This is a genomic window from Acidimangrovimonas sediminis (assembly GCF_002871005.1).
GTDB classification, from domain to species: Bacteria; Pseudomonadota; Alphaproteobacteria; order Rhodobacterales; family Rhodobacteraceae; genus Acidimangrovimonas; species Acidimangrovimonas sediminis.
Genome location: NZ_PHSN01000017.1, coordinates 1 through 55,867, shown reverse-complemented (window position 1 = coordinate 55,867; position 55,867 = coordinate 1). Strand labels below are relative to the sequence as shown.

Here is a 55,867-nt window from a genome sequence, read left to right as displayed (position 1 = left end):
GTGTTCTCCCTGCCCAACGCGCAGGCCGTGGAAAGCGTGATCGACAGCTTCGGCGGCGCGCTCGAGGGGCGGGGCCGGCTGATCGTGGTGGATACCTCGACCTCGGAGCCCGGTGTCACGCGCAAGCTGGCCGCGCGGCTGGCCGCGATGGGCCACGGCTTTGTCGACGCGCCGGTGTCGGGCGGCCCCGCGGGCGCGGCCAAGGGCGCGCTGACGATGATGCTGGGCGGCGCGCCGGACGATCTCGACGCCGCCGCCCCGGTGATCGGGGCGCTGTCGGCAAAGGCCGTGCGGGTCGGCCCCTCGGGGGCGGGCAACGTGGCCAAGCTCGTCAACAACATGCTCTGTGCCACCTTCATCTCGGCCACTGCCGAGGGGCTGCGCCTGGCCGAGGCGGCGGGTGTCGACGCCGCCGCGGCGCTTGAGGTTCTCAACGGCGCGTCGGGCGGATCGACCGTCAGCCAGGTGCATTTCCCGACCTGGGTGATGACCGAGGCCTATGACAGCGGCTTCACCATGGCGCTGATGCGCAAGGACGTGCGGCTGGCCCGGCAGCTGGCCGACGAGACCGGCGCCGACCTGCCGCTGACGGCCCATGCCGCCGAGATGTGGCGCGACGCCACGCTTCCCGACAGCGACGACTTCACCCGCATGGGCGACTTTCGCAAGGACTGAACGATGACCATCCTCTCCCCCGAAGCGCAGAGCGCGCGTATCCTCGACCTCTTCCACGAGGTCTTCCCCGACCAGCCGATCGGAAGCTACATCGACGGCACCATCGTCGAAGGTTCCGGCCCGGCGATGGATCTGACCGACCCGGCAAGCGGCACGATCTTCGCCAGCTACAAGGATGCGGGCGCGTCCGAGATCGACGCGGCGATGGATGCGGCCGAGCGGGCCCAGAAGGCGTGGATGGCCCAGCCCGCCGCCGCCCGCGGCCGGGTGATGTGGGCCATCGCCGCCGAGATCCGCGCCCACGCCCCCCTGATCGCCGAGATCGAGAGCCGCGCCGCCGGGCGGCCGATCCGCGACATGCGGGGTGAGGCCCTCGCCGTGGCGATGATGTTCGAATATTACGCCGGCTGGTGCGACAAGATCTACGGCGAGGTGATCCCCGTCCCCTCGACCCACCTGAACTACACCCGGCGTGAGCCGGTCGGCGTGGTGATGCAGATCACGCCCTGGAACGCGCCGCTCTTCACCGGCGGCTGGCAGATCGCGCCGGCGATCTGTGCCGGCAACGGCGTGGTCATCAAACCTTCCGAGCTGACCCCGCTCAGCACGCTGATCCTGGGTCGGCTGTGCGAGAAGGCGGGGGCACCGCGCGGCCTGGTCAACGTGATTGCGGGCGGTGGGCCGACCGCGGGCCAGGCGGGCGTGACCCATGACAAGACCGCGCTCGTGGTCTTCGTGGGTTCTGCCACGGCGGGGTCGTCGATCGCGGCGGCGGCGGCGGCGAAAACCGTGCCCTGCATCCTCGAACTGGGCGGCAAGTCGGCCAACATCGTCTTTGCCGATGCCGACCTGAAGCGTGCGCTGCTGGGGGCGCAGGGCGCGATCTTCGCGGGTGCGGGGCAAAGCTGCGTCGCCGGCTCGCGCCTGCTTGTGCAGAGGTCGGTGCACGAGGAATTCGTCGCGGCCTATGCCGATGCGGCCGGCCGCATCCCGGTCGGCCACCCGTCCGAGGAAACCACCCAGATCGGCCCGATCAACAACCTGCGCCAGTGGGAAAAGGTCTCGGGCATGGTCGACGCGGGCGTGGCCGAAGGCGCACGACTCGCGGCGGGGGGCGGCCGGCCCGCCCCGCTGGAGGACACAGGCGGGTTCTACTTCGCGCCGACCATCCTCGACGGCGTGACGCCACAGATGAGCGTCGCGCGGGAGGAGATCTTCGGCCCCGTCGTCTCGGTCCTGCCGTTCGATACCGAGGAAGAGGCGGTCGTGCTGGCCAACGGCAACCCCTACGGCCTTGCAGGCGCGGTCTGGACCGGCGACGTGGGCCGGGCGCACCGCATGGCGGCGGCGGTCAGGGCGGGGACGTTCTGGATCAATTCCTACAAGACGATCAACGTGGCCTCGCCCTTCGGCGGGTTCGGGCGCTCGGGCTACGGCCGGTCGTCGGGCAAGGATGCGCTGCTGAGCTATACCCAGCCGAAAAGCGTCTGGGCCGAAACGGCGGCGGAGCCGGCGGGCGGTTTCGGCTACGCGCCGGACTGAGCCCGGGGCGGCGGCGGGCAGGGGGCCGGGATCTTGCGGGATCCCGGCATTCTTCCCGCCCAAGGCGCCCGCCCCGGACAGGAACGGCCGCGGGGGTAAGGCCCGGTCATCGGAAACCGGGCGTCAGAGCGCGGCGAGCACGCGCTCGCAGGCGGTCTCGATCTTGTGGGTCTCGCGCGCCACGCACATCCGCACGTAGCCGCGGAATGGGGCGCCGAACATGCCACCGGGGGCAAGGCCCACATGCGCCTCTGTCACCATCTTCGCGCAGAAGGCGGTGGCGTCGGGTTCGTCCTCGATCCGAAAGAAGGCATACATCCCGCCGCCCGGCTTCGCCGGCAGCACCACGCGCTGCGAGCGGCCGAGAATCTCGTAGGCCGCGTCGAGGCCCGCGCGGCAGCGGTCGCGCACGGTCGTCACCGTGTCCTCGCCGGTTTCGAGCGCGGCCAGCGCGCCGGCCTGCACGAAGGCCGCCGTGCCCGAATTCACGTATTGGGTCATCGCCCGCACCGTCCCCGCGACCGAGGCCGGATGGTTCAGCCAGCCGACCCGCCAGCCGGTCATCGCCCAGGCCTTGGAAAACCCGTTGATGCAAAGCGCAAGGTCCTCCGGCTCGGCCACCTGCAACAGGGACGGGGCCACCTTGCCGGGGACGAGGCGCGCATAGACCTCGTCGCTGACGATCCAGATTCCGGTGCGGCGCGAAAAGGCCAGAAGCGCCTCGTAGGTCTCGCGTCCGGCCATCCAGCCGCAGGGGTTCGAGGGCGAGGAGAAGATGATCGCCCGGGTCCGCGCGTCGCAGGTATCGAAGACCTTCTGCAGGTCAAGCTGCCAGTCGCCCCCCACCATCTCGAGGGCGACGGGCCGGGGTTCCGCCCCGGTCATCAGGATCGACTGCCGGATGTTGGGCCATTGCGGCTCCACATAGACCGCGTTGTCGCCGGGTTGCAGCATCAGCGACAGCGCGAGGTGCACCGCCTGCATGCCGCCGGGGGTGAGTGTGGTGCGGTCGGCGCCCAGCCCGATCCCGTGCAGCCGCGACTGGTACGCGGTCAGCGCCATGGCGAGGTCGGGCCGGCCCGCCATCTGCGGCACGTAGAAGGTCTCTCCCCGGCTCAGGCTCTCGATCGCGGCGGCGCGGATCGGTTCGGGCGTCACCAGGTCGCCCTCACCATACCAGAGCTGGATCAGGTCGTCGACGCCCGCCGCGCGTTCGGCCAGCGTCGCGATATTCTCGGTCTCGAGGTCCACGAGCGCGCCACGGACGTGGGCGAGGGCCGAGCTCGGGTTCAGGTCGGATCGTTTCATCGTCTCTCGCTCATCGTGGAAATCTGGGGTCGCGCGTGGGCGTTCCCGGTCTTGGGGTCCGCGTCTTGGGTTCCCTGTCTGGGGCCCGGCGTCAAGCGCCAGATCGCCGTCACGGCACATCCCGCCGGCGGAATCGGCGCGCAACGGCGGGTCTTCGCGGGCTCAGTGACCGGAAGCGGCGGAGCAGGAGCGGCAGCCTGGGAGGCGCGCGTCCGCCGTGGCCCTCCATCCGCCGGTCTAGTCCGGCCCGGTGGAGGAGCGCAGGGTGGAGGAGGGCCGCTCGCCGAACAGGCCGCGGTAATCCTGCGCGAAACGGCCGAAATGCCAGAAGCCCGCCTCGGTCGCGGCCTCGGTCACGGTTTCGCCCTGGCAGATCAGGCGCCGCGCCTTGTTCAGGCGAAGCGCGCGCACATAGGCGATCGGGCGAAGGCCCAGCTCGCGTTCAAAGGTGTATTGCAGGGTCCGGCGGCTGACGCCGATGCGCTGGCACAGCAACTCGATGTTGAGCGCCTCCTCCGCATCCGCCGCCTCGATCGCGTCGCGCACGTCGGCGATGATCGACATCCGCCGCGCCACCGTATCCGCCCGCTCTCCCTCGCCGGTCAGGGGGGCATCGCCCGCGTCGGACAGCAGGCAGCTGCGCAGGTGCTGGGCCAGGTCCGCCGTCAGCGCGGCCATCCGCTTGCCGGAGATCGGCACTTGCCGCGGGCCGTCCGGCGGCAGCACCCCGGTCAGCAGACGGCGCAGGCCCGCAAAGGCGCCGGGCGCGACACTGAGAAGCTGCGCCCGCTCCAGCCGCTGGCCGAGCCGGGCGCAGCCCTGCGCATCCACCCCGGCCATCAGCAGGCTGCGCGGGATCACCGCCACCGCGATGTCCAGGCCCTCGGGGGTGTGGAACTCGAACCCGTCGCGCCCCGAGAACAGGTGCAGTTGCGACCCGCCGCAGCGCCCGCCGGCAAAGCTGGCCGGCCCGTCGATCCGCAACGGCACCCCCACCGCCACCATCCCCGGGTCGAGGTGCCCCATCTGCAGAAGCGAATGGCTGGTCACCTCGCGGAAGAGATAGGCGCGGGGCAGCACGGCCTCGACCAGCGTGCCCGCGAAGGCGCCGCCGGACAGTTGGCTGTAGCTCTGGTTCCAGCCTTCGAGCAGCGCCGATTGCGCCTCGATGTCCGATGTCTGGCGGAACCGCATCTGCGGGGTCGTGGAAGGGGAGGGGCAAGGGATCATGAGACAGCTCCTGTTCCGCCCGGGAAGGGATGTGTCACGCGCGCGTCGCGTCCGACCGTTATCGTCACCTTGGCATCCAGAATACCCGAGTCGGGGCGCGGCCGTCACGGCCGGACATGGCCAGCCGGGGTATGTTTCAGCTCTGCCCTGATTTCAATCATCGGAACGAAAAACATGCGTCTTCCGGGGCAGGCGGGGAACGTGAACCCCCGGATCGGGCCCTTCACGCAAGTTTGCCGAAATCGGATAGCCCGATCGCCGCCGCGCATTGCTGGTGCTTTCCCATCTTCCGAGACGGCGGGAGGCGTGCCGTCGGGACACCTTGGGAACAGGAGCGAACGGGCCCATGTCTGCAACAGGAACCAACGAGCTGAGCAAGTCGCTCAGCACCATTCAGCTTTGGGGGATCGCCGTCGGTCTGGTGATCTCGGGCGAGTATTTCGGCTGGAGCTACGGCTGGGGCACCGCCGGAACGCTTGGCTTCATTATCACCGCGGCCTTCGTCGCGCTGATGTACACCACCTTCATCTTCAGCTTCACCGAGCTGACCACGATGATCCCGCGTGCGGGCGGCCCCTTCGCCTATGCCCGCGAGGGGCTGGGCGAGACCGGCGCGTATTTCGCCGGCATGGCCACGCTGATCGAATTCGTCTTTGCCCCGCCCGCCATCGCACTGGCGATCGGCGCCTACCTGAACGTGCAGTTCCCCGGGCTTGATCCGAAGGTCGCCGCCGTGGGGGCCTATGTCATCTTCATGGTGCTCAACATCCTCGGCGTGTCGTTGGCCGCCACGTTCGAGCTGGTGGTGACCATCCTCGCGATCTTCGAACTCCTGGTCTTCATGGGCGTCGTGGCACCGGGCTTCTCGTGGGAGAACTTCTCGGCCGGCGGCTGGATGGGGCAGGACACCTTCTCCGTCGGGGCGATCTCGGGGATGTTCGCGGCGATCCCCTTCGCGATCTGGTTCTTCCTCGCGATCGAGGGCGTGGCCATGGCCGCCGAAGAGGCCAAGGACCCCAAGAAGTCGATCCCGCGGGCCTACATCTTCGGGATCCTCACCCTTGTCGCGCTGGCGCTTGGCGTCATGATCTTTGCCGGCGGCGCGGGCGACTGGACCAAGCTTGCCAACGTGAACGACCCGCTGCCGCAGGCGATGCGCTTCATCGTGGGGGACAACAGCGGCTGGCTTCACATGCTGGTCTGGCTGGGGCTGTTCGGGCTGGTGGCCTCGTTCCACGGCATCATCATGGGGTATTCGCGCCAGATCTTCGCCCTGTCGCGTGCGGGCTACCTGCCGAAATCGCTGGCCGCCGTACATCCGCGCTTCAAGACCCCGCACCGGGCGATCCTTGCGGGCGGCGTGGTCGGCATCATCGCGATCTTCAGCGACAACCTGATCACCTTCGGGGGCCAGTCGCTGACCGCGAACATCGTGACCATGGCGGTGTTCGGCGCGATCCTGATGTATATCCTCGCGATGGTCAGCCTGTTCACCCTGCGCCGGAGCCAGCCGGACGCGCCGCGCAGCTACTGCGCGCCGTTCTACCCGCTGTTCCCGGCCTTCGCGCTGGCCGCGGCGGTGATCTGCCTGATCGCGATGACGATCTACAATTTCCTCGTCGCCGTGGTCTTTGCGGTGATCCTTGCGCTCGGCTATGCCTACTTCCGTGCGACAGGCCATCAGCGCGCGATCGTCACCCCGGCGGAATGACACCGGACAGGACGAGACGTTGAAACCCTTTCGGCCGGCCCCGTGACAGGGGCCGGCCACAAGACCGCAAGGAGGGCGCATGCCCACGTTCACCCATTCGATCGCCGGTGAAACCCATCGGTTCGACAGCCTGGCCGAGCTGATGGCAAAGGCAACTCCCGCCCGGTCCGGCGATGCGCTGGCCGGGATCGCCGCGGCGGATGAGGAGGTGCGCGCCGCGGCGCAGATGGCGCTGGCGGACCTGCCGCTTGCCACCTTCCTGAACGAGATGGTGGTGCCATACGAAAAGGACGAGGTCACGCGGCTGATCGTCGACACCCATGACGCCCGCGCCTTCCGCCCGGTTGCCGCACTGACCGTGGGCGGGTTCCGCGACTGGCTGCTGTCGGACGAGGCGACCCCCGCGGCGCTGCGTGCGCTGGCCCCGGGGCTGACGCCCGAAATGGTTGCCGCCGTGTCCAAGATCTGCCGCAACCAGGACCTGATCCTGATCGCGCGCAAGGCGCCCGTGACCACCGCCTTTCGCAACACCATCGGCCTGCCCGGTCGGCTGTCCACGCGGCTTCAGCCGAACCACCCGACCGACGACCCGGCGGGGGTCGCCGCCTCGATCCTCGACGGGCTGATGTTCGGCAATGGCGATGCGGTGATCGGCATCAACCCGGCGTCGGACAGCCTTGCCGCCGCCGATCAGCTGCTGCGCATGCTCGACGAGGTGATCTCGCGCCACGAGATCCCGACGCAAAGCTGCGTTCTGACCCATGTGACCAATTCGATCGAGCTGATCAGCCGCGGCACGCCGGTGGACCTGGTGTTCCAGTCGATCGCGGGGACCGAGGCCGCCAACCGCAGCTTCGGCATCGACCTTGCGCTGCTGCGCGAGGGGCGCGAGGCGGCGTTGTCGCTGGGCCGCGGTACCGTGGGCAACAACGTGATGTACATGGAAACGGGGCAGGGCTCAGCCCTGTCGGCCAATGCGCATCACGGCGTAGATCAGCAGACGCTGGAGGCGCGCACCTATGCCGTCGCCCGGATGTGCGAACCGCTTCTGGTCAACACCGTCGTCGGCTTCATCGGGCCGGAGTACCTGTACGATGGCCGCCAGATCCTGCGCGCCGCGCTGGAGGATCATTTCTGCGGCAAGCTTCTGGGTCTGCCGATGGGCTGCGACATCTGCTACACGAACCATGCCGAGGCCGACCAGAACGACATGGACAACATCCTGACCCTGCTGGGGGTCGCGGGCATCACCTTCATCATGGGCATTCCCGGGTCGGACGACGTGATGCTGAACTATCAGACCACCTCGTTCCACGACGCGCTTTACCTGCGCAAGGTGCTGGGGCTGAAGCCCGCGCCCGAGTTCGACGACTGGCTGCAACGCACCGGCATCTTCAAGGGCGAGGAGTTGGCGGGCCAGCTTCCCGCCGGGTTCGCCCGGGCGATCGAGCGGGGTGCGGCATGAGCGACACCTCCGGCAAGGGCGCCGTGACCCGCACCCCGTGGGAGGGGCTGCGCGCCCTGACGCCCGCGCGCATCGCGCTTGGCCGGGCGGGCACCAGCCTGCCGACCGCGCCGCATCTCGAGTTCCAGCTTGCGCATGCGCGGGCCCGCAAGGCCGTGCACCTCGAGATCGACGGCACCGCGCTGGCCGCCGGGATCGGCGCGCTGGGGGTCGATACCCTTGTCGTCGAAAGCGCGGCCGAGACGCGGGCGATCTATCTCCAGCGGCCCGATTACGGCCGCCGCCTGTCGGAGGCGGCGCGGGCACGTCTGCCCGAGGGGGGCACCTGCGATCTTGCCATCGTGGTCGGCGACGGCCTGTCGGGGCAGGCGGTTGAGCGCAACGCGATCCCCCTGCTCGAGGTGCTGATACCCGAGATCGCGCGGCGGGGCTGGTCCCTCGGCCCTGTCGCCGTCGTGACGCAGGCCCGCGTTGCCATCGGCGACGAGATCGGTGCGCGGCTTGGGGCGCGGATGGTGCTGGTGCTGATCGGCGAACGCCCGGGGCTCAGCTCTCCTGACAGCCTGGGGGCCTATCTCACCCACGCGCCGCGCGCCGGGCTGACCGACGAAAGCCGCAACTGCGTGTCGAACATCCGCCCCGCCGGCCTTGGCTATGCCGAGGCGGCGCACAAGCTGTTGTTTCTGATGGACGAGGCGCTGCGCCGAGGGCTGACCGGAATCGGCCTGAAGGACGAGGCCGAGGCGCTGGCCACACCCGACACCTCGCGCGCGGATTTCCTGCTGGGCGGCTGACCCCGTCACGGCACGAACATGCGACGTCAAGAAGACGTGCCCCGCGCCGGCAGACCGGTGCGGGGATTGTTGGCGTTGTTTTACTGGTCCGGCGCGGCCTGTCTCCTCTCCAACCGACCCTCTCGCCAACCCGGCGCCCGTGACCGAGGCGCCGAAAAAGGCGTTGACAGGCCGGCCAATGATCCTAATGTACGTACATATGAACAAATGGGGTGGGAGGACCACATGCGACAGGTCGGGCCGAACAGGTTTCGGGGGGAAATCGGGCTTTATTTCGAGGATTTCGAGGTTGGCCACATCTACGAGCATCGGCCGGGCCGGACCCTCACCGATCAGGACAATATCCAGTTCTCGCTGCTGACGATGAATTACCACCCGATGCATTGCGACGCCCATTTCGCGGGGCAAAGCGAGTTCGGGAAGCTTTTGATCAACAGCGGTCTGACGGTGGCCACGGTGCTGGGCATGTCGGTGCCCGAGGTCTCGGGCAAGGCGATCGCCAACCTCGGCTGGGAAGAGATCAAGCTGATGGCGCCGGTCTTCGGCGGCGACACGATCTATGCCGAAAGCGAAGTTCTGGAAAAGCGCGAGTCGAAGTCGCGGCCGGGGCAGGGAATCGTCAAGGTCCGCACCCTCGGCGTGAAGCACGACGGCACCGTTTTCATGAGCTTCGACCGCACTGCCCTGATCAAGAGCCGGGCCGCCGACGAGGCAAACCCCACGAATTACTGAACCAGAAGGGACGGGAGGGAGCCCGCCCCACCAAGGGAGGAAAGACATGTTTTCAAGGACGTTCGCCGCAGTGGCGGCGGCCGGCGCGCTGGCTGCCGGAACACTTGTGGCAGGGGCTGCGCTGGCGCAGGATCTGGTGCTGCCGAGCGAGGTTGCCGCGACCCACTGGAAGACCGGCTACATGAACGACTTCGCCAAGGAGGTCGACCAGAAGACCGACGGCAAGATCTCGGTCAAGGTGTTCCCTGGCGGCCAGCTCTATTCCGACCGCGAGGCGCTTGCGGCGATCGGCACCGGGGCGGTGCAGATGGTCTGGCCGGTCTCGGTCCGGCTGGAGACCATCGTGCCGCAGACCGGCGTGATCAACCTGCCGTTCTCGCTTACCGACACGTCGATGCAGAATGCCTGCATGAAGACCGGCATCACCAAGATGCTGTCGGATTACATGAAACCCGCGGGGATGAAGGTGCTGGGCCTGCTGCGCACCGCGGATCTTCTGTTCATCTTCTCGCGGGACGACGTGAAGTCGATGGACGGCCTGAAGGGCAAGAAGGTGCGGATCACCGGCGGCCGCGTGGTGCAGGAAACGATGCGCGAGCTTGGCGTCTCGCCGGTGTCGATGGCCGCGTCCGAGATGAGCACCGCGCTGAGCCAGGGCGCGATCGACGGCATCCTGACCTCGCCCGCCGGCTGGTCCGAGATGATCGGGATGACCGGTAAATACGCCTTCTACGTGCCCGGCCTGTCGCTGCTGACTTACGCGGTGGTGGTCGATCAGAAGTGGTTCGACGGCCTGCCCGAGGACCAGCAGAAGGCGATCCAGTCCAGCGTCGACGACGTCGTGGCCAAGGAATGGACCGGCGCCATCGCCAAGGACAAGGAGGCGCTGAAGAAGATGAAGGCCGACGGTGCCGTGCTGAATGTCGCCGACGACGCCCAGATCGCCGAGTGGAAGAAGCTGACCGCGAAGACCTCGGAGAGCTTTTCCAAGAAATACCCCGACGCGATGAAGCGGATGGATCAACTGGAGTCGCATTGTGGCATCTCCGGCTGATCGTGACGCACGCGCTGCTGCCGGCCCCGCGCCGGCAGCGCCCCGGGGGCCGGGGCCGCTCAGGCGGCTCGGCCGGGCCTGGGACTGGGTGGAGCGCGGGCCGCTGCTGGCGGTGGCCACGCTGATGTTTCTTGGCGCCACCGGGATCATGCTGGCCGAGGCGTTCAGCCGGGCCTTCCTGGACCGGAGCTATTTCTGGGCGGAGGAGGCGGTGCGCTTTCTCATCGTCTGGGCCTTCTTCCTGTCGCTCGGGGCGGCGGGGCGCGGCGGGTATCACATCCGTACCGACCTTGTCGTCGCGGTGCTGTCGCGGCGGATGCGGATCGTCTGCGGCTGCCTTGCCGCGCTGGTCGGCCTCGCCTTCTCGGTGATCCTGTTCGACGGCTCGGTGCAGCAGGTGCTGCGCTACCACGCCATGGGGATGCTGTCGGAATCGAACCTCGAGCTGCCGATGTGGATCGTCTTCCTGGCGATGCCGGTGGGCGCGGTACTGTTCGCCATCTATTACCTTCGACTTCTGGTGCACGGCGTGTCGGGCAACGACCCCTTCGCCTTCGGCGACCTCGATGAGGGCGGGGACGGCGCGGCGGCCGGCGCCGACCCGACCGGCAAGTTCTGAGGGGGGCCGAGCATGTTCCTGATCCTCGCCCTCGTCTTCATTCTCGTCCTGCTGTCGCTTGGCTCGCACGTGTCGACGTCGCTCGGCCTCGTCAGCGCGGTCCTCGTGCTCACGGTCAGCGGCGTGCCCGAAACGGTGATCGCCCAGACCGCGTTCAAGTCGGTCAATTCCTACCCGCTGGTCGCCATCCCGATGTTCATCTTCGCCGGCAACCTGATGATGCGCGGTCAGATCGCCGGGCTGATGATCGACCTCGTGGGATCCATCGTGCGCGCGGTGCGCGGCGGCCTCGCGCTGACCGTGCTGATCGCGTCGGTCTTCTTCGCGGCGGTCTCGGGTTCCTCCGTGGGATCTGCCGCCGCCATCGGCCGGTCCACCGTACAGGGGCTGCGCGACGAACATTACCCGCCCCGCTTCGCCGCCGCGATCGTCGCGGTGGGGGGGACGCTGGGGCTGATGATTCCGCCCTCGCTGGGCTTCATCCTGATCGGCTCCATCGTCGGGTTGCCGATCGACAAGCTTTTCGTCGCAGGCGTCCTGCCCGGGATCATGGAGGCGGCGCTGCTGTCCTTCGCGACCTTCTGGCTGAGCAAGCGCGGCGGCTACGGCGCCAAGGCGCAGCAGCCCGACTGGCAGGGTTTCGCCCGGAACTTCCCGCGCGCGCTGCCCGCGCTCTTGATGCCGATCCTGGTGCTGGGGTCGATCTACGCGGGCTTCATGACGCCGACCGAGGTGTCGGCCTTCGCCGCGGTCTACGCGATGCTGCTGTGCCTGCTGGTCTATCGCTCCGTCACCCTTGGCGGCGTGTGGAAGGTGGCGCTGGAAAGCATGCTGCAGACCACGATGATCTTTGCCGTCGTGATGGGCGGAAGCCTTCTCGGCTTCATCCTGACGCGCATGGGGATCTCGGCCACGCTGGTCTCGGGGCTGCAGCACATGGGCCTGTCGTGGTGGGAATTCCTGATCGTCGTCAACGTGGTCCTGCTGTTCCTCGGCATGTTCCTGGACGGCATCGCGCTGATCGTGCTGACGGCGCCCTTGCTGTTCCCGATGGCGCAGGCGCTGGGGATCGACCCGATCCACTTCTCGGTCATCATGGTGGCGAACGTCGAGATCGCGACGCTGACGCCCCCCATCGGCCTCAATCTCTTCGTCATGAGCGGCATCTCGCGGATCCCCGTGCACGAAGTCGCCCGCGGCGTGGTGCCGTTCTACGCGGTCCGGCTGACCGGCCTCGCCCTCATCTCATTCGTGCCGGTGATCTCGCTGGCACTGGTTCACTGAAACGGGAGGAAACCATGAAGGATCTCACCGACACCGATCTTGCCACCCAGCCGATCGCGCGACAGCTCGCGCATTTCGCGGCGGCGCTGACGCACAAGGACATCCCTGACGCGGTGACCGACCGCGCCCGTCACCTGATGCTGGACGCTTGGGGGATCGCGCTGGCCTCGACGCAATACGATTTCGGCCACCGGATGCACGCCGCGATGAGCGAGCTTGGCGCAGGAGGCACCCGCCGGGCGGTGGGCTTCGGCACCGCGCTGATGCCGCGCGACGCGGCGATGCTGAACGGCTTCCTGATCCACGGGCTCGACTACGACGACACCCATACCGGCGGGGTGATCCATGCCACCGCCTCGGTCCTGCCCGCGGCCTTCACCATGGCGGCGGAGGTCGGCGCCACGGGGCGTGAGATGCAGACGGCTTACGTCGCGGGGATGGAGGTGGCGACCCGTCTGGGCGCAGTCGCCAGGGGCGGCTTTCACCAGGTGGGCTTTCATCCCACGGGCATCATCGGGATCTTCGGCGCCACCGTCGCCGCGGGCCGGCTGCGCGGCCTGACCGAGGCACAGCTTGCCGCCGCGCAGGGAATCGCCCTGTCGATGGCAAGCGGATCGCTGGAGTTCCTGTCCGACGGCGCCTGGACCAAGCGCGCCCATCCCGGCTGGGCCGCGCAGGCGGCGATCACCGCCGTCACCATGGCGCGTCACGGCTATGTCGCGCCGAAGGCGGTGTACGAGGGGCGCTTTGGCCTGTTCAACGCCTATCTCGGCGAGGGGCGCGCGGCGCGGGCCGACCTTGGCCTTGCCACCGCCGGATTGGGCGAGGTGTGGGAGGTGATGAACGTCGCGGTCAAGCCGATGCCCGCGTGCCACTTCACCCACGCCGTGGCCGACGCCGCCGTGGCGCTGCGCGCTGAGCACGGGCTGACCCCCGAGGACATCGCCGAGGTCACGGCGCTGATCCCCGAGGAGGTGGTCAAGACGGTGTGCGAGCCGGTCGCGACCAAGCAGAAGCCGCAGAACAGCTATGATGCGCAGTTCTCGGTGCCCTATGCGGTGGCCTCGGGCCTCCTGCGCGGGCACTTCGGGCTGGCCGATCTGGACCCCGACGCCTTCACCGCGCCCGACGCGCTGGCGCTGTGCGCCAAGGTCAGCTACGCGCACGACCCCAACTCGCGCTTTCCGAAATACTATTCGGGCGAGGTCATCGTGCGCACGACAGACGGGCGCGAGCTGCGCCACCGCGAGGACGTCAACCGCGGCGCTTCGGACCGGCCGCTGACCAACGACGAGATCGTCGCGAAATTCACCGAGAACGCCTGCATGGCCACGCCGCCCGCGCGTGCCGAACGCCTGCGCGCGGCCCTTTTGGGGCTGGCCGAGGCGCCCGACGTTCTGGGCATCGAACGGCTGCTGGCAGGGCAGGCGGCGTAACCAAGGAGATCCCCGATGAACGAACAGATCGAACAGGAACAAATGATCCTCGACTCGGTCGACAAGTTCCTCCGAACCGATGTCGACCCCTACGTCCACGATCTGGAGGCGAAGGACGAGTACCCCGCCGAGATCGTCGAGAAGATGAAGGAGATGGGCCTTTTCGGCTGCATCATCTCCGAGGATTACGGCGGGCTGGGCCTGTCGACCCAGACCTACGCCAAGATCATCGAGCGCATCTCGCGCTCGTGGATGTCGGTCTCGGGGATCATCAACTCGCACCTGATCATGGCGTCCGCGGTGCAGCGGGCGGGGACGCAGGCGCAGAAGTCGGAATACCTGCCCCGCTTCGCCACCGGCGAATTGCGCGGCGGCATCGGCCTGACCGAACCCGACGCCGGCACCGACCTGCAGGCGATCCGCACCGTCGCGGTCAAGGACGGCGAGGATTACGTGGTGAACGGGACCAAGACCTGGATCACCAATTCCATGTACGGCAACACGATCGCGCTTCTGGTCAAGACCGACCCGAAGGCCGAGCCGCGTCACCGCGGCATGTCCCTGCTGATCGCCGAGAAGGGGCCGGGCTTCAACGTGGCGCGCAAGCTGGAAAAGCTGGGATACCGCGGCATCGACACCTGCGAGCTTGAGTTCAAGGATTACCGCGTGCCGGCCGACCGGCTGATCGGCGGGGTCGAGGGCAGGGGGTTGCAGCAGATCCTTTCCGGCCTCGAACTGGGCCGGATCAACGTGGCCGCCCGGGGCGTCGGCGTGGCGCGTGCCGCCCTCGACATGGCGGTTGCCTATGCCCAGCAGCGCAAGACCTTCGGCAAGCCGATCGGCGAGCACCAGGCGATCCAGCTGATGCTGGGCGAGATGGCCACCCGGACCGAGGCCGCGCGCCTGCTGACGGACAATGCCGCACGGGCCTACGACGCGGGCGAGCGCTGCGACATGGAGGCGGGGATGGCCAAGTACTTCGCCACCGAGGCGGCGGTGACGAACGCGATGGATTCCATGCGCGTGCACGGCGGCTACGGCTACTCGCGCGAGTTCGACATCGAACGTCTCTACCGCGACGCGCCCCTGCTGACCATCGGCGAGGGCACGAACGAGCTGCAGCGCATCATCATCGCCAAGCAGATCATGGAAAGGAACCCGGCATGACCCTTCCGCTTGCAGGCCTACGGGTCCTCGCCGTCGAGCAATACGGCGCCGGCCCCTTCGGCACCCAGCACCTTGCCGACCTCGGCGCCGAGGTCATCAAGATCGAGAACGCGGCGCAGGGCGGCGATGTCGGCCGCCTCGTAGGCCCGTATTTCTTCGGCGAGGGCGACAGCCACTTCTTCCAGGCGTTCAACCGCAACAAGAAGTCGATCACGCTGGACCTGAAATCCGACGAAGGCCGCGCAGCGCTGCACAAGCTGGTGGAAACCTCGGATGCGGTCTTCAACAACCTGCGCGGCGACCTGCCGGCCAAGCTGGGCCTCGATTATGCCGCGCTGTCGAAGATCAAGGCCGATATCGTCTGTGTCCACCTGTCGGCCTATGGCCGGGATGGAGAGCGCGCCGATTGGCCGGGGTACGATTACCTCATGCAGGCCGAGGCGGGGTACCTGTCGGTCACCGGCGAACCGGGCGGGCCGCCCTCGCGGTTCGGCCTGTCGATCATCGACATGATGACAGGCACGATGTCGGCGCTGGCGCTGGTGTCGGCAGTGCTGGGGGCGCGGTCCACCGGGCAGGGCCGCGACATCGACACCAGCCTTTACGAGGTGGCGATGCACAACCTCAACTACCTTGCCGCGTGGTATCTGAACGAGGGGGTGAATACCGGGCGGCACCCGCGTTCGGCCCACCCGTCGCTGACGCCGAGCCAGCTCTACAAGACAGGCGATGGCTGGATCTTCATCATGTGCAACAAGGAAAAGTTCTGGGGCGTCATGTGCGATGCCATCGGCAAGCCGGAATGGAAGACCGACGCACGGTTCTGCGGCTTCAAGGCGCGGCTTGCCCATCGCGATGAATTGACCGCCGAGCTGGACGCGGTTCTCAGCGCGGATACCACCGCGGCCTGGATGGCGCGCTTTGGCGGCAAGGTGCCCGCCTCGCCGGTGCATGACATCGGTTCGGCGCTGGATGCGCCGTTCGCCAAGGCGCGCGGCGTGGTGGCCGAGGTGCCCCATCCGGCGCGCGGGACCATCGGTACGGTGGCCTGCCCGATCCGCTGCCCGGGCGACACCCTGCCGCTGCGTCCCGGCCCGGCGCTCGGCGCGGACAACGGCGACATCCTCGGTGCGATCGGTATGATGCCGCACCAGGATAAGGAGACCGCCACTTGAACGATTCCGAGAAAGACGCGCGCTTCGGCGGGCGGGCAAGGTACGCCGTGCTCGCCGAGGCGCTTCTGGACGACATCCGGTCGGGCCGCTACCCGGTCGGAAGCCTGCTGCCCCCCGAGACCGAGCTGTGCCGCGAATTCGACCTCTCGCGCCACACCGTGCGCGAGGCGATCCGGCGCCTCGTCGACCTTGGGCTGCTGAGCCGGCAGGCCGGGGTCGGCACCACGGTCCGCGCCAACCGCATCGCCTCGCGCTATGTCCAGACCGGCGAGGGCGATCCCGCGCTGATGCAATACGTGCGCGACGTGAACCTGCACATCACCTCGGCCGAGGATATCGTCGCCGAGGGGGATCTTGCCCGGTTCCTCGGCTCCAAGGAGGGGCAGGGCTGGCTGCACATCAGCGGCGAGCGGTTCCTGTCGGGAGAGCAGGTCCCGATCGCCCTGACCGAGATCTGGATCGCCCGGCCCTATCGCGGCGTCATCGACCCGGAGAAGGACCCGACCGAACCGATCTACGCCATGATCGAACGCCGATACGGCCTTGCTACCGCCGAGATCCGCCAGACCATCGACGCGGTAATCCTGGCCGACGACGCCGCGCGCCGCCTCGGCGTCGACAGCGGCGCACCCGGGCTGAAGATCGTCCGCAGCTACGTCTCCGATAGCGGGGAGCTTTATGAAACCGCGGTCTCGCTGCACCCGGCCGGGCGCTTCAGCTATTCGAGCACCTACCGCGTCGAGACCGGGGCACAGGTGCGGTAATGGCGTCTCCCTGGCTCACCCTCGTGATCACCCTGGCCATTCAGGCGATGATTTCGGCCGCCGCGCTGGCGGGGCCGGTGCTGGCGCCCGAGGTGGCCGCCGCCGCCGGCGTGCCGGCCACGCTGGTGGGCATCCAGGTGGGCCTGATCTATGCGGCAGCGGCCGTGGCAAGCCTCGCCTCGGGTGGGATGATCCAGCGCCATGGCGCCGTCCGGGTCAGCCAGGGCGCGCTGGTGCTGGCGGCGGGGGGGCTTGCGGTCTCGCTGGCCGGGGCGGCGGCGGCGATCGCGGCGGGGGCGCTGCTGATCGGGCTGGGCTACGGGGTGGTGACGCCCGCAAGCTCCCACCTTCTGGCGCAGACCACGCCGCGCCACCGCATGGGCCTCGTGTTCTCGATCAAGCAGACGGGCGTGCCGGTGGGCGGGATGCTGGCGGGCCTCGTGCTGCCGCATATCACGCTGGCGGCGGGCTGGCGCTCCGCGGTGGCGCTGTGCATCGTGCTGTGCCTGGGGATTGCGCTGGTCGCCCAGACCGTGCGCCGCCCGCTTGATGCGGACCGCATCCCGGGGCGGGCCGGCGGCGGGGCCGCGCGCATGCTGTCCGCCCTGCGCTACGTCTTCGCCGAGCCGTCGATGCGGGCGCTGGCGCTGACCTCCTTCGTCTTCGCGGCGATGCAGCTGGTGCTGAGCGGCTACCTCGTGACCTTCCTGACCGAGGGGCGCGGCCTGCCGCTGGCCACCGCCGGCACCATCCTTGCGGTCGCGCAGGCCGCGGGGGTCGGTGGGCGCCTGCTCTGGGGCTGGAGCGCCGACCACCTGCTGAACGCGCGGCACGTCCTGGCGCTGCTTGCCTTCGTCTCGGCGATCTGCGCGGCGTTCTTCGCGCTTCAGGCGTCGCTGGGCACGCCCCTGACGCTGGGCGCGATCGCCGCGCTGTTCGGGGCCGCGGCAATCGGCTGGAACGGCGTCTTCCTGGCCGAGGTCGCCCGCATCGCCCCGCGCGAGCACGTCGCCTCGGCCACCGGCGCCTCGCTTTTCATGACCTACGCGGGCGTGGTCTTCGGTCCCCCCGCCTTCGCCGCGATCGTGTCGCTGGCCAGCTACGGGCTGGCTTTCGCGGTCGCTTCCTTCGTGATGGCGGCAATGGGTGTCTACCTTGCCGTCAGCGGGCCCCGCCGGCCCGCGTTGAAATCCGGAAGGTGCCAATCCTGATGCCAGATGCGACAGACCCGATGCAGACCGCGCGCTCGTTCCTCTTCGTGCCGGGCGACCGACCCGAGCGGTTCGACAAGGCCATCGCCGCCGGGGCCGACTGCACCATACTCGACCTCGAGGATGCCGTCCGCCCCGAGGCCAAGCCCGAGGCCCGCCGGACGATCGGCGACTGGCTGGCCGCGGGAAACCGCGGCGCGGTCCGCATCAACCCGCCGGAGACGGAGTTCCACGACGACGACCTCGCACTTGCCGGGGCGGCGGGGGTGGGCGCGGTCCTGCTTCCCAAGGCGGAAAGCGCCGAGGCCTGCCGCGCGGTGCTGGCGGCGATGGCCCCCGGCGTGCCGCTTCTGCCGCTGATCGAAACCGCGCGCGGCCTTTACGCGGCGGCCGAGATCGCTGCGGTTCCGGGGGTCGCGCGCCTGCTCTTCGGGTCGGTCGATTTCATGAGCGACTGCGGCATCGAGGACGAGGGGGACGGCCTGCGTCACGCGCGCAGCATGCTGGTGCTGGCCTCTGCCGCCGCCGGGATCGCCGGGCCGGTCGACGGGGTGACGCTGGCGCTGGACGATCCCGCGCAGCTGGCCGCCGATTGCAGCCGCGCGCGGGGTATCGGGATGGCCGGCAAGCTGTGCATCCACCCGCGCCAGGTGGCCGGCGTGAACGCGGGCTTTTCCCCGAGCGACGCGGAGGTGGCGCAGGCGCGCCGCATCGTCGCGGCGGCCGATAGTGCGGGGGCGAAGGGCGCGATCCGGCTTGACGGCAAGCTGGTCGATCTTCCGGTGGTGGAACGCGCGCATCGCATCCTCCGGACGGCGGAGGCCTGACAGCATGGACGGTGGGCCTTCACATGCCGCGCGTGAACCGCTCCGCTTCCGCGACGCCTGCCGCCGCTACGGCGTGACCAAGCGGACGCTGATCCATTACGAGGCGCTCGGCATCCTGTCTCCGCGCCGCGAGGGGCGCGACCGGGTCTATGACCGGCGCCAGCAGGTGCGCCTTGAACTGGTGCTACGGGGGCGGCGGTTCCGGCTGCCGCTGGAAACCCTGCGCCAGCTGCTGGAGCTTTACGATGCCGAGGGCCGCGACGCGCAGCAGCGGCGCTGGCGCGAGGTGCTGGCCGAACAGGCGCGGACGCTGGAGGCAGAAGAGCGTCACCTCGCGCGCCTGCGGTCCGAGATCGGCACCATCCTGGAGGCGGAGGGGCGGATCCATGGCTGAGGCGGAGGCACGGAACCGGGTGCTGGCGACCCTGCTGGCCGAACTCGGCGATGCGCGCGAGGTCCTGGATGTCGGCTGCGGCCGCGGGGCGCTGTTGCGGTCCCTGTCGCGGCGCGGCTTCGTCGTGACCGGGCTCGACCCGCAGCCCGAGGCGATCGGGGCGGCGCGCGCCGCCGCGCCGGACGCGCGCCTTGCGGAAGGCAGCGCCGCCGCGATGCCCTTCCGCGCCGGAAGCTTCGATGCGGTGGTCTTTCTCAATTCGCTGCATCACGTGCCCCCGCCCGAGATGGACCCCGCGCTTGCCGAGGCCGGCCGTTGCCTGCGCCCCGGCGGCCGCCTGATCGTGATCGAACCGATGGCGGAGGGTCCGCTTTTCGACGTGCTCCGCCCGGTCGACGACGAGACCGAGGTGCGCAGGCTTGCGCAGGAGGCGCTTGATCGTTGCAGGCTTGCGCCCGGCACCGACATGCTGTTCCGGCGCGAGGAGGTCTATGCGGGTTTCGACGATTTCGTCGCGAAGCTGACCGCAGCCGACCCGGCGCGCGCACCGGCGATCGCGCGCGAACACGCAACGATCGCCGCCGCCTTCGAGGCCAACGCCCTACCGGTGGAGACCGGTCGCTCGCTTGCTCAGCCCATGCGCCTGCGCAGCTTCGTCCTTGAGCAGTGACGCGGGGGCCTAGCGGCGGCCCTCCTGCTGCCGGTAGCGGATCGGACTCAGCCCCAGCCTGTTCCTGAAGAAGCGGGAGAAGGCGCTCACCTCGCTGAAGCCCAGATCGAGGGCGATGTCGGTGATCGGCCGATCAGTGGATGCAAGCCAGAGGCAGGCCATCGAGACAAGCGCCTCGCTGCGCAGGTTCCGAAAGCTCTGCCCCTCCGCCGCCACGACGCGCTGCAGCACCCGCGCGGAACGTCCGATCCGCGCCGCGATCGCTTCGATGCTGGTATCCTGATCGTCGTTGAGGGCCTCGACGATCGCCGCCTGCACCTGTTCCGAAATGGGGGATGTTCCGGTGTCGAGCGGGGGCAGCTTGCCCAGATGGGTTCTCAGGATCGCGGCAAGCCCCGGGTCGGCCCTCGGATTGGGGTGTTCGAGAAGTTCCGCCGGGAACGAGAACCCGTTCTGGCCGGCCGAGAATTCCGGGGTGAAGCCGCCCGAGGCGAACCGGCGCTGACGTTGCGCGGGGTGGGAAAAGCTGAGAGTGTCGAGATGCCAGGCGGTGCCGCAAAGGCGGCGCGAGTAGTTCAGGATGATACCCGTCGAGAATTCGGCGTCCTGTGCCCGCTCGTAATTAGCGCCGTCGCGCACCTCGTAGGTCACGACGGCGGTCCCGCCCCGGATCTCGAAATCCACGGCGGTGTCGCTCTGAACCTTGGGGTAGTGCCGCACGTAATCATGAAGCGCGGCATGAAGCGTCTCGGCACTCTGCATCAGGTAGCCCAGCGGGCCGAGACGACGCAGGTCGAAACGTTCGGCAAAGCGCAGGCCCAGGTCGGGCACCCGTGTCGCGGCGGCGAGCCGTTCCAGCGCACCGGCGAATTCGGAAAGCGGGATTGTCTCCCCTTCGCGCGGCGCCTGACCGGGTGTCGGCTGTCCGGGCGTCGGCTGGCCGGGTGTCGGCTGGCCCCTCTCGTCACCGCGGGCATCGAGGTACTCTCCCAAGCTGGAGCCGACGGATGTGATCAGTTGCGCCTTGGTCACCATCTATTGCCTGTCCTGCCGGATGCGGCGCCGGAGCCGCGGCAAGAACGCCCCCCGTCGCGCACGCGATAAGCGCGGAAAAGGGCCGCGTTTCAGTGTGCGAGGGCAAAGGTCGATGCAGCCGCCATCTGAACGTCTTCGCCTTCAAGGAGGCGCTGGAATTCACCTCGCTCGGGCGCGGATCCGCCATCGCGATCATCATGATGGTCATCATCATCATTCTCTCGCAGGTGCTCCTGCGCCGGACCCGGCTTCTGAAGGTAGCGGAGGACCAGTCATGACCCGGACCGATATGGCACCGACCACGCGGGGTTCCGCGGGTGGACACTTCCGCCGCGGATTACGCCGCCTGACGCTCCTTCTCTTCGCGGCATGGACGCTGTTCCCGCTCTACTGGCTGATCAACACCTCGCTCAAACTGCCCGTCGACGTCGTTGCGCGGCCGCCGAGCTTCATCTTCGAGCCGACGCTGAGCAACTATGCCTCAGTGCTGACCGACAAGGTCATCCTCGGGTATTTCCTGACCACCTTCACCGTGGCCGCGGCGACGACGGTCTGCGCGCTGCTGATCGGGACGCCGGCGGCCTATGTCCTGGCGCGCTTCGATTTTCGCGGATCGACGGATATCGGCTTCTGGATCCTGTCGACGCGCTTCACCCCGCCGGTGGCGATGCTGATCCCGTTCTTCGTGATCTTCCAGAACATCGGGCTGCTGAATACCCAGGCGGGCCTCATCGTCGCGCATGTCGCGCTGAACCTGTCGCTGGTGATCTGGCTGATGCGCGGCTTCTTCGCCGAAATCCCGAGGGAGCTGGAGGAAGCGGCCTATATCGACGGGGCGGGCTACTGGCGCAGCTTCGCGACCATCATCCTGCCGCTGAGCCGCACGGGAATGGCGGCCGTGGCGGTGCTTGTCTTCCTCTTCACCTGGAACGAATTCCTGTTCTCGCTCGTGCTGGGCGGCCAGATCCCGATGATGTCCGTCGGTCTCTACAAGTTCATCGGCTACCAGCAGATCGAGTGGGGGCGGCTGTCGGCCGCGGCCTCGCTGATGCTGGTGCCGGTTCTGCTCATCCTGCTGCTGTTCCAGCGCCAGCTGGTGCAGGGGCTCACGCTGGGTGCCGTCAAGTGACGGCCCGCGCAGGATTTTCCCGAGAAACACAAGAACGCCCGCACCTCCAAAAGGGCGCATCACACCCAACGCCCGACCGACAAGGAGCCTGAAATGACTGACAAGACTTCACGTTTTCAGCCGATCATGGGACGCCGTGGTTTCAACCGCCTGCTGCTGGGCAGCGCGGCAGGTCTCGCCGCGCCCGCCCTGATCGGGCGGGGCGCGATGGCGGCAACCGACCTTTCCGCCTATACATCCGCCGATATCGACTGGAAGCAGTTCAAGGGAACCACGTTGCAGCTGTCCGGCGCGACGCACCCGTGGTCGAGCGCTATCCAGCCGCTCCTCCCCCAGTTCACGGAGCTGACGGGTATCGAGGTCAGGGCAGACTTCCAGTCGGAGGCGGAATTCCTGACCTCGCTGCCCATCCGCCTCGGGTCGGGCGCCGCGGTGCCTGACGTGTTCATGTTCCTGTCCTATGGCCAGGGGATCGGCGCGGGCTGGCTCGAACCGCTGAACGCCCACTACAAGGACACGGGCCTGACCGACACCAAATGGTATGACGAGGAAGATCTGCTGGGCGCCGCGGCGGGCTTTCCCGTCTGGTCGAACGGGGAACGCTACGCCTTCCCGATCACCACGGAGGCGCAGATCATGTTCTACAGCACCGAGGCGCTGCACGCCTCGGGCAAGCCGGTGCCGAAGACCTTCGAGGAACTCTACGACACCGCGGTCGCGCTCAAGTCGAACAGCGAGGCAGGAATCGCGATGCGGGCAAAGGCGGCCTCTTCCGCCACCGCGGCCTCGATGGGGTTCCTGTTCTCCTACGGCGGGCGCATGGTCGACGATAAGGGCAAGGTGGCGTTCCAGAGCGAGGAAGGCATCAAGGCGCTCGACATGTACGGCAAGATGCTGCGTGATGCCGGGCCGCTCGGTGTCGGCAGCTACGACTGGTACGAGGTGCTGAACGACTTCACCCAAGGGGCGGCGGCCATCGCCACCGACAGCTCCAACTTCGCGACGACGATCGGCGACCGGAAGAAGAGCCGCCTTGCCGGCAAGACCACCTTCAGCTCCCTCGTGTCGGACGGCGTGCACCCGAGCACGCCTTACATGTCCTGCTGGCAGGCCTGCATCAACTCCAAGTCCAGGAACAAGAAGGCGGCGTTCCTGTTCATGCTCTGGGCGACGTCGAAGCCGACCGCCGCGCTGACCTCGGCGGCCGGGCTTGCCACGACCCGCAGCTCGGCGTGGAAGAGCGATGCCTTCCGGAAGGCCTTCGGGGCCGAGGCCGCCGGGGCGGCGCTGCACTCGCTCTCGACCGCCGACGTGACGCGCTCGAAGGAAATCCTGTTCCACCCGCAGGCCCCGATGATCTTCGACGCCTTCGCCGTGGCGACCAACGAAATCGTCACTTCGGGCACCTCCGCCAAGGATGCCCTCACCCGTGCCGCCGACCGGGCGAACCGCTCGATCCGCTGACCGGCGGTCCTGACGTCAGGGCGCGCCCCGGGATCGGGGCGCGCCGGATCTCTTCGAAGGATGGACCACGATGGACCTGAACCTGCTGTCTGCGCGGCAGCTTCTTGACGGATATGCAACCGGGGACTTCAGCCCCGTCGATGTCGCGCAAGCCTGTCTCGACCGGATCGAGGCGACACAGGAGCGGTTGAACGCCTTCTGCCTGCTCGATCACGCGCGGACCCTCGACGCGGCGCGGGCCTCGGAAGAGCGCTGGCGTTCCGGCGCGCCGCAGGGCGCGCTCGATGGTGTGCCGGTGTCGATCAAGGATCTGATCGACGTCGCGGGCTGGCCGACGCTGTGCGGCAGCCGCGCGCTTGACCCCGAGAGCGCGGTCGCGAAGACGGACGACCTGCAGGTGGCCCGGCTGCGCGCGGCGGGGGCGGTGTTCCTTGGCAAGACGACGACGACGGAGTTCGGCCACAAGGGCGTCAGCGACAGCCCCTTGACCGGGCTTACCCGGAACCCCTGGAACGTCGAGATGACGACAGGCGGATCAAGCTGCGGGGCAGGCGCTGCCGCCGCGGCGGGGATGGGACCCATCCACCTTGGCAACGATGGCGGCGGGTCGGTGCGCATTCCGGCCTCGTTCTGCGGGGTGATCGGCGTGAAACCGGGGGCCGGCACCCTTGCGACCCAGCGGGCCGGGATCACCGGGCCGCTGGTGTCCTCCGGCGCACTCAGCCGCCATGCCTCGGACGCCGCGCTGCTGCTTGACGTGCTGGCCCGTCGCTGGCCGATCGAGAGCGACGGGACACGGCTGCCGATCTCGGCCCTGCCCGCCGATGTCTTCTCTTCCGGGCTGGAACAGGACATCGCCGGTCAGCACATCGGCTACCTGCCGACCATCTCCGGCGTGCCGATCGAGCCGGAAGTCGCCGCGCTGGTCGCCGGGGCCCTGACCCATTTCGAGACGGCGGGGGCAAGCTGGAGTGAAAGTGCGCTCGACCTCCCGGACGCCGAGGACACCTATGTCAAGATCCTCGCCGCAGGCACCTCGCTGATGGTGGACGGGCTTTCCCCCGGGCAACGCGAGCGGCTCGAGCCGCCGCTTCTCGAACTTGCGCGCGTCGGCAAGGGCGTGCGGGTCGAGGATTATGTGCGCGCCTATCACGGGCGGCGCAGCGACTACATGGAACGGATCCGTCAGCTGTTCTCCACATACGACCTCCTGGTGTTGCCGACGCTTGCGGGGCCGGCCTTTCCTCTCGGGCTCGATTATCCCGGTCCCCCGGGGCGCGGCTGGAGGGCGGACTGGACGGTGACCGTGTTCAGTTTCAACCTGACCGGTCTGCCCGCCGCCACGGTGCCCTGCGGCTTGACCCGCGCGGGCCTTCCGGTCGGTCTTCAGATCGTCGCCCCCTGGGGGGCAGAGGCGCTTCTGATGAGCGCGGTCGACGCCTTTACCAGGATCTGCCCGCCGCCCGTCCTGCCCGAGATCGCGGGCAAGGGGCCGTCACCCGACACGACGACACCCAAGACCGCAGGAGCCTTCTGATGTCCAGCCTGACGCTATCCAACCTCTGCAAGGACTTTGGAACCACGCGCATCCTGCACGACATCAACCTCGAGGTGGCGGACGGGGAATTCGTGGCGCTCGTTGGGCCGTCGGGCTGCGGGAAATCCACCTTGCTGCGGATGATTGCCGGGCTCGAGGGGGCGACGGGCGGCCGGATCGAGATCGACGGCCGGCAGGTGAACGGTGTGCCCCCGAGGGATCGCGACATCGCGATGGTATTCCAGAACTACGCTCTCTATCCGCACATGACCGTGGCCGAGAACATGAGCTTTTCGCTCAAGCTGCGCGGTCTCGGCGCTGAGGAGATGAAGCGCGAGGTGCACCGCGCGGCCGGCATCCTCGGGCTTGAAGCCCTGCTCGACCGCAAGCCCAGGGCGCTTTCCGGCGGGCAACGGCAGCGCGTGGCCATGGGCCGGGCGATCGTGCGCGACCCCAAGGTGTTCCTGTTCGACGAGCCCCTGTCCAATCTCGATGCGAAACTGCGGGTCCAGATGCGGACCGAGATCCGCAAACTGCAACAGACCCTCGGCGCGACGGTGATCTACGTGACACACGATCAGATCGAGGCGATGACGATGGCGGACCGCATCGTCCTGATGCGCGACGGTCACATCGAGCAGCAGGGCGCCCCGCTGGAGCTTTTCGATCGGCCGGAAACCGCGTTCGTCGCCGGTTTCATCGGCTCGCCCAGCATGAACCTCGTCCATGGGTCGGTCGTGCAGACGGACACCGGCATGGGCTTTCGCACGGGGTCGCAGGTCTCGCTGCCGTTGTCGCGCCCGGCCCGCCCGGGGCCCGCGATCTGGGGGATCCGGCCCGAACATCTGCACCTCGGCGAGGCCGGCCCGATCGCGGCACGCGTCGAGCTGGTGGAACCGATGGGTTCCGAGACGATCGTCATCGTCAGCGTCGAAGGGGTCGAATTGCAGGTGCTGCTGCGGGAACGCACGGCCCTGAGCCGCGGCGATGCGGTTCGCCTGACAGTGCCGGGCGAGGCGCTCCATCTGTTCGACGCCGAGACCGAGAAACGCATCGCCTAGACGGCGGGGCACTGCCCCCGGGGTCGTGCCACGGCCCGCCGACATCAACGAAAGACCGCAGCGAAGGGACCATGCCTGACATGCAAGACACCGAGGCGACGCGGGTTTCCGGCCGCGAGGACATTCACGTCGGGATCTTCGATCTGGACGGGGTGTTCCGGCACAAGCTGATGACCGCGAAGAAGGCGGGCAAGCTGATCGAGAGCGGCTACAGCTTCTGCGACGTCCTGCACGGGTGGGACAGCGCCGAGGCGACGTGGGACGACGCGGCAGTCTATACCGACCGGCCGGCCCGGATCTACCCCGAGACCCGCCGTCGCTGGCCCTTCGGTCCCGGTGCCGATGTCATGATCGCCGACTTCACCGGTGATTTCGGGCAGTTTTCGCCGCGCAACCAGCTGCTGCGCCAGCTGGAGAAGGCCCGGGCACAGGGCGTCGATGTCACCGCCGCTTTCGAATACGAATTCTTCCTGCTCGACGAGACCGCCGATACGCTGCGCGCGAAGGATTACCGTGGCCTGCAGCACTTCGCCAAGGCCAACCGGACCTACTCGGTTCAATCCGCGGCCGTCCATGCCGATCTCTTCGACGGATTGCGCGACTGCATGGAGACCGTGGGCATCGGTCTTGACAGTCTGCACACCGAACTGGGGCCTGGCTGTTTCGAGGCTCCCCTCGCGGCGGTTGCGGGCATCCGGGCGGCCGACGATGCCGCGCTCTTTCGCAACTTCGCACGTGCCCATTTCGCGCGGGCCGGGTTGACCACGGTCTTCATGTCCAAGCTGAACCCCGCGCTTTCGGGGCAGTCCGGACATTTCCATGTCTCGTTGCAGCGCGACGGGAAGCCGGTCTTTCACGATCCCGCCGCGCCTGACGGTCTGTCGCGGACAGCTCTGAATTTCATCGGCGGGCTGCTTCGGCTGATGCCCGAAATGCTTGTCATGACCGCGCATACTGTGAATGCCTACAAAAGGCTCGTCCCCGGGGCCTGGGCGCCGACCTGGGCGAGCTGGGGCGTGCAGAACCGCACCTGCGCCGTCCGCGTGATCAACGATACGCCCGAGAGCACGCGGATCGAATTCAGGGTGCCCTCGGCCGATTCCAACCCGCATGCAACGATGGCGCTCTGCCTCGCCGCCGGGTTCTGGGGCATCGAGAACGCGGTCGATCCCGGCGCCCCGCTCGCCAGCAGTGCCTACGAGGCCGATCCCCCGCCCGAGGCCCGCTTTCCGCGCGACCTCGTCGAAGCGGCGGACCGGTTCGAGGCGAGCGAGACCGCGCGCGACATCTTCGGTGACGCCTTCGTCGATCACCTCGTCCGCTCCCGCCGTCACGAGGTGCGGGACTACCTGCGACAGGTCACGGATTGGGAAATCAGGCGCTACCTCGAATTGTTCTGAACGGACGCAACTGACCTTCCGGAGTGCACCATGCTGGATCTTTCCTCCCGGCCCGAGCGTAACTGGTCGTGGCCCACCTCAATCCTCTTCGGCGCGGGGCGGGTCGCCGACCTGCCCGGGGCGCTGCGCGATGCTGGTGCCTCAAGGCCCCTCGTGGTGACCGACGCGGCGCTTGTCTCGATGGCGCCGGTGCAAAGCGCCATCGCTGTCCTGCGCGGGGCCGGCGTTCCCTTTGGTCTATTTTCCGCGGTCCAGCCGAACCCGACGGGGGAGGCCGTGGACGCGGGCGTTGCGGCCTTCGTCGCCGGGGGCCACGACAGCGTCATCGCGATCGGCGGCGGAAGCGCCCTGGACGCAGGGAAGGCGGTTGCCCTGATGGTTCGCCAAAGCCGACCGATCTGGGATTTCGAAGATGTCGGGGACAATTGGAAACGTGTCGATACCTCGAATCCCGTGCCGGTTGTCGCGGTGCCGACGACGGCGGGCACCGGATCCGAACTGGGGCGTTCCTCGATCATCACCGACACCGGGGCCGGCCGGAAGATGATCATCTTTCACCCGGTCATGATGCCGGATGTCGCGATTCTCGATCCGGATCTCACGGTGGGGCTTCCACCTGCGCTGACCGCGAGCACGGGCATGGATGCCCTGTGCCATGCGCTGGAAACCTTCATCACCCCGAATTTCCACCCGATGGCCGACGGCCTCGCCCTTCAGGCGCTGCGGATGATCAAGGTCGCGCTGCCATGCGCCTATGCCGATGGCGCGGATCTCGAGGCGCGGTCGGACATGCTCGTCGCGTCGGGCATGGCCTGCGTCGCCCTGCAGAAGGGGCTGGGCGGGGTTCACGCGCTGAGCCATGCACTTGGCGCGGTGTACGACCTGCCGCACGGCCTCTTGAACGCGATCCTGCTGCCGCATGTGGTGACCGAAAATCTCGGCGCGGCACGGCAGAGGCTCACGGAACTTGCCGGGTTGCTCGATCTGCCGGGGGGAGAGGCGGAGAGCGTGATCGCCTGGCTCGTGGACCTGCGGGCGACCCTCGGGATTCCGGGGTCGCTGCGCGCGATCGGCGTGTCGCGGGACAGGCTGCAGGAGGTGATCGCCCTGGCCGTGCAGGACCCCTGCGCCGCGGCCAACCCCTTGCCGTTCGACGAAGATGTCGCGCGGCAGATGCTCGGCCGGGCGATGGCGTAGCGGCCCGCGCTACCAGTCGGCCAGACGTGTCCTGATGCGTGCGACGGCTGCCGCGTAGTCCGCCCTGATGGCGTCTTCGGCGGGGTGGCGGCCTTGGGTCAGCACGCGGGCCCCGTTGACGTAGACATCGCCGATGTGCACGCCGCGATCGGCAAAGACATGGCTGTCGAGTACCGCGTCGGGCATTGCGTCAGGCGCCTCGCCGGACGCGATGACCGGTTCGCTGGGACGCAGTTCCACGAAGGAGGCCGGGTTGCCCACGGCAAGGCCCGCCTCGCCATCCGCTGCTTCGCCACCTGCCGTCGCGCGGGCACCCCCTGCCGCTGCCATGTGCCAGAGCGCGGCGGCGACATGTGGATGGGTCTCGGTGGCAAGAACGTTGCGCTGCTGTCGCGAAAGCCGCTGGCTGTATTCGAGCTGGCGCAGTTCCTGCGCCGCGCTGACCGAGATGTTGGAATCCGACCCGATCCCGAAGATCCCCCCCCGCGCGACAAGCTCTGCCGCCGGAAAGATCCCGTCGCCCAGGTTCGCCTCCGTCATGGGGCAAAGCCCGACCGTGGCGCCGGACCGCGCGACCCGTGTCAACTCCGCGTCGGTCAGATGCGTGGCGTGGATCAGGCACCAGCCGCGGTCGACAGGGGCGATGTCGAAGAGTTGCTCGATCGGGCGGCGGCCGTTCCAGGCGAGGGAATCCTCGACCTCCTTCATCTGCTCGGCCACGTGGATGTGCACGGGGCTGCCCGGCAGCTCGGCATCGCGCAGGGCCATGAGCGCGCGGATCTCGTCGGTCGTGGCGGCGCGCAGGGAATGCGGGGCCATGCCCAGCCGGTGCCCCCCGGCGGCGGCCGGCGCCCGAAGGCGGCCGATCAGCTCTGCGTAACTGTCGAGCGTGGTCGCAAAGCGCCGCTGCCGTGGCAGTAGCGCCGCGCCGCCGAAATTCGACCGGGCATAGAAGACCGGCAGGTGGGTCAGCCCGATCCCGGTGCGCGACGCCGCCCCGAATATCGCCAGCGACAGTTCGGCGGGGTCGGGATAGGGGGCCCCGTCCAGGTCGTTGTGCACGTAGTGGAATTCGGCGATGCCGGTGTAGCCGCCCTTCAGCAGATCGAGGTAGAGGCGCGCGGCGATCGCCTGCATGTCCTCGGGCGTGAGGGTCAGCGCGAAGAAATACATCATCTCGCGCCAGGACCAGAAGCTGTCGACCGGATTGCGGCGCACCTCGGTCAGGCCGGCCATCGCATATTGGAAGGCGTGGCTGTGCAGGTTGGTCAGCCCGGGCACGACCGGGTTGTCGCAGACCGGAAGGCGCAGCGGGTTGTCATCCTCGTGCAGGGCCCCGATCCTGCCCGAGCCGTCAATCATTAGCGACAGGTTGCGCTTCCATCCCCTGGGGGTGAGGGCGTGCGAAAGGTGGACACCCTGCGGGCGTTCAGCGCTCATGGCGGTTCTCGTCTCCGGTGGAAGGGGGGCAGGGCGGAAGGGGGCGGCGTGGCCGCTCCCCCGGGGGCCTCAGCTTCGTGTCAGTACCGACTTGAGGAAGTTCTGCGTCCGCGCGTGCTGCGGCGAAAGGAAGATCTCGGAGGGCGGGCCCTCTTCGATGATCTCGCCGTCCATCACCAGAACCCTGTCGGCCACGTCGCGGGCAAAGCTCATCTCGTGGGTCACGATGAGCATGGTCATGCCTTCCTCGGCCAGCGTCTTCATCACGCCCAGAACCTCGCCCACCAGTTCGGGATCGAGGGCCGAGGTCGGTTCGTCGAACAGCATGACGCGGGGCTTCATGGCAAGCGCCCGGGCGATCGCCACACGCTGTTTCTGGCCGCCCGAAAGCTGGGCCGGGTGCGCCGTCGCCTTGTTTGCGAGGCCGACCTTCTCGAGCAGCTCCATCGCCCGGGCCTCTGCCTCGTCGCGGCTCTGGCCCGACAGCATGCGGGGGCCGACCGTGACGTTGTGCAGAACGCTCAGATGCGGGAACAGGTTGAAGGACTGGAATACCATGCCGACTTGGGTGCGCAGGGCGTTCAGCTGTTTCTCGGGCAGCACGACGCCATCGCGGACCAACTCCGTCTCGCACACGGTGATGGCGCCCTTCTGCGGCACCTCCAGCGCGTTGCAGCAGCGTAGCAGCGTGCTCTTGCCCGATCCCGAGGGGCCGATGATCACGACCACCTCGGACGGGCGCACCGACAGCGACACGTCACGCAGCACCTCGGTCTCGCCGAAGCTCTTGGACAGGTTGCGGATGTCGATGATGGGGGCGGTCGTGGATGTCATTGCCGATGTCATTGCAGGATCCCTCCCGCCTTCATGCGCCGTTCGATCAGGCGAAGCGCGAAGCCGGCGGCATTGGTGAGGATGAGGTAGATGAACGCCACGGCAAGATAGACCTCGAGCGAGCGATAGGAGGTCGAGATGATGATCTGCGCCTCGTGCATCAGGTCGGAGATCGTCAACAGCGACACGAGGGCCGAGTTCTTGATCAGCGCGATGAACTCGTTCCCGAAAGGCGGGATCATCCGCAGCGCCGCCTGCGGCAGGATGATGACCCGCATCGCCTGCCTAGACGACATGCCGATGGAGCGCGCGGCCTCCACCTGGCCATGATCGATGGACTGGATCGCGCCGCGGACGATCTCCGACACATAGGCGGCCGAGTAGATGCCGAGCCCGAGCGTCCCGCAGACGAAGGCGGGCAGCATGATATTGAATTGCGGCAACCCGAAGTAGAGCAGGAAAAGCTGCACCAGCAGCGGGGTGCCGCGGATGAAGGTGACGTAGGCGGAGGCAAGGCCATAGATGACCCGCCGTTTCGGGTTCAGGCGACCGATGCCGATCAGCAACCCGAGCGAGACGCTCAGGAGCAGCGCACTACTGGTCACCTCGATTGTGACCAGCGCGCCCTGCATCAGATACGGCCAGCCCTGCCAGACCGGGGAGAAGTCGAGGTTCATGCCATTGCCTCCGCTCAGGGTGTCACTTCGACGGACCGAACCACTTGGTCACGAGCTTGTCGTAGGTTCCGTCGGCCTTGATCGCGGCGAGCGCGGTGTCGATTTTCTTCACGAGGTCGGGTTCACCCTTGCGGATCGCCATCGCGTACTGCTCGTTGGTCAGCTGCTTGGCGAGGACCTTCACGGCCGGGTTTTCCTTGGCATAGAGAAGCGCGGCCGGCTTGCCGGTCACCACCGCGTCGACGCGGCCGATCTTGAGCATTTCGAACATCTGCTCGTTCTTCTCGACCTCGACGAGCTTGGCCTTGGGATAGTTGTCACGCAGGTAGTTGACCGACTTGGTGCCGACCTGAACGGCGACCGACTTGCCGGCAAGCTCCTTCGGCTCGGTGATCGCGGTGTCCTTGGCCTGCACCATGGCCACCAGACCGCCGGTGTAGTAGGGGTCCGAGAAATCCACGACCTTGGCCCGTTCCGCGGTCAGGTAGATCGCCGAGACGGCCATGTCGAAGCGCTTGGCGACGAGGCCGGGGATCAGGCTCTTGAAGTCGGTCGTGGTCCACTTGATCTTGTCGCCCATCTTTTCCGACAGCGCGGTCAGCAGCTCGATGTCGAACCCGGTCAGCTTGCCGTTGTCGTAGTATTCGAACGGCGGAAAGGTCGCGTCGGTGGCGATGGTGATGTCCTTGGCCTGTGCCAGGACCGGCTGGCAAAGCACCGCGGTGGCGATCAGGCCGGCGCGCAGCATCTTGGTGATCTTCATTTCAGAGGGTTTCCTGTTGGTTGGTGGTTGAACTGAGTTGGTCGGTGATGTTCCGGGCATGGGCGGCCAGCGACGCGATCAGGCCCGCGCGGCGGTCGGCGACGCGCACGGCCGGCGCCATCAGCGTCACGCATCCCTCGAAGCGCCCGGGCGCGGAATAGATCGGCGCGCTGACGCCCCAGACGCCCGCGTCGACCTCGCCCTCGCTTTCCGCGTGGCCGGTGGCCTGCACCGCCAAGATCTCCTCCGCGCTCAGCAGGCCGGGCTGGCCGAGCTGTCGCAGGATGCGGCCGCGCAGCCCCGCATCCATGAAGGCAAGGATCGCCTGCGCGGTCGCGCCGCGGTTGAGGGTGTTGAGGCCCCCCTTCACGAAGGAACAGCGCAGGGGCTGCGCGCTTTCGACCATCTCGAGGCACTGGATCTGGCCGCCCACGAGGCGCATGAGGCCCACGCTTTCCTCCGTCTCGCGCGAGAGCCGCTGCATCTCGGGTACCGCGACCGACGAGAGGTACGAAGTCTGTCCGACACGTTCGGCCATGCGAAAGGCGGCCGGCCCCAGCGCAAAGCCCCCGTCCCGGCCGAGATCGGTGACGAACCCCATCCGCTTGAGCAGGCCGAGATGCCTGTAGGCGGTGGCAAGCGGCATCGCCATCGACGCGGCGACCTGCTGCGCGGTCAGGGCCCCGTCGGAATTGATGAAGAGCGTCAGGACAGAGAGGGCTCGTTCGGCGGCGGACATATTTTCCCACGAAATGAGAATTGTGATTTCATTAATTGAGAAGATCGGAGAAATGGGGGCAAGGCAACCGCTTTTTTCGCGACCAAGGCGCGTGCGGCGCGAAGGGTGGGCGCCGATGATGCCGTTTTGGCGCCATATGCCTGAATTCTGGGCGGACTGGGTTTGGCCAGGGGCGCCCCCCCCCCGGCATCCGGCAGCCCTGACTCGGCCGGCCCCCGGCGGGAAAGCGTGCGGGACGGACAGGATCCGCGCGGGATCGTGCCGGAAGGGGAGAGCGCCCGGCTTAGGCCCTCGGCAACGCATCCAGCGCGCGTCGGGTCGCGTCGGGCTCCAGCGTCGCCGCCTCGCCGATCAGGACGAGGTCACAGCCCTTCTGCGGGCGCTCGTGGCGGGCGAGGGTGGCGCGCTTGCCGACCATCTGGAACAGGTGTGCGTCGCCCGGTTTCTCGGCAAAGGTCAGGAAGCCCTTGGCCCGCAGCAGCCGGGGCGCAAGCTGGCCGATCAGGCGTTGGAAGGCGGGCAGGGAGACCGCACTTTCGCAGCGCCATTCGAGCGTGGCGAACCGGGCGCTGTCCAGCGTGGCGAACCGGGCGCTGTCCAGCGTCGCGCGCCGGGTCCGGCCGGCGCCGGGGCGCGGCGTTCCGCGGGCGATCAGGTCGCGGATGTCGCGTGCGCTTCCGTCCTGGCCGAACACTGCCGTCTTTCCCATCGCGGCAAGCCGCGCGGTCAGGGCGCCCACGTCCCCGGGGCGCGCCTCGCCGGTCTTGCTGAGATGGACGAAATCCGCCGCGGCGACCTGGGCTGCCCAGAGCGGATCGGCCGCCCGTTCCGGCGTCGCCGCAAGATCCCCCGCATCGATCAGGCAGACGATGGAATCGAGCGCCGCCGCCGGCCACAGCACCGGATCCATCAGCGCCTGCACGATGCCTTGCGGATCGGCCACGCCGCTGGCCTCGATCACCACGAGGTCGCGCGTCCCGCCCGCCAGCACTTGCCGCAGCGTACGCAGAAGATCGCCCTGAAGCGAACAGCAGATACAGCCGTTCTTCAGCCCGATCACCTCGTCCGTCGCCGTCTCCAGCAGGGCCGCGTCGATGTTGACGCTGCCGAAATCGTTGACGATAGCGGCGATGGACAGGCCCCGCGCATCCTGAAGCAGGCCGTTGATGAAGGTCGTCTTCCCGGCGCCGAGGAAGCCGGTCACCAGAAGGATGGGAACCGTCATGACCGCGGGCAGCGGATCGGTTGACCAGGGGCGGCGGCGGTGTCCAGCGCGCCGCCGTCGATCACCGGGGTGCCGCCGACGATGAGGTATTTCACCCCCTCGGCGGGGCGGTTCATGTCGGTGAAGGTGGCGCGGTCGGTCACCGTTGCCGGGTCGAAGATGGTGATGTCGGCATCGAAACCCGCGCGCAGCCGTGCCTTGCGCGCGATCTGCGGGGTGCAGCCCTCGATCACCCGGGCGGCGTAGATCGTGCAGCGCGCCAGCCCCTCGGTCAGCGACATCGTCTCGCGATCGAAGACGTAGTCACGCAGGAACCGGGTGAAGGTGCCGGCCGAGCGGGGGTGCGATGACACGGTGTCGGGCAGCGGCCAGTCGAGGCCGTCGTAGATCGACCCGTCGGGCAGGGTCCATGGCATCGCGTCCGAACCGATGGAGCCACCCGGGAAGGTGACCGAGACGTCCAGCATCCGGCGATGTTCCGCGTTCACCTCGATATCGAGGTAATGCCAGATCACCAGGTCCTTCGGATCCTCATGCTGGGCACGCAGGATGTCGTCGCGGTCCTCGAACCGGTGCCGGTTCTTGACCATCTCGATCGCGGTGTAATCGCTGCCGGTGCGCGTGGTGAACTCCGGATCCGCGAAGAAACCCGCGCCGACCACCGTGGATCCGGCGCCGTAGGGATAGGCCTCGGTCGTGACCCGAAGGCCCTGCGCCTGCGCCTTTGCGATCACCTCGACCGCGCGGTCGATGTCCAGCAGGCTGGTAGAGTTCAGGTGGCAGATGTGCATATGCGCCCCGGTCGCGCCCGCCAGCCCGATCAGCTTCACGTAGCTGTCGACCGAGCTGTGCGGGTCGACGTTGCTCATGTAGGCGATGTGGGTATATGTCGGGCGCCCGAATTCCTCGGCCAGGTCGCAGATTTTCGTCAGCTCCTGCATCCCCGCGCCGGGCAGGTAGCCGTTCGGCAGGCCGATGCCGATCGCCCCGTCCTCAAGCGACTCGCGCGTCAACGACAGGAGGTCCGAGAGCTGCTCGGGGCTTGCCGTGTCGGTCGTCCAGCGCAGGTCGTTGGAGCTTCCCATGTGGTTGAGCGGGTTGACGCTGCCGTCCGGCGTGAAGCCGCCGAAGGCCGCGCGGCGGGCGAAGGCCCAGGCTGCCGCGGTGCCGTAGTTCAGCGGGCGCCCGGCCTTGGCCTGCGCGTCGTACCACTGGCCCACCGGCAGCACGCCCACCTCCAGCTCCAGCGTTGTGGTCACGCCGTCGAAGGCCTGCATCCGGTCGGCCGCGACCGACTGGCCATGTGCGTGCAGGTCGATGAACCCGGGCGAAACGACAAGCCCGGTCGCGTCGATCTCGCGCTCGGCGGGGCCAAGGTCGGTGCCCACCGCGGCGATGGTCCCGCCCGAGACGGCAAGGTCGCAGACCTCGTCAAAGCCGGTCTCGGGGTCGATGACGCGGCCGTTGCGGATCAGGAGATCGTAATTCATTGGGCGGCCCTTTCGGGAGCGGGGACGGCGGAGACAGGGCCGGAGGCGAAGGGATCTTCGGTCTTCGGCCAGAAATTATCGTCACGCCTGGTGAAGGGGATGATGCGGTAGTCCGGCGGGATCGCCCCCGGGGTCGCGAGGTGGATCACCTCGGCCGCGATCGGGGCAAAACCGTCGTAGAAATGCTGCGAGGATTTCACCACGACGATCTTCATCGCGGCAAGGCTCAGGCCCAGATCCTCGAACGCCTCGGGGTGAAAACACTGGCAGCGCAGGGTGTTGGCGACGATATGCACGCCATCGGCCTCCAGCCAGACGGCATCGCCCATCGCGTGGCGCGCCGGGCCGAGGCGCTGGAACGCGCCCTGGTTGATGCCGCGCACCGTGACGGTCAGGTCGACCGGATCGCCCGACATCGGCCCCACCTTGCCACCCAGCCGCACCGGCAGCACCGCGCCCACGCCCGCGTCGATGCACATCGCCGTCACCACCGGGTCCCAGAAGATCCCCAGCGCCACGTCGCGCAGCCCCCGCGCCAGCACCTCGCGCAGGACGAAGGTGCTGTCCGACGGCGCGCCGCCGCCCGCATTGTCGGCGAAATCGGCAAGCACCACGGGATGCGCCATCGCCGCCTCGGCCCGGTCGAGTCCCTCGCCCATTCCGGGGAACTGCCGCAACTCGTGGCGCATCTCCCACAGCTCCTGCCCCAGCGCGGCCGCCCGCGCCTCGGCCAGCGCCGCGTCGCCGTCGGCGATCACCAGTGTCCGCGTACCGACCCGGGGGCTGTCCCCCCAGGGAAAGCCGTGCGCCAGCGAAACGGAAAGGATGCCGTCCTTGCCCTCCATCGCCTGCATCCGGTCGACATAGCCGCGGATCGGCTCGAACGGCGTGTGATACATCGCCATCATCCGGCAATCATAGTCGCGCATCACCGGGTTGGTGCGCCCCTCCGCCGCATCGGCGCAGAGTGTGAACAGTTCCTCCGCGCGCTCGGCCACGTCGATATGGGGGTATTCCTTGTAGCAGACGATCGCGTCGGCGGCGGTCATCATTTCCTCGGTCAGGTGGCAATGCGGGTCGATCTCCAGCCCGATCTTCGCGCCGTCCCCCACGATTGCCCGCGCCCGGGTCAACAGGTCGCCCTCGCAATCGTCATAGCCCTGGGCGATCATGGCGCCGTGCATCGACAGGAGCACCACGTCGACCGGCATCGCGGCGGCAAGGTCGGTCAGGATGTCGTCGCGCATCGCCTCGTAGACGCCGCGCACCGTGGGACCGGCGGGCTGGGCATAGGTTGCCAGACCCTCGGCTATCTCCCACCCCAGTTCTTCCGCCCGGCGGCGCCACACCTTGACCGCGGTGGCATAGGCGCCCGTCCCGTCGATCGAGGCGGTCTTGGAATGCAGGCTCTGACGGAACCCGCTCCACCCGGTCGGGATGGGCGAGAACGAATTGGTTTCCGTGGCGAGCGAGGCCATGAACAGCTTCATCTTGGAAATCCTCGGGGTCGGGGCGCCCGTGTCAGAGCGCGTTTTCGGTGAGGGGCGGGACGGTTTCGTCGGGTCGGCCATGGGCGGCCAGGGCGTCGGCGGGGAAGAGCGCGCGGGCGATGTCGGCCAGCACGTGGAGGAGGACGAGGACGCAGGCGATGGGGATCGCGATGCCGAAGACGGCCATCGAGACATCCATCGTCTCCGCGCTGCGGCTGACCAGCCGGGCGATGTAGCCGCGCCCGATTTCCATCCCGCCGCCGAAGATGCAGAACCACAATGTCGCAACGATGAAGATCGCCGCGCCCAGGCTGCGGATCAGCACCGCCACCAGCCCGATCCCGCCCCCGAGTGTGACCATCTCGGGGAACAGGGTCGGGTCGGCCTTCATCCGGTAGGCGCAGGAGGCGCCCAGCATCCCGCCCCAGACCATCGAATAGCGCGAGAGTTCCTCGGTCCAGGGCGGCGGCTGGTCGAGGAGGTAGCGCGCGAAGACCTGCCAGCTGGCCGAGGCCAGCATGACAAGCACGGCCAGCACCGCTACCACCAGCGCGACGCGGTTGAGGACCGCCGACAGCCGGTCGATCCCGCCCGCGATGGTCCGTGCGGCACTCATTGCGCGATCGCCGCCTTCCACGCGGCCAGCGCCCCCTTGGGCATCTCCACCTTCTCGTAGATCTGCTCGGAGGCGTCGCGGAACTTCTGCCGCTCCTCGGGGCTGGGTTCGATCACCGTGATGCCCGCGGCCTCGAGGTCCTTGAGCACGTGCGCCCGGCCCGCCAGCCAGTCGCGGTTGGCCTTGTGCGCCGCCTCGGTCGCCTGATCGACGATCTTGCGCTGGTCGTCGCTCAGCCCCTCGTACCAATCCTCGGAGGCAATGGCGATGCGGATCGACGGCGCGATCTTGAGATCGGTGAAATACTTGATGAAGGCGGTGTGGCCATAGAGCAGCGGCACGAAGGGCGGGTTGATGTAGCCCCCCGCGACCCCGGTCTGAAGGGCGTTCGGCACCTCGGACCACGACACCACCGTGCCGGTCCCGCCCCAGGCGGCGAAGGTGGCCAGCTGCACCTTGTCCAGCGCCCGCATCCGCACCTTGGAGAAATCGGCGAAGCTGCGCACCGGCACCTTGGTCGTGAAGATCCCCGAGGCAAGACCAAGGTGCACGAGGTCGAGCACCCGCACCCCGTGCGGCGTGGTGCCCGCGTTGATCCGCTTGAGCATCCCGCCCTTGTAGAGCGCCTCGTCGAGCTGTTCCGGCCCCTTGAGGAAGAACGGCATCATCGCGCCGTAGATCGTGCCGTCCAGCCGCCCTGCCGATTGCGCGTCGGACATCGACACCTCCAGCACCCCGGTGCTGACCTGATCGAGACGCTCGGATTCCTCGCCCAGCGAATTGCGCGGGTATTCCGTCGCCTTCACGCCGTGACTGTTGAGGTAGTCGCTGAAGGTATGGGCCCAGACATAGGTGCCCGATTGTTTCATGTCCGGCGGCGAGTCGAGGGCAACCTTGACCTCGGCCCGGGCCGGCAGCGCGGCCAGAAGGGCAAGCGCTGCGACCAGTGGCACGGCCAGGGTGGGCATGAGCTTCATCTTGTTTCCTTCCTCTGTTGGTTCATTCTTTGTGTTTTGGGTCAGTGCCAGAGCCCCATCGCACGGGGCAGCGCAAGGCTGATCGCCGGCGCGGCGACCAGCAGGGCGAGCACCGCGATTTCGACGATCACGAAGGGGATGACCTTGCGGGCAAGCTCCCAGTAGCGGACGCCGGTCACGGTCGAGACGATGAGGAGCGACCCGCCGAGCGGCGGCGAGACAAGGCCGATCGACAGGTTGAAGCAGATCACGATGCCCAGGTGCACCGGGTCCGCCCCGTTGGCCAGCGCGACCGGGGCCAGGAGCGGCACCAGCAGCGCCAGCGCCACGGTCACGTCCAGCACCATCCCCGCCAGGATGAACACCACGTTCATCATGATCAGGTACTCGACCGGGCTCAGCCCCAGCCGGGTGACCAGCGCGGCCAGCATCTGCGGGATCTGCTGCAGCCCGGCCAGGTAGCCGAAGGCCGAGACCGCGCAGAGGATCATGAAGATCGACCCGGTCAGCACTGCTGTCCGGCTCAGGCTTTCCCAGATGTCGTGCGGGGCCAGCCCGTCGTAGAACCACGCGACAAGGCCCGAGGCGATCACCGCGACGGCGGCGGCCTCGGTCGGGGTCATCCAGCCGAAGACGATGCCGCCGACGATGATCACCGGCAGGCAGAGCGCCGGCAGCGCGGTTCCCAGCGCGGGCAGGAGCGGGGGCGACTCGCCCTTGGCGACGCGGGGATGCCCCTCGCGCCAGGCATAGAGTGCATTGACCGCGAACAGCGCCAGCGCCAGCACCAGCCCCGGCAGGATCCCTGCCACGAACAGCGCCGCGACAGAGGTCTGCATCAGGGCACCGTAGAAGATCAGGATGATCGAGGGCGGCACGATCGGCCCGATGATCGACGAGGCCGCGGTCAGCGCCCCGGCATAGGCGCCGGAATATCCCTTCTCGCGCATCGCCGGCACCAGCGTGTTCGACAGCGCCGCCGCATCCGCCACGGCCGAACCCGAGATCCCGGCGAAGAAGACCGAAGTCATCACGTTGACATGCCCCAGCCCCCCGGGGAGCCGCCCGATCAGCGCCATGGAGAAGTTGATCAGCGCCCGCGTCGCCCCGCCCCGGTTCATCACCTCGCCGGTCAGGATGAACAGCGGCATCGCCAGCAGCGAGAAGACCGAGATGTTGGAAAAGATCTTCTGCGGCATCACCGCGAGAAAGCGGCTGTGTTCGGTCGCGATGAAGGCGAGGATCGCGGCGGCGCCGATCACGTAGGCAAGGGCAAGGCCCGAGCCGAGAAACAGGATGGCGCCGAGCGGGACCAGCCAGATCATGCCGCCAGCTCCGGCCGCGCCGGGGCGACGCCCGCACCGGTGAAGCCCTCGTCGCCGATCTCGGGCGGGGCCGGGCGGCCGAGGATCGTCGCTGCGACGTATTTCGCAAGGGCTGGTGCCGTCTGGATGCCATAGCCGCCCTGTCCGGCCAGCCAGAAGAACCCGGGCGCCGCGGCGGAAAAGCCCACCACCGGCGATCCGTCGGCGGCGAAGGTGCGCAGCCCCGCCCACTTGCGTTCGATCCGCCGGATCTCAAGGTCGAAGGCGGTCATGATGCGGTCGGCGCAGATCGCGATGTCGAGCTCCTCGGGCTGGATGTCGCAGGCGGGCGACGGCGTTGCGTCCGCGGGCGAGATCAGCAGACGGCCGGCATCGGGCTTGAGGTAGAATTCCTCGTCCACGTCGATGGTGATGGGCAGGTGGCCGGTCTTCAGGCCGGGGTGATCGGCGATCATCGCCGCGGTGCGCCGCTTCGGCACCAGGGCGATCGCCTCGGCACCGGCCAGCGCGCCCACCTCGCCCGCCCAGGCCCCCGCCGCGTTCACGACCAGCGGCGCTTCGATCGTCAGGGCAGGGGTTTCCAGCCGCCAGATCGCGCCCTCGCGGGCCATCGCGGTGACCGGCGCGCGCGTCGCAAGCCGCCCGCCCGCGGCGCGGAACAGGCGCAGGTAGCCCTGGTGCAGCGCATGCACGTCGATATCCTGTCCCAGCGTGTCGAGCATTCCCTCGCTGGCATAGCCGTCGCGCAGGAGGGGCTGGCACGCCCTGAGCGCATCGCCCGTCAGCCGCGATACCTCGGTCTCGGCCGAGACCGTCGCGACCAGTGCCTCCAGCGCGGCGCGCTGGTCGGCCCGGGCGATCATCAGAATCGGGCGGGGCGAGAACAGCGGCGCCTGCGCGAAACCTTCGGGCGGATGTTCGAAGAAGCGGCGTGAGGCACGGGTAAGTTCGCGGATCGGCGCCGGGCCGTAGCAGGGCGCGAATACCGCGGCCGACCGCCCGGTTGCATGGTAGCCCGGCAGATCCTCCTGCTCCAGCAGCACGACGGCGGCGTGCGGGGCAAGTTCCGCCGCGACCGACGCCCCGGCAATTCCAGCACCGATCACCGCGATCTCGGCTTTGCACACCTCGTCTGTCGGCATCCTGGCTTGTCTCCGCATTGTTACCGAGGCGGAGCTTTGCGCGATTCTTTTTTCCGCTCAAGCAAAATTTTCTAATACGAAAATTGCTTGTAGTTTTCGCTATGTCGCGCTTCATTTGTGTGCAAAAGGGGCCGCGACCAATTTTCGAGGAGCCGGTATGTCCCACAAGAGCGAGATCGGAAAACGCCTGAAGGCCCTGCGAAAGGGGGCGGGGCTGACCCTTGTCGACCTGTCGGCGCGGTCCGCCGTCTCGGTCTCCTCGATCTCGAAGATCGAGAACGGGATGCTCTCGCCGACGCTCGACGTGATCCTGAAGCTCTGCGACGGGCTGGAGGTGTCGATCGGCGATCTGGTGACCGGCGCGGACGAGGGGGGGACGCGCCCGAACATGCCCAACAGCCGCTTTTCGCATGCACCGGCGGGCGAGGGGGCGCTGATCAGCACGCCAAATTACGACTATCTCTACCTCTGCCCCGAGGTGAAGAACAAGTTCATCATCCCGATCATCGCAAAGGTCAAATCCGGCTCAATCAGCGAGTTCGGCGACCTCATGCGCCACGGCGGAGAGGAATTCCTCTACGTCCTCGAGGGCCAGGTCGTGGTGCATACCGAATTCTACGAACCCCTGACCCTGAAGAAGGGCGACGGCGTCTACCTCGACAGCACGATGGGACATGCCTACATCCGCGCGGGCGAGGAAGACGCGGAAATCATCTGCATCTGCACCGAGGTCCAGAACATGCACTCCGGCGCCGCGGAGGGGACCTGAGCGCCCCCGACCGACCGCGTCCGAGTCGACAACTTCCGAGTCGGCCGTCCCCGGGTGCGCAAGGGCAGGGCGGGATTTGCCCGCCGATGGGGGCAGAAACCCGCCCGATCCACTAGATATTGGGACATTTCCGGGGGTTCAGGGGCGCCGGGCGACAGAAAAGTCTTGCACGACTCGTTTTCTGCTGGCCAATAATACGGAAAAAGGCGAATGAGACGACGAAAAGCGTAACAAACGCTTCGGCAAAGAGGGCAGTTGAGCGAGTGGGCCAGAACAGAATCGACCAGATCGTCGGGCAGCATGCTGCACGGCTGTCGGAACAGCTACAGGAACATCGCCGCGCGCTGTTCCCGCCGGACACCCGACGCACGCTGCGCAAGTTCACCAGCGGCGAGGTGGCGCAGCTTCTGGGCGTGAAGGATGCCTACCTGCGCAAGCTGCACCTCGACGGCCGCGGGCCGGAGCCCGAGATCCGCAACGGCGGCCGCCGGCTCTATTCCCCCGAGGATATCCAGGCGCTGCGCGAGATGCTGGAGAAGGGCGCCAAGACGCCGGGCACCTACCTGCCCGGGCGGCATCCGGGCGACCATCTTCAGGTGATCTCGGTCATCAACTTCAAGGGCGGGTCGGGCAAGACCACGACCGCGGCGCACCTTGCGCAGAAGCTGGCGCTTGACGGCTACCGCGTGCTGGGGATCGACCTCGACCCCCAGGCCTCGTTCTCGGCGCTGCACGGGTTCCAGCCGGAATTCGACCTGCTCGACGGCGGCACCCTCTACGATGCGATCCGCTACGACGACCCGGTGCCGCTCAGCTCCGTCATCCAGAAGACCTATTTCACCAACCTCGACATCGTGCCGGGCAACCTCGACCTCATGGAGTTCGAGCACGACACCCCGCGGATGCTGGCGCAGGGCAATCGCGAACTGTTCTTCACCCGCGTGGGCGAGGCGCTGGGGCCGGTCGAGGCCGATTACGACGTGGTGGTGATCGACTGCCCGCCGCAGCTTGGCTTTCTCACCATGTCGGCGCTGTCGGCGGCGACGGCGGTGCTGGTGACGGTGCATCCGCAGATGCTCGACGTCATGTCGATGTGCCAGTTCCTCCTGATGACCTCGAACCTTCTGGGCGTGGTGGCCGATGCCGGGGGCGACATGTCCTACGACTGGCTGCGCTACCTCGTCACCCGGTACGAGCCGGGCGACGGGCCGCAGAACCAGATGGTGAGCTTCATGCGCTCCATGTTCGGGGAACATGTGCTGAACCACCCCGCGCTGAAATCCACCGCGATCTCGGATGCGGGCATCACCAAGCAGACCCTCTACGAAGTTGAGAAAGCGCAATTCACCCGCTCGACCTATGAACGCGCCATTGAGAGCCTGAATGCTGTCAATGGCGAGATCGAGGAGCTTATCCAGAAGGCATGGGGGCGCTGATGGCACGGAAGAATTTGCTCGAAGGGCTGATGAAGGCGGGGGGCGAGGACGCCCCGCCCCTCGCGCCGGCCCAGCCGCGGCGCCAGAGCGGCGCGATCGGCGCGGTCAGCCAGTCGCTGGCCGACCTGCGCACCCGCGCGATCGCCGAGGTCCCGGCGGACATGATCGACGACGCGGGCCTCAAGGACCGGCTGGACGAGGACGAGGCCGGCATCGCCGAGCTGATGGAAAGCCTGCGCGAATACGGCCAGCAGGTCCCCGTCATGCTGCGCCATTCGCCGAATGTCGAAGGCCGGTACGAGATCGTCTACGGCCGCCGCCGCGTGGCCGCGATGAAGCGGCTGGGCGTACCGGTTCGGGCCATGGTGCGCGACCTCGACGACCGGTCGCTGGTGGTGGCGCAGGGGCAGGAGAACGCCGCCCGCAAGGATCTCAGCTTCATCGAGAAGGCGAACTTCGCCCGGCAGATGGTCGAGGGCGGCTTTGACCGCAAGGTGATCTGCGACGCGCTGCACGTCGACAAGACGGTTGTCAGCCGGATGCTTGCGGTGACCAAGGAAGTGCCCGAGCCGGTGATCCTGTCGATTGGTGCCGCGCCCTCGGCCGGGCGCGACCGCTGGCTGGCGCTGGCGCGCCGGATCGCGGCGCATCCGCTGGACAAGGTGATCTCGCTGGCCGTAGGCGACGATAGCGACGCAAGGTTCCAGGCGGTGTTCGACGCGCTTGCGCCGCAGAAGGCCAACCGCCCGGCGGAGACGATCACGCGCGAAGACGGCACCGCGCTGGCCGATGCGGCGCGGCGCGGCGGCAAACCGGTGATGACCTTTCATGACGACAGGTTCGCCGACTGGCTGCGCCGGAACATGGCGCGGCTGCACGAGGAGTTTTCCCGCAACGGCGGGCAATGAGGAGTTTTCCCGCCTTTGCGGGCAGTGAATTCGCCCGCAAAAGCGGGGAATGACAAGAGCAGAGCAACAAAAAACAGGAGGCACGACCCGGACAAGAAAAGACCCCCCAGGACATGACATCCCGAAGGGCCCGTTCTTTCTCGCACTCTGAACGTATCCCCATCAGTTGACTCCTGTCAACAACCGCCATGTCCGCGGAGCGATCTTTCGCGTCTTCGTGACGGATGACATGCAACACATTTCCCAGACACCGTTCGGGCGCTCGCTGCGTCCGACGGATCTTGCGCACGCGCCCATGCGCGATGCGCCGCTGCCCGATACCGCCCGTGACAAGTGGGCCGTGATGCGCGATCTGACGCTGGCCCGCGGGGCCTTTGCCGTCAGCGACCGCGATCTTGCCGTGCTCAACGCGCTGGTGTCCTTTCACCCGCATCCCACCCTGGCCGAGGGCGACGGCTCGATCGTCTTCCCGTCGAATCGGGCGCTGTCGGAGCGTACCCATGGCATGGCGGAAAGCACCCTGCGCCGGCATCTGGCGGCCCTCGTCGCCGCGGGGCTGGTGATCCGGCACGACAGCCCCAACGGCAAGCGCTACGCCCGCAGGGGCGGGGATGCGCTGCAGGTGGCCTTCGGCTTCGACCTGCGCCCGCTTCTCCTGCGCGAGGCCGAGATCGCCCAGGCCGCCCAGGCCGCGCGCGAGGCCGAGGATCGCCGCCGTGCCCTGCGCGAGGCGATCGTGCTGATCCTGCGAGACGTGGCGCAGCTGGCCGAGTTCGGGTGCGAGGCCGTCCCGGGCAACTGGGATGCCCTCATGGATGCCCGTGCCCTCATGGCACGCGATCTTCGCCGCAAGATGGACCTGTCTGACCTGGCGGCACTTCATGCCCGGGCGACCGACCTGCGGGAACAGGCCAACACCCTCATCCAAAAGGGAAAATCGGAAAAAAAGAGCGGCAATGCCGACGAAAGTGAGCGGCACAAACAAGATTCAAACAAACCTCTTACAGAATCTGAATCTTCCAAAGAAATGGAAGAAGCGGCCGGGGTGGCGCCGGATGCGGAAACGGCGGAGCCCCCGGATGGGGGGACAAAGCTTCCTCTCTGGCTGGTGCTTCAGGCCTGTCCGGATGCACGGGAATATTCGCCAGATCCGATCCGCAACTGGACCGAGCTGATCGCCCGGGCGGAGTTCATCGCCCCGATGATGGGGATCTCGCCTTCTGCCTGGCGTGAAGCGGCAGAACATATGGGGGCGACGAATGCTGCAATCACCGTGCTGGCCATGCTTCAGCGGACAGAGGAAATCCGCAATCCCGGCGGCTACCTGCGCGCGCTGACCTCGAAGGCGGCGGGGGGAAGCTTCTCTCCGGGGCCGATGATCATGGCGTTGATGCAGGCCCGCAACAGCAAGGCGGTCTGAGTGTGCGGCATCGTCCTGCGACCGGCGAGGGCGAGTTCCTGGCGGCGGTTTCACGCCAATGGATACATTTCGGTGCAGTTCGATGCCGTAGCCGCATCCTGAGGCGAGGGTGTCATGCGACATTGGGGCCGGAAACGCAGACATGCCGGGGCAAAGGTCTTCCGGGGCAGTGCCAGCTTGGTGCGGCCTGTGGGAAGGTGTGCTTCGACCCGCTGCCAAAGGGGAATTGCCATGAATATTGCCTCACCCGCGCCGGCGCGGCGTCCTTCGCGCGGCGCCGACCCTGCGGTCGCCCGGGGGCCGGAATGGAGAACCAGACGCGGGCCTGAACGGGGGCCTGAACGGGGGCCGGTGGCCTGCACGGCGGGCAAGGCTGATCCCTGCCGCGACTGCCCGGTGCGCCGCACCGGTTTCTGCGGGACCCTGCCGGACGGGCTTCGGCGCCGGATGTCCGGTTTCGCGCTGCCGGCGGTGCATGGTTCCGACCACTGGCTATGGGACCCGGAGGACGGAAGCGGCCCGGTAACGGTTCTGCGCAGGGGATACCTGAGGCTTCTGCGCTATTCGGTGGACGGGCGGCGGCTGATCACCGGGATCGCGGGGCCGGGCGCGGTGATCGGAGAGATCCTGCCGCGCCGGGGCCGGTATGAGGTCGAATGCGCCACCGAGGTGAGCCTTTGCACATTCGCCCGCGCGCCGTTCGAGCATCTGGCGGCCGAGGAGGGCGCTTTGCGCCGGGCGATCCGCCGGGAACGCGGCCGCGCCCTGGACGCGCTGCACGGTCACATCTGGATGCGCGGCCTGCAGACGCCGGAGGAACGCCTTGCCGTGTTCCTCGTCCGGGCCTGCGAGATGCTGCCGTTCCAGCGGCTGCCGTCCGGTGGCGGGGTCTTGGCGCTGGTCGTTCCCCGGGCCGACATCGCCGACCTGATCGGCACCACGCGGGAAACCATCAGCCGTCTGACCCACCGCTGGCAGGACGAGGGACTGATGTCCATTCCCGACGGCACCCATCTGGTCATCCATGATCCCGACGGCCTTGCGCGGCGGGGCGGGCTGGGCCCGCGGGGGAGCGAGAAGGACCTGCCGCCCGACGCCGCGCCCGAACCCTGGTCAAGGGATGCGACCGGGCAAACGGCCACGCAGCGGCGCTATCTCTAGCGGCCGGCCGGTGGTCGCCTGATGGTCGGCCAGTGCCGGCCTCGGGGCCGGGATGTCAGATCGCGGCCATCCCGGCCAGCAGCCAGGCGGCGAACTCGGCTTCGCCGATCTCACCTGCGGCGAGGCCCTCCATCATCCGCACGCCCTCGATCGTCTCGGGCCGGAAGGCGTATCCGTTCAGCCGCAGGAAGGTAAGCGCCGTGACGAAGGCGGTGCGCTTGTTGCCATCGACGAAGGCATGCGCCTTGGAGATCCCGAAGGCATAGGCGGAGGCGATTTCCGCGATCCCCGGGTCGGCGTAGACGGCAAGGTTCATCGTCCGCGCGCAGCCCATCTCCAGCAGGGATCGGTCGCGCATGCCGGGGGCCCCGCCGTGGCGGGCGATCTGGCGGTCGTGAATGGCAAGGACGGCGGCGAGCGGAACCCAGACAGGGCCCGTCACGCAAGCGCCTGAAGCAGGTCGCGGTTCTCGTCCATCACGATCTCGGCGGCGGCCAGCGCGGCGGCGACCGAGGGATCGTGCGGCGTGATCTTCAGGCTGCCGTCGTCGCCGCGCACGACGAAAAGGGTATCGCCTTCCTTGGCGTCGAGAATGGTCAGCATCTCGGTCGTCAGCGTCATCACCGCCGAGTTGCCCACCTTCCGGATCCTGGTTTCGATCATGATGCGGCTCCTTGGATATATCTACGTATATACGCGTTGAGGTCGCGCAGACAAGGGGCGGGTGCACGCGCTCCTGCGGGCGGGGCGGTCGGTGGGGCGAACGGGGCGAATTTTCCCGGCGTTCCGGGGCGATCCTTGAAGCAGATCAATGCCGGAGGCGGCGAATCGGCGCAGGCTTTGCCCGGATCCCAGAAGGGGCAGGCATGGTGGTACAGGGTCGGATCGCCCAGGTCGACGGGTCGGTGGTGGACGTCGCCTTCGCGGCGGGAGAGTTGCCACCTGTCAACCACGCGCTGGAGGTGTGCCCGCCCGGCGGGGTGCCTGTCATCCTCGAGGTGCACCAGCATCTCGATGCGGGAACCATCCGCACCGTCGCGCTGTGCGAAACCGCGGGGCTGGCCTGCGGCATGCAGGTGGATCTGACGGGCGGGCCGCTGGCGGTGCCGGCGGGGCCTGCCGTCCTTGGGCGCATGATGGACGTGTCGGGCCGCCCGATCGATGGCGGCGTGGCCTTCGCGGAGGAGATACCGCGACGCCCGATCCACCGCCCGGCGCCCACCTTTGCCACGCAGCGGGGCAGCGCCGAGATCTTCCTGACCGGGATCAAGGTGATCGACCTTCTCGCGCCGCTCTCGCGTGGGTCGAAAGGCGCGATGTTCGGCGGCGCGGGCGTCGGCAAGACCGTTTTGATCATGGAACTGATCCGCGCCACGGTCGAACGCCACGGGGGCCTTTCGGTCTTTGCCGGGATCGGCGAACGCTCGCGCGAGGGGCATGAGCTCTGGACCGAGTTGAAGCGGTCGGGCGTGATCGGCAACACCGCCCTCGTCTACGGCCAGATGAACGAACCCCCGGGCGCGCGCTGGCGCGTCGGCCTCGCCGCGCTGACGGTGGCGGAATATTTCCGGGACGAGAAGAAGCAGGACGTGTTGCTTCTGGTCGACAACGTCTACCGCTTCGTCCAGGCGGGGGCCGAGATCTCGGGCCTTCTTGGCCGTTTGCCCAGCCGCGTGGGCTATCAGCCGACGCTTGCCACCGAGATCGCCGAGTTCCAGGAGCGGATCGCCTCGGTCGAGGGGGCGGCCGTGACCTCGATCCAGGCGGTCTATGTGCCCGCCGACGATTTCACCGATCCGGCGGTGGCGCAGATCTTCACCCATCTCGACAGTTCGCTCGTTCTCTCGCGCGAGATGGCGAGCCAGGGCCTTTACCCGGCGGTCGATCCGCTGGCTTCTGTCTCGTCGCTGCTCGATCCCGCGGTGGTGGGGCAGGCGCATTACGACATCGCGCAGGAGGTCCGGCGCCTGGTCGAGCATTACCGGGAGCTGCAGGAGATCATCTCGCTGCTGGGGATGGAGGAGCTTGGCGCCGACGACCAGACAGCGGTGCTCCGCGCCCGGCGGCTGATCCGGTTCCTGACCCAGCCGTTCGGCGTCACGGCGCAGTTCACCGGCATGCCCGGCGCCTCGGTCGCGCTTGCCGACACGCTGGCGGGGTGCCGCGCGATCCTTGACGGGGCGGCCGACGACTGGGCCGAGGGGTCGCTCTACATGGTCGGGACGCTGGCGGAGGCCGAGGCGAAGGAAAAGGCCACCGCGGGCCGTGGCCCCGGGGCGGAGGCCGCGGCATGAGGCTGGTCATCACCACCCCGCGCGCCCTTGTCCTCGACGCCCCGGGGGTCGGCGCGGTGCGGGCCGAGGATGAAAGCGGCAGCTTCGGCATCCTGCCGGGGCACGCGGATTTCCTGACCGTCCTGACCGTCTCGGTCCTGACATGGACCGATGCCGCGGGCGCCGCGAACAACGTGGCCCTGCGCCGCGGGGTGCTGCGGGTCGCGGGCGGCGACACGGTTTCGGTCGCGGCGCGCGAGGCAGTGGCGGGCGGCACGCTGGAGGAGCTGGAGACGGCGGTGCTGGCACGGTTCCGGGCCGTGGAACGCGAGGAAACCGCGCAGCGGGTGTCGACGGAACGCCTGCACCTTGCGACGATGCGGGCGCTGCATCGCTACCTCGGTGCGCAATCCGGCCTTGGCACCACGCCACCGGATCAAGGCGCGGGGCCGGACCGGGGCGCGGCGCCATGACCCGGCCGAGGAAACCCGACCCGCTGGCCGAAGCCGTCCGCAAGCGCGAGCGGCGCGCCGCGCAGGCGCGCGAGGAGGGGCAGCATTCGCCCTGGGAAAACCTCGCGGTGATCGGGTCGCTTGCCTGGCAGGTGCTGGTGCCAACGCTGCTTGGGGTTTTCATCGGGCGCTGGCTCGACCGGGTGACCGGCCATCCCGTGCTGTTCAGCGCGCTGGGGATCGTGGTCGGCGTCGCGCTGGGGTTCTTCATGGCGTGCTGCCAGCCGTGGAGGCGGAAATGACGGTGCTCTTGGCGCTCCATCTCGGGCTTGGGCTGGTGCTGGGGGCGGCCTATTTCGCGCTGTCTTGGCAGGCGGTCCGGCGTTTCGCGGCGGGCGAGGGCGCCGTTCGCATCGTGGCGCTTGGCCTTCTGCGCCTCGCCATGGCGGCGGCGGTGTTGTGGTGGAGCGCGCAGCACGGCGCGGGGCCGCTTCTCGCCGCCTTCGTGGGGTTCGTGCTGGCGCGGTCGGGCGCGATCCGGATGTTGCGGGGGGCCGGCTGATGGAAAGCCCGTTCGGCGCCCAGGTCCTGTTCCGGGTCGGCCCCGTTCCGATCAGCCCGGCCGTTGCCACGACCTGGGGCATCATGGCCCTGCTGACGCTGGTCTCGTGGCTTGCCCTCAGGCGCGCGACGCCCGACGGCGGCCCGGTGCAGACCGCGCTCGAGATCGTGGTGGAAACGATCGAGGACCAGATCCGCGCCATCCTGCAACGCGACCCGGGCCGCTATCTGCCCCTTCTGGGCACGCTTTTCCTGTTCCTCGTCACCGCGAACCTTGTGCCCGCGCTGCCCGGTCTGCGCGCGCCGACCAGCCGGATCGAGACGCCGGTCGCGCTGGGGCTGATCGTGTTCCTGTCGATCCACTGGTTCGGGCTGCGCGAGACCGGCGTCGCGGGCTATCTCGGGCATTTCCTCAGGCCGAACCCGCTGCTGCTGCCGCTGACCCTCTTGTCCGAGATCACGCGCATCCTGTCGCTCATGGTGCGGCTCTTCGGGAACATGATGAGCCACGAGCTGATCCTCGCCATCCTGGTCTACCTCGCGGGGTTCGTCCTGCCGGTGCCGTTCATGGTGCTGGGTCTGCTGATCGGGGTGATCCAGGCGTATATCTTCACCATCCTCGCCACCGTCTACATCGGCGCGGCCGTCGGCGCGGTGGATAGCTGAGAAAGGACTCAAGGCCTTGACGATACAGATGATTTCAGTCTTCGCCGCGGCGCTGGCCGTGGCCTTCGGCGCCATCGGCCCGGCGTTGGGCGAGGGCAGGGCCCTTGCCGCCGCGATGGAGGCGATCGCGCGCCAGCCCGAGGCGGCGGGGACGATCTCTCGCACGCTCTTCGTCGGGCTCGCGATGATCGAGACGATGGCGATCTACTGCCTCGTGATCGCGCTCTTGCTGCTCTATGCCAACCCCTTCACCGGATGAGGCCATGACGATCGACTGGTGGACGCTGGGCCTGCAGGCGGTGAACTTCGCCATCCTCGTCTGGCTTCTGCGCCGTTTCCTCTATGCGCCGGTCCGCCGGGTGATCGCCGCGCGCAAACGCGAGGTCGAGGCCGCGCAGGAGGCGGCGGCGGCGGCCTGCGCCACCGCGGAGGAAGAGGCGCGCCGGTTGCGCGAGGCCCGCGCGGCGCTGGAGGCGGAGCGTCAGGGTGTCCTCGACCAGGCGGCGGCCGAGGCGGCCGAAACCGCGAAGGCGGCGCTGGCCGAGGCCCGGGCCGCCGCGGCCGTGCAAGTGGAAAAGGCGCAGGCGGCGATCGCGGCGGAGCGTCAGGCGGCCCTCGAGGCGGCGCAGGGCGACCTTGCGGCGCTGGCCACCGGCCTTGCCGGGCGCATCCTGCAGGACACGGCGGCGACGATCGCGCCGGGTCTCTTTCTCGACGGGCTGGCCGACACGCTGGCGCGGCAGCCCGAGGCCGAGCGCGCCCGCCTTGCCGCCGACATGGCCGCGCCGGGCGCCGTCGCGACGGTGGTGACGGCATCGCCCCTGCCGCCGGAGGATCGGGCGGCGTGGTCGGCGCGGCTCCTGCCGCTGCTCGGAGGGCAGGGAAGCCTGGGGTTCGAGGTGGATCCCGACCTTCTGGGCGGGGCGGAGCTGCGGGTGGCGCATTCGCAGCTGAAATTCGGCTGGGCCGACCGGCTGGCGGCGGCAAAACGGGCGATGGTGGGCAATGAGCGGGCTTGAACAGGGGCTGAAGGGCTGGTTCGGCAATGTCCGGGGACGGCTGGCCGCGATGCCGCCGGGGGCTGCGGTCGCCCATATCGGAACGGTGACCAGCGTGGGCGATGGCGTGGCCACGGTCACGGGCCTGCCCGACACCCGGGCCGAGGAGGTGCTTGAATTCGCCACCGGGGCCCGTGGCATCGCGCTTCGGGTGCGCGAGGGGGAAGCAAGCGTCGTCCTCCTCGATCCGTCCGGCGGGATCGCCGCCGGCACCGCCGTGCGCGGCACCGGAGAGCTGATCCGCGTTCCCGTGGGTGAGGTCCTGCTGGGCCGCGTCGTCGACGCCATCGGCCGGCCCTTGGACGGCGGCCCCGCCATCGCCGCAACGCGCCGCGACCCGGTGGAGCGCGCGGCCCCCGGCATCGCGGAGCGCGAGGCGGTGACCGAGCCGCTGATGACCGGCCTTGTCGTCGTCGACGCGATGATCCCGCTTGGCCGGGGCCAGCGTGAGCTGATCATCGGCGACCGCAAGACCGGCAAGACGACGATCGCGCTGGACACCATCCTGAACCAGAAGACCAGCGACGTGATCTGCGTCTATTGCGCGATCGGGCAGAAGGCCTCCACCGTCAGCCAGGCGGTGGCGGCGATGCGGGCGCGCGGGGCGTTCGACCGCTGCATCGTCGTCGTGGGTGAGGCCGACGCGCCCCCCGGTGCACAATGGATCGCCCCCTACGCGGCCTGCACCATGGCGGAATATTTCCGCGACCGGGGCCGGCACGCGCTCGTGGTCTATGACGACCTGACCAAGCACGCGGTGACCTACCGGGAATTGTCGCTGCTGCTGCGCCGCCCGCCGGGGCGCGAGGCCTTTCCCGGCGACGTCTTCTACCTGCATTCCCGGCTGCTGGAGCGGGCGGCGCGGCTGTCGGCCGAACGGGGCGGCGGGTCGCTGACCGCCCTTCCCATCGCCGAGACGCAGGGTGGCAACCTGACGGCCTATATCCCGACCAACCTGATCTCGATCACCGACGGCCAGATCTACCTTGAGCCGAAGCTGTTCTACGAGGGCCAGAAACCGGCCGTGAACGTGGGTCTTTCGGTCAGCCGGGTCGGCAGCCAGACGCAATCGCCGGCAATGAAGGCGGCGGCGGGGACGCTGAAGCTCGACTATGGCCAGTTCGTCGAGCTTGAGGCCTTCACCCGCTTCGGCGCCATGATGGATCCGCGCACGCAGGCCAGGATCGACCATGGCCGCCGCATCCGCGCGATCCTCGTGCAGCCGCAGTTTCATCCGGCCTCGCTTGCCATGCAGGTGGCGCTCCTGTCGGCGACGGCCGCGGGGCGGCTGGATGCGCTGCCGCTGGAGGATGTCGCGCGGCTGAAGGCGGCGCTCGGCCCCGCCATCGCGCAGACCTGCCCCGAGGCGGAGGCGCGGATCGCCGCGACCGGCAAGGCCTCGGCCGAGGATCTCGCGGCGCTGGCTGCCGCGGTCGACGGCCTGCTGGCAGGAGGTTGAGGATGGAGCAGGAACAGGCCCTTCGCGCCCGCATCGCCAGCCTGACCGAGCTGCGCGGCCTGTTCCAGGCGCTGCGCGTCCTGGCTGCGAGCCGGTTGCAGGAGGCGCTGGCCGCCCTGCCCGGGATCCGCGCCTATTCCGACATCGTGACCGAGGCGCTTGCGGACGGGCGGGCGCTCGACCCGCCGGGGCTGGCATCGGGCGAAGACGGGGCCGCGGCGCTGATCGTGATCTGCGCCGAGCACGGCTTTGTTGGGGGGCTGAATGCCGCGCTGCTTGACGAGGCCTCGACCAGCCGCAGGCCGGACGAGGCGCTGATCGTCACCGGCAAGCGCGGCGGGGCGCTGGCCGCGGAACGCGGCATGGCGCCGGCCCTCGTGCTGCCGGCTGCCACCCATGTCTCGGGCGTGACGGATGTGACCCATGATCTGGCAGCGGCGCTGGCGGGCCGGTCCTCCGTCCGGGCGGTCTTCGGCCGCCATGAGCGGGGCGGCGGCTATGCGGTCGCCGCGCGCCGTGTGCTGCCCCCCGATCCGTCGGCCGATACCGCCCCCGGCAGGCCGCAGCCGCCAGGGCCGCACCGGGCGCCGCCGCTGGTGCAGCTTCCGCCCGCCGATCTGCTTGCCGCGCTTGAACGCGAATACCTTTTCGCGGCGTTGTCGCAGGCGCTGATGGAGTCCTTCGCCTCCGAGAATGCCGCGCGGCTGCGGGTGATGGAGGCGGCGGACCGCAGCATCGCCGACAAGCTCGACCGGCTTGCCCGGGTCGAGAACGAGATCCGGCAGGAGGCGATCACCTCGGAACTTCTCGACGTCGCGACCGGGGCGCAGGCGATCCTGGGATGACCCGATCGGGTCGGAAGGCGAGGCCGAAAGTAGAAGAACTACACAGTGGAAAGGTTTGAAATCATGGAACTTCTTGTCGTTGCTACCGACGGGTCGGAAGGCTCGGCGCGAGCGATCGACCATGCGGCGGACTTCGCCAATCGGCATGGCGCGGCGCTTCACCTCGTCAACGTGATCGCCGATTACGGCCTGCCGTCGGACCTTGTGCAGGGCCTGGCCGACAGCCGCAACGCCTGGCTTGAGGAACGGCTGGAGCAGACCTCGGCCGAGATCCTGCGCGCCGGCCGCGACCGTGCGCTGGCGGCGGGATCGGGCCCGGTGGTGATCGAGTCGCTTCACGGCGATCCGGCCGGGGCGATCCTTGCCTATGCGCGCGACAAGAAGGCCAGCGCGGTCGTCATCGCGAAGCGCGGCGACGGCCCGATCGAAAGGCTGCTGCTGGGCAGCGTGGCGACCAAGCTGGTCAGCCTTGCCGATACCGTGGTCGTGGTGGTGCCATGAGGCTGCGACGCGGGGTCGCGGCCCCGGGATCCTTCGTCGTTGCTCGGAATCAATGAGCGGACCGCGACACTTGCCGATTCTGCGGGGCGGCACCCCTGACGATTTGGCAAAGCACGGTGTCGTAAAATGGAGATGTCTCATGCGTATCATTGCACTTGCGGCGGCGGCTCTGGTCGCCTTGTCGGGCGTGGCGCCCGTCGTGGCACAAGCACAGTCACAATCTCAGGCCCGGACCAAGGCGCAGGCCCAGAGTCAGGCCCGGATCGAGGCCGTCTACGGGCCGGTCTACCAGGCGCTGGAACGCCAGGGGTTCACCCGGATGCGGACGATAAGCGACCGCAACCAGATCCGCATCACCGCGCAACGCGGAAAGGAGGTTCGCCACCTCGTCTACGACCGCGCGACGGGCCAGCTCCTGTGGGACAGCCTCGATCCCAAGCGCGATCGGACCCGTGACCGGATCTACCTCCACGAGTTCGACCGCGACCAGCTGCAGTCGCGGGACATGGATCGCGACATGGATCGCGACCAGCTGAAGGACAGCGACATGGACCGCGACCGTGACCGGCTTCGCGATCCGACCCTGCACCAGTGATCCCGTGAGTGATCCCATGCGCCCCGGGCGGACATCCCCGCCCGGGGGCCATTCCGGGGTATCTCGAAATATTACATAACAGCTATTACGAGATTCCGGGCATGGTCCAGAACCGTTTTTTCATTTTGCGTCTCGCTCCATGATCGGTTCGACCTCTTTCGCGG

Annotated in this window: 57 protein-coding genes (1 of these 57 cut by a window edge); 40 read left to right on the top strand and 17 right to left on the bottom strand. The window is 68.3% G+C overall.

The features are described 5' to 3' along the window. Positions 1–675, top strand: partial view of an NAD(P)-dependent oxidoreductase gene (locus CVV76_RS16035; protein WP_102225693.1) — the 3' portion only. Its footprint begins 207 nt before the window's first position; only the last 675 of its 882 coding nucleotides appear in the window; its start codon lies off the left edge, out of view; its stop codon occupies positions 673–675. 3 nt (positions 676–678) lie between these two features. After that, a complete protein-coding gene (locus CVV76_RS16030; protein ID WP_102225692.1) occupies positions 679–2,217 on the top strand; it encodes an aldehyde dehydrogenase family protein in 1,539 nt (512 codons plus the stop codon). A gap of 123 nt (positions 2,218–2,340) precedes the next feature. Here CVV76_RS16030 and CVV76_RS16025 read toward each other — a convergent pair whose 3' ends face one another. After that, on the bottom strand, positions 2,341–3,525 hold the full coding sequence (locus CVV76_RS16025; protein ID WP_102225691.1) for an aminotransferase class I/II-fold pyridoxal phosphate-dependent enzyme: 1,185 nt from the start codon (positions 3,523–3,525) through the stop codon (positions 2,341–2,343). A 237-nt stretch (positions 3,526–3,762) separates the two neighbouring features. Further along, positions 3,763–4,719, bottom strand: coding sequence for a helix-turn-helix domain-containing protein (locus tag CVV76_RS25615; RefSeq protein WP_158243174.1), 957 nt, complete (start codon positions 4,717–4,719; stop codon positions 3,763–3,765). Positions 4,720–5,101: 382 nt separating this feature from the next. Here CVV76_RS25615 and eat point away from each other — a divergent pair, with 382 nt between their 5' ends. From eat to CVV76_RS15945, 15 genes are all read left to right on the top strand, one after another. Beyond that, on the top strand, positions 5,102–6,466 hold the full coding sequence (eat, locus tag CVV76_RS16015; protein ID WP_102225689.1) for an ethanolamine permease: 1,365 nt from the start codon (positions 5,102–5,104) through the stop codon (positions 6,464–6,466). 79 nt (positions 6,467–6,545) lie between these two features. Beyond that, positions 6,546–7,931 (top strand): ethanolamine ammonia-lyase subunit EutB, encoded by a 1,386-nt coding sequence (locus CVV76_RS16010; RefSeq protein WP_102225688.1) that lies wholly within the window; start codon positions 6,546–6,548, stop codon positions 7,929–7,931. Next, positions 7,928–8,725 (top strand): ethanolamine ammonia-lyase subunit EutC, encoded by a 798-nt coding sequence (gene eutC / locus CVV76_RS16005; RefSeq protein ID WP_102225687.1) that lies wholly within the window; start codon positions 7,928–7,930, stop codon positions 8,723–8,725. Before CVV76_RS16010 ends, eutC begins: the two co-directional genes overlap by 4 nt. Before the next feature lie 225 nt (positions 8,726–8,950). Further along, on the top strand, positions 8,951–9,457 hold the full coding sequence (locus CVV76_RS16000; RefSeq protein ID WP_102225686.1) for a MaoC family dehydratase: 507 nt from the start codon (positions 8,951–8,953) through the stop codon (positions 9,455–9,457). 46 nt (positions 9,458–9,503) lie between these two features. After that, complete coding sequence (dctP, locus tag CVV76_RS15995) at positions 9,504–10,511, top strand: TRAP transporter substrate-binding protein DctP (RefSeq protein WP_102225685.1); 1,008 nt, start codon at positions 9,504–9,506, stop codon at positions 10,509–10,511. Positions 10,512–10,599: 88 nt separating this feature from the next. After that, positions 10,600–11,130: a TRAP transporter small permease gene (locus CVV76_RS15990; RefSeq protein ID WP_102225684.1), complete on the top strand. Its 531-nt coding sequence runs from the start codon at positions 10,600–10,602 to the stop codon at positions 11,128–11,130. A gap of 12 nt (positions 11,131–11,142) precedes the next feature. After that, positions 11,143–12,414 (top strand): TRAP transporter large permease, encoded by a 1,272-nt coding sequence (locus tag CVV76_RS15985; RefSeq protein ID WP_102225683.1) that lies wholly within the window; start codon positions 11,143–11,145, stop codon positions 12,412–12,414. Between the two features lie 14 nt (positions 12,415–12,428). Then, positions 12,429–13,850 carry an MmgE/PrpD family protein gene (locus tag CVV76_RS15980; RefSeq protein WP_102225682.1) on the top strand — a complete coding sequence of 474 codons (1,422 nt, stop codon included), beginning with the start codon at positions 12,429–12,431 and terminating at the stop codon, positions 13,848–13,850. 15 nt (positions 13,851–13,865) lie between these two features. Further along, entirely contained in the window at positions 13,866–15,017 is a 1,152-nt protein-coding gene (locus CVV76_RS15975; protein ID WP_102225681.1) for an acyl-CoA dehydrogenase family protein, read from the top strand. Next, entirely contained in the window at positions 15,014–16,192 is a 1,179-nt protein-coding gene (locus CVV76_RS15970; protein WP_102225680.1) for a CaiB/BaiF CoA transferase family protein, read from the top strand. The genes CVV76_RS15975 and CVV76_RS15970 overlap by 4 nt, the downstream gene beginning before the upstream one ends. Continuing rightward, the gene (locus CVV76_RS15965) at positions 16,189–16,956 is read left to right on the top strand and encodes a GntR family transcriptional regulator (protein ID WP_102225679.1); all 768 of its coding nucleotides are present in this window, start codon (positions 16,189–16,191) and stop codon (positions 16,954–16,956) included. Before CVV76_RS15970 ends, CVV76_RS15965 begins: the two co-directional genes overlap by 4 nt. Further along, entirely contained in the window at positions 16,956–18,167 is a 1,212-nt protein-coding gene (locus CVV76_RS15960; protein ID WP_102225678.1) for an MFS transporter, read from the top strand. The genes CVV76_RS15965 and CVV76_RS15960 overlap by 1 nt, the downstream gene beginning before the upstream one ends. After that, positions 18,167–18,994, top strand: coding sequence for an HpcH/HpaI aldolase/citrate lyase family protein (locus CVV76_RS15955; RefSeq protein ID WP_102225677.1), 828 nt, complete (start codon positions 18,167–18,169; stop codon positions 18,992–18,994). The genes CVV76_RS15960 and CVV76_RS15955 overlap by 1 nt, the downstream gene beginning before the upstream one ends. 4 nt (positions 18,995–18,998) lie before the next feature. Then, entirely contained in the window at positions 18,999–19,388 is a 390-nt protein-coding gene (locus CVV76_RS15950; protein WP_102225676.1) for a MerR family DNA-binding protein, read from the top strand. After that, on the top strand, positions 19,381–20,058 hold the full coding sequence (locus CVV76_RS15945; RefSeq protein WP_102225675.1) for a class I SAM-dependent methyltransferase: 678 nt from the start codon (positions 19,381–19,383) through the stop codon (positions 20,056–20,058). Before CVV76_RS15950 ends, CVV76_RS15945 begins: the two co-directional genes overlap by 8 nt. Positions 20,059–20,067: 9 nt before the next feature. Here the strand turns inward: CVV76_RS15945 and CVV76_RS15940 are convergent, their stop codons facing one another. After that, on the bottom strand, positions 20,068–21,093 hold the full coding sequence (locus CVV76_RS15940) for an AraC family transcriptional regulator (RefSeq protein ID WP_102225674.1): 1,026 nt from the start codon (positions 21,091–21,093) through the stop codon (positions 20,068–20,070). Positions 21,094–21,185: 92 nt separating this feature from the next. On the opposite strand from CVV76_RS15940, the gene CVV76_RS24980 reads away from it, so the two are divergent. The 7 genes from CVV76_RS24980 (at position 21,186) to CVV76_RS15910 (ending at position 28,881) form a co-directional block, all read left to right on the top strand. After that, positions 21,186–21,371: a hypothetical protein gene (locus CVV76_RS24980; RefSeq protein WP_158243173.1), complete on the top strand. Its 186-nt coding sequence runs from the start codon at positions 21,186–21,188 to the stop codon at positions 21,369–21,371. Next, positions 21,368–22,222 (top strand): carbohydrate ABC transporter permease, encoded by an 855-nt coding sequence (locus tag CVV76_RS15935; RefSeq protein WP_158243172.1) that lies wholly within the window; start codon positions 21,368–21,370, stop codon positions 22,220–22,222. The genes CVV76_RS24980 and CVV76_RS15935 overlap by 4 nt, the downstream gene beginning before the upstream one ends. Before the next feature lie 93 nt (positions 22,223–22,315). After that, a complete protein-coding gene (locus tag CVV76_RS15930; RefSeq protein ID WP_102225672.1) occupies positions 22,316–23,686 on the top strand; it encodes an ABC transporter substrate-binding protein in 1,371 nt (456 codons plus the stop codon). Between the two features lie 70 nt (positions 23,687–23,756). After that, positions 23,757–25,223, top strand: a complete 1,467-nt coding sequence (locus tag CVV76_RS15925; protein ID WP_102225671.1) for an amidase family protein — start codon at positions 23,757–23,759, stop codon at positions 25,221–25,223. Then, positions 25,223–26,284 (top strand): ABC transporter ATP-binding protein, encoded by a 1,062-nt coding sequence (locus CVV76_RS15920; protein WP_102225670.1) that lies wholly within the window; start codon positions 25,223–25,225, stop codon positions 26,282–26,284. Before CVV76_RS15925 ends, CVV76_RS15920 begins: the two co-directional genes overlap by 1 nt. Before the next feature lie 71 nt (positions 26,285–26,355). Beyond that, complete coding sequence (locus CVV76_RS15915; protein WP_233192982.1) at positions 26,356–27,684, top strand: glutamine synthetase family protein; 1,329 nt, start codon at positions 26,356–26,358, stop codon at positions 27,682–27,684. 30 nt (positions 27,685–27,714) lie between these two features. Beyond that, positions 27,715–28,881 (top strand): iron-containing alcohol dehydrogenase, encoded by a 1,167-nt coding sequence (locus CVV76_RS15910; protein ID WP_102225668.1) that lies wholly within the window; start codon positions 27,715–27,717, stop codon positions 28,879–28,881. Between the two features lie 9 nt (positions 28,882–28,890). Here the strand turns inward: CVV76_RS15910 and CVV76_RS15905 are convergent, their stop codons facing one another. The 12 genes from CVV76_RS15905 to CVV76_RS15850 form a co-directional block, all read right to left on the bottom strand. Beyond that, positions 28,891–30,321 (bottom strand): formimidoylglutamate deiminase, encoded by a 1,431-nt coding sequence (locus tag CVV76_RS15905; RefSeq protein ID WP_102225667.1) that lies wholly within the window; start codon positions 30,319–30,321, stop codon positions 28,891–28,893. 69 nt (positions 30,322–30,390) lie between these two features. Then, positions 30,391–31,155: an amino acid ABC transporter ATP-binding protein gene (locus tag CVV76_RS15900; protein ID WP_102225666.1), complete on the bottom strand. Its 765-nt coding sequence runs from the start codon at positions 31,153–31,155 to the stop codon at positions 30,391–30,393. A gap of 8 nt (positions 31,156–31,163) precedes the next feature. Next, positions 31,164–31,832 carry an amino acid ABC transporter permease gene (locus tag CVV76_RS15895; protein WP_102225665.1) on the bottom strand — a complete coding sequence of 223 codons (669 nt, stop codon included), beginning with the start codon at positions 31,830–31,832 and terminating at the stop codon, positions 31,164–31,166. A gap of 22 nt (positions 31,833–31,854) precedes the next feature. Continuing rightward, complete coding sequence (locus CVV76_RS15890) at positions 31,855–32,595, bottom strand: transporter substrate-binding domain-containing protein (RefSeq protein WP_102225664.1); 741 nt, start codon at positions 32,593–32,595, stop codon at positions 31,855–31,857. Position 32,596: 1 nt separating this feature from the next. Then, complete coding sequence (locus CVV76_RS15885) at positions 32,597–33,334, bottom strand: IclR family transcriptional regulator (protein WP_158243171.1); 738 nt, start codon at positions 33,332–33,334, stop codon at positions 32,597–32,599. Between the two features lie 283 nt (positions 33,335–33,617). After that, the gene (locus CVV76_RS15880; protein WP_102225662.1) at positions 33,618–34,559 is read right to left on the bottom strand and encodes a CobW family GTP-binding protein; all 942 of its coding nucleotides are present in this window, start codon (positions 34,557–34,559) and stop codon (positions 33,618–33,620) included. Further along, entirely contained in the window at positions 34,556–36,049 is a 1,494-nt protein-coding gene (locus tag CVV76_RS15875; RefSeq protein ID WP_102225661.1) for an amidohydrolase family protein, read from the bottom strand. The genes CVV76_RS15880 and CVV76_RS15875 overlap by 4 nt, the downstream gene beginning before the upstream one ends. Beyond that, positions 36,046–37,539, bottom strand: coding sequence for a M81 family metallopeptidase (locus tag CVV76_RS15870; protein WP_102225660.1), 1,494 nt, complete (start codon positions 37,537–37,539; stop codon positions 36,046–36,048). Before CVV76_RS15870 ends, CVV76_RS15875 begins: the two co-directional genes overlap by 4 nt. Before the next feature lie 31 nt (positions 37,540–37,570). Continuing rightward, a complete protein-coding gene (locus CVV76_RS15865) occupies positions 37,571–38,155 on the bottom strand; it encodes a TRAP transporter small permease (RefSeq protein WP_102225659.1) in 585 nt (194 codons plus the stop codon). Continuing rightward, on the bottom strand, positions 38,152–39,132 hold the full coding sequence (locus tag CVV76_RS15860; protein ID WP_199178627.1) for a TRAP transporter substrate-binding protein: 981 nt from the start codon (positions 39,130–39,132) through the stop codon (positions 38,152–38,154). Before CVV76_RS15860 ends, CVV76_RS15865 begins: the two co-directional genes overlap by 4 nt. Positions 39,133–39,173: 41 nt before the next feature. Further along, positions 39,174–40,457: a TRAP transporter large permease gene (locus CVV76_RS15855; RefSeq protein ID WP_102225658.1), complete on the bottom strand. Its 1,284-nt coding sequence runs from the start codon at positions 40,455–40,457 to the stop codon at positions 39,174–39,176. Next, the gene (locus CVV76_RS15850) at positions 40,454–41,599 is read right to left on the bottom strand and encodes an NAD(P)/FAD-dependent oxidoreductase (RefSeq protein ID WP_102225657.1); all 1,146 of its coding nucleotides are present in this window, start codon (positions 41,597–41,599) and stop codon (positions 40,454–40,456) included. Before CVV76_RS15850 ends, CVV76_RS15855 begins: the two co-directional genes overlap by 4 nt. 157 nt (positions 41,600–41,756) lie before the next feature. Between CVV76_RS15850 and CVV76_RS15845 the strand changes: the two genes are divergently transcribed. The 5 genes from CVV76_RS15845 to CVV76_RS15825 all read left to right on the top strand — a co-directional run bounded on the left by CVV76_RS15845 (position 41,757) and on the right by CVV76_RS15825 (position 47,293). Then, positions 41,757–42,368: a helix-turn-helix domain-containing protein gene (locus CVV76_RS15845; protein ID WP_102225656.1), complete on the top strand. Its 612-nt coding sequence runs from the start codon at positions 41,757–41,759 to the stop codon at positions 42,366–42,368. A 263-nt stretch (positions 42,369–42,631) separates the two neighbouring features. Further along, positions 42,632–43,804: a plasmid partitioning protein RepA gene (repA, locus tag CVV76_RS15840; protein ID WP_102225655.1), complete on the top strand. Its 1,173-nt coding sequence runs from the start codon at positions 42,632–42,634 to the stop codon at positions 43,802–43,804. After that, a complete protein-coding gene (repB, locus tag CVV76_RS15835; protein ID WP_102225814.1) occupies positions 43,804–44,712 on the top strand; it encodes a plasmid partitioning protein RepB in 909 nt (302 codons plus the stop codon). Before repA ends, repB begins: the two co-directional genes overlap by 1 nt. Before the next feature lie 229 nt (positions 44,713–44,941). After that, positions 44,942–46,132, top strand: a complete 1,191-nt coding sequence (gene repC, locus CVV76_RS15830) for a plasmid replication protein RepC (RefSeq protein WP_102225654.1) — start codon at positions 44,942–44,944, stop codon at positions 46,130–46,132. A 351-nt stretch (positions 46,133–46,483) separates the two neighbouring features. After that, complete coding sequence (locus CVV76_RS15825) at positions 46,484–47,293, top strand: Crp/Fnr family transcriptional regulator (RefSeq protein ID WP_233192981.1); 810 nt, start codon at positions 46,484–46,486, stop codon at positions 47,291–47,293. A gap of 55 nt (positions 47,294–47,348) precedes the next feature. Here the strand turns inward: CVV76_RS15825 and CVV76_RS15820 are convergent, their stop codons facing one another. Further along, on the bottom strand, positions 47,349–47,735 hold the full coding sequence (locus CVV76_RS15820; protein WP_102225652.1) for a type II toxin-antitoxin system death-on-curing family toxin: 387 nt from the start codon (positions 47,733–47,735) through the stop codon (positions 47,349–47,351). Beyond that, complete coding sequence (locus tag CVV76_RS15815) at positions 47,732–47,956, bottom strand: AbrB/MazE/SpoVT family DNA-binding domain-containing protein (RefSeq protein WP_102225651.1); 225 nt, start codon at positions 47,954–47,956, stop codon at positions 47,732–47,734. Before CVV76_RS15815 ends, CVV76_RS15820 begins: the two co-directional genes overlap by 4 nt. 203 nt (positions 47,957–48,159) lie before the next feature. Between CVV76_RS15815 and atpD the strand changes: the two genes are divergently transcribed. The 11 genes from atpD (at position 48,160) to CVV76_RS15760 (ending at position 55,703) form a co-directional block, all read left to right on the top strand. Further along, entirely contained in the window at positions 48,160–49,587 is a 1,428-nt protein-coding gene (gene atpD, locus CVV76_RS15810) for a F0F1 ATP synthase subunit beta (RefSeq protein ID WP_146010306.1), read from the top strand. Continuing rightward, positions 49,584–50,039, top strand: coding sequence for a F0F1 ATP synthase subunit epsilon (locus tag CVV76_RS15805; RefSeq protein WP_146010305.1), 456 nt, complete (start codon positions 49,584–49,586; stop codon positions 50,037–50,039). The genes atpD and CVV76_RS15805 overlap by 4 nt, the downstream gene beginning before the upstream one ends. Beyond that, positions 50,036–50,320 (top strand): AtpZ/AtpI family protein, encoded by a 285-nt coding sequence (locus tag CVV76_RS15800; RefSeq protein ID WP_102225649.1) that lies wholly within the window; start codon positions 50,036–50,038, stop codon positions 50,318–50,320. Before CVV76_RS15805 ends, CVV76_RS15800 begins: the two co-directional genes overlap by 4 nt. Next, positions 50,317–50,580 carry an ATP synthase subunit I gene (locus CVV76_RS15795; protein WP_102225648.1) on the top strand — a complete coding sequence of 88 codons (264 nt, stop codon included), beginning with the start codon at positions 50,317–50,319 and terminating at the stop codon, positions 50,578–50,580. Before CVV76_RS15800 ends, CVV76_RS15795 begins: the two co-directional genes overlap by 4 nt. Then, complete coding sequence (gene atpB, locus CVV76_RS15790; RefSeq protein ID WP_102225647.1) at positions 50,580–51,245, top strand: F0F1 ATP synthase subunit A; 666 nt, start codon at positions 50,580–50,582, stop codon at positions 51,243–51,245. Before CVV76_RS15795 ends, atpB begins: the two co-directional genes overlap by 1 nt. A 28-nt stretch (positions 51,246–51,273) precedes the next feature. Next, the gene (locus CVV76_RS15785; protein ID WP_102225646.1) at positions 51,274–51,504 is read left to right on the top strand and encodes a F0F1 ATP synthase subunit C; all 231 of its coding nucleotides are present in this window, start codon (positions 51,274–51,276) and stop codon (positions 51,502–51,504) included. 4 nt (positions 51,505–51,508) lie between these two features. Continuing rightward, positions 51,509–52,264, top strand: a complete 756-nt coding sequence (locus CVV76_RS15780; RefSeq protein ID WP_158243169.1) for a F0F1 ATP synthase subunit B family protein — start codon at positions 51,509–51,511, stop codon at positions 52,262–52,264. Next, complete coding sequence (locus CVV76_RS15775; protein WP_102225644.1) at positions 52,251–53,762, top strand: F0F1 ATP synthase subunit alpha; 1,512 nt, start codon at positions 52,251–52,253, stop codon at positions 53,760–53,762. Before CVV76_RS15780 ends, CVV76_RS15775 begins: the two co-directional genes overlap by 14 nt. Before the next feature lie 2 nt (positions 53,763–53,764). Continuing rightward, entirely contained in the window at positions 53,765–54,607 is an 843-nt protein-coding gene (locus CVV76_RS15770; protein WP_102225643.1) for a F0F1 ATP synthase subunit gamma, read from the top strand. Positions 54,608–54,670: 63 nt separating this feature from the next. Next, a complete protein-coding gene (locus tag CVV76_RS15765) occupies positions 54,671–55,108 on the top strand; it encodes a universal stress protein (protein WP_102225642.1) in 438 nt (145 codons plus the stop codon). 139 nt (positions 55,109–55,247) lie between these two features. Beyond that, positions 55,248–55,703, top strand: coding sequence for a hypothetical protein (locus CVV76_RS15760; RefSeq protein ID WP_102225641.1), 456 nt, complete (start codon positions 55,248–55,250; stop codon positions 55,701–55,703). Positions 55,704–55,867 lie beyond the last annotated feature (164 nt).

Coding starts and splice junctions, on each gene's coding strand:
- CVV76_RS15985 (WP_102225683.1), top strand. CDS start 11,143: ATGTTCCTGATCCTCGCCCTCGTCTTCATTCTCGTCCTGCTGTCGCTT.
- CVV76_RS15930 (WP_102225672.1), top strand. CDS start 22,316: ATGACTGACAAGACTTCACGTTTTCAGCCGATCATGGGACGCCGTGGT.
- CVV76_RS15760 (WP_102225641.1), top strand. CDS start 55,248: ATGCGTATCATTGCACTTGCGGCGGCGGCTCTGGTCGCCTTGTCGGGC.
- CVV76_RS15770 (WP_102225643.1), top strand. CDS start 53,765: ATGGAGCAGGAACAGGCCCTTCGCGCCCGCATCGCCAGCCTGACCGAG.
- CVV76_RS15815 (WP_102225651.1), bottom strand. CDS start 47,956: ATGATCGAAACCAGGATCCGGAAGGTGGGCAACTCGGCGGTGATGACG.
- CVV76_RS15895 (WP_102225665.1), bottom strand. CDS start 31,832: ATGAACCTCGACTTCTCCCCGGTCTGGCAGGGCTGGCCGTATCTGATG.
- CVV76_RS15925 (WP_102225671.1), top strand. CDS start 23,757: ATGGACCTGAACCTGCTGTCTGCGCGGCAGCTTCTTGACGGATATGCA.
- CVV76_RS15890 (WP_102225664.1), bottom strand. CDS start 32,595: ATGAAGATCACCAAGATGCTGCGCGCCGGCCTGATCGCCACCGCGGTG.
- CVV76_RS15870 (WP_102225660.1), bottom strand. CDS start 37,539: ATGAAGCTGTTCATGGCCTCGCTCGCCACGGAAACCAATTCGTTCTCG.
- eutC (WP_102225687.1), top strand. CDS start 7,928: ATGAGCGACACCTCCGGCAAGGGCGCCGTGACCCGCACCCCGTGGGAG.
- CVV76_RS15900 (WP_102225666.1), bottom strand. CDS start 31,155: ATGACATCCACGACCGCCCCCATCATCGACATCCGCAACCTGTCCAAG.
- atpD (WP_146010306.1), top strand. CDS start 48,160: ATGGTGGTACAGGGTCGGATCGCCCAGGTCGACGGGTCGGTGGTGGAC.
- CVV76_RS16030 (WP_102225692.1), top strand. CDS start 679: ATGACCATCCTCTCCCCCGAAGCGCAGAGCGCGCGTATCCTCGACCTC.
- CVV76_RS15845 (WP_102225656.1), top strand. CDS start 41,757: ATGTCCCACAAGAGCGAGATCGGAAAACGCCTGAAGGCCCTGCGAAAG.
- repC (WP_102225654.1), top strand. CDS start 44,942: ATGCAACACATTTCCCAGACACCGTTCGGGCGCTCGCTGCGTCCGACG.
- CVV76_RS15960 (WP_102225678.1), top strand. CDS start 16,956: ATGGCGTCTCCCTGGCTCACCCTCGTGATCACCCTGGCCATTCAGGCG.
- CVV76_RS15940 (WP_102225674.1), bottom strand. CDS start 21,093: ATGGTGACCAAGGCGCAACTGATCACATCCGTCGGCTCCAGCTTGGGA.
- CVV76_RS15785 (WP_102225646.1), top strand. CDS start 51,274: ATGATTTCAGTCTTCGCCGCGGCGCTGGCCGTGGCCTTCGGCGCCATC.
- CVV76_RS15910 (WP_102225668.1), top strand. CDS start 27,715: ATGCTGGATCTTTCCTCCCGGCCCGAGCGTAACTGGTCGTGGCCCACC.
- CVV76_RS15780 (WP_158243169.1), top strand. CDS start 51,509: ATGACGATCGACTGGTGGACGCTGGGCCTGCAGGCGGTGAACTTCGCC.
- CVV76_RS15945 (WP_102225675.1), top strand. CDS start 19,381: ATGGCTGAGGCGGAGGCACGGAACCGGGTGCTGGCGACCCTGCTGGCC.
- atpB (WP_102225647.1), top strand. CDS start 50,580: ATGGAAAGCCCGTTCGGCGCCCAGGTCCTGTTCCGGGTCGGCCCCGTT.
- CVV76_RS15775 (WP_102225644.1), top strand. CDS start 52,251: ATGAGCGGGCTTGAACAGGGGCTGAAGGGCTGGTTCGGCAATGTCCGG.
- CVV76_RS15855 (WP_102225658.1), bottom strand. CDS start 40,457: ATGATCTGGCTGGTCCCGCTCGGCGCCATCCTGTTTCTCGGCTCGGGC.
- eat (WP_102225689.1), top strand. CDS start 5,102: ATGTCTGCAACAGGAACCAACGAGCTGAGCAAGTCGCTCAGCACCATT.
- CVV76_RS15885 (WP_158243171.1), bottom strand. CDS start 33,334: ATGTCCGCCGCCGAACGAGCCCTCTCTGTCCTGACGCTCTTCATCAAT.
- CVV76_RS25615 (WP_158243174.1), bottom strand. CDS start 4,719: ATGCGGTTCCGCCAGACATCGGACATCGAGGCGCAATCGGCGCTGCTC.
- CVV76_RS15905 (WP_102225667.1), bottom strand. CDS start 30,321: ATGAGCGCTGAACGCCCGCAGGGTGTCCACCTTTCGCACGCCCTCACC.
- CVV76_RS15920 (WP_102225670.1), top strand. CDS start 25,223: ATGTCCAGCCTGACGCTATCCAACCTCTGCAAGGACTTTGGAACCACG.
- CVV76_RS15795 (WP_102225648.1), top strand. CDS start 50,317: ATGACGGTGCTCTTGGCGCTCCATCTCGGGCTTGGGCTGGTGCTGGGG.
- dctP (WP_102225685.1), top strand. CDS start 9,504: ATGTTTTCAAGGACGTTCGCCGCAGTGGCGGCGGCCGGCGCGCTGGCT.
- CVV76_RS15975 (WP_102225681.1), top strand. CDS start 13,866: ATGAACGAACAGATCGAACAGGAACAAATGATCCTCGACTCGGTCGAC.
- CVV76_RS16025 (WP_102225691.1), bottom strand. CDS start 3,525: ATGAAACGATCCGACCTGAACCCGAGCTCGGCCCTCGCCCACGTCCGT.
- CVV76_RS15865 (WP_102225659.1), bottom strand. CDS start 38,155: ATGAGTGCCGCACGGACCATCGCGGGCGGGATCGACCGGCTGTCGGCG.
- CVV76_RS15980 (WP_102225682.1), top strand. CDS start 12,429: ATGAAGGATCTCACCGACACCGATCTTGCCACCCAGCCGATCGCGCGA.
- repB (WP_102225814.1), top strand. CDS start 43,804: ATGGCACGGAAGAATTTGCTCGAAGGGCTGATGAAGGCGGGGGGCGAG.
- CVV76_RS15880 (WP_102225662.1), bottom strand. CDS start 34,559: ATGACGGTTCCCATCCTTCTGGTGACCGGCTTCCTCGGCGCCGGGAAG.
- CVV76_RS15955 (WP_102225677.1), top strand. CDS start 18,167: ATGCCAGATGCGACAGACCCGATGCAGACCGCGCGCTCGTTCCTCTTC.
- CVV76_RS15915 (WP_233192982.1), top strand. CDS start 26,356: ATGCCTGACATGCAAGACACCGAGGCGACGCGGGTTTCCGGCCGCGAG.
- CVV76_RS15805 (WP_146010305.1), top strand. CDS start 49,584: ATGAGGCTGGTCATCACCACCCCGCGCGCCCTTGTCCTCGACGCCCCG.
- CVV76_RS15765 (WP_102225642.1), top strand. CDS start 54,671: ATGGAACTTCTTGTCGTTGCTACCGACGGGTCGGAAGGCTCGGCGCGA.
- CVV76_RS15970 (WP_102225680.1), top strand. CDS start 15,014: ATGACCCTTCCGCTTGCAGGCCTACGGGTCCTCGCCGTCGAGCAATAC.
- CVV76_RS15850 (WP_102225657.1), bottom strand. CDS start 41,599: ATGCCGACAGACGAGGTGTGCAAAGCCGAGATCGCGGTGATCGGTGCT.
- CVV76_RS15875 (WP_102225661.1), bottom strand. CDS start 36,049: ATGAATTACGATCTCCTGATCCGCAACGGCCGCGTCATCGACCCCGAG.
- CVV76_RS15800 (WP_102225649.1), top strand. CDS start 50,036: ATGACCCGGCCGAGGAAACCCGACCCGCTGGCCGAAGCCGTCCGCAAG.
- CVV76_RS15950 (WP_102225676.1), top strand. CDS start 18,999: ATGGACGGTGGGCCTTCACATGCCGCGCGTGAACCGCTCCGCTTCCGC.
- CVV76_RS16000 (WP_102225686.1), top strand. CDS start 8,951: ATGCGACAGGTCGGGCCGAACAGGTTTCGGGGGGAAATCGGGCTTTAT.
- CVV76_RS15935 (WP_158243172.1), top strand. CDS start 21,368: ATGACCCGGACCGATATGGCACCGACCACGCGGGGTTCCGCGGGTGGA.
- CVV76_RS16010 (WP_102225688.1), top strand. CDS start 6,546: ATGCCCACGTTCACCCATTCGATCGCCGGTGAAACCCATCGGTTCGAC.
- CVV76_RS15860 (WP_199178627.1), bottom strand. CDS start 39,132: ATGAAGCTCATGCCCACCCTGGCCGTGCCACTGGTCGCAGCGCTTGCC.